A 57671-nucleotide genomic window follows, 5' to 3' on the forward strand; every position below is an offset into this window, starting at 1 on the left:
AGCAAAACCGATGGCGATATACGCTCGGTGCCGGGTGGAACGATTACCTACACGCTGAGCTTTAGCAACACTGGCACGCAGGATGCCACAGGCGTTATCCTCAACGAAACCGTGCCGGCGAATAGCAGCTTTGACGCTGGCGCGAGCACTGCCGGGTGGGTGTGCGCGCCGAACGGCGCAGCCGGCAGCGCATGCCAGCTGACGGTTGGCTCGCTGGCGGGCGGCGCGGCTGGCAATGTCGCATTCGCCGTCACGGTCGTGTACCCGCTGCCGGCCGGTGTTTCTCAGCTGGTGAATACTGCCACTATTGCCGACGACGGCAGCAACGGCACGGATCTCACGCCAGCCGATAACAGCGGGGGCGATACTACGCCGCTCGATGCCACACCCGACCTTGTCCTGGTGAAGTCGGATGGCGGCGTAACAACCACACCGGGCGCAACGCTGCCCTATACGCTGGTGTACACGAACACTGGCGATCAGGCCGCGTCGGGCGTTGTTATCACTGAGCATGTGCCTCAGCACACAACCTTTGCCGCGCAAGCGAGCACAGCCGGCTGGGTATGTAAGCCGAACGGCTCGGCTGGCAGCACCTGCCAGTTTACGCTTGGCACGGTCGCGGGCGGCGGCACGACGGGCAGTGTGGTTTTTGCCGTCATGGTCGCCAACCCGCTCCCGGCCGGCGTGACACAGCTTGCCAACGCTGCCGCCATCGCCGACGACAGCACGAATGGCGCCGACCCCACCCCGGCAAATAATGGCAGCAGCGTGCAAACGCCCGTTAGCGCCGCGCCCGATTTGCGGCTGAGCAAGCGCGCCAATCTCCTGGCAGTCTCGCCGGGTTCACCAATCATCTACACGCTCACCTACACGAATGTTGGCGTTATTGCCGCCACTGGCGTTGTTATCACCGAAACGGTGCCGCTCCACACCAGCTTCGACGCGGCGGCCAGCAAGCCAACCGTGTGGAGCTGCCCGAACGGCGCGGCAGGCGGGGCGACTTGCACAACAACGATTGCTGGCGCGGTGGCTGGCGGCGGCGGCACGGGCGCGGTGCGGTTTGTGGCAAAGGTGGATGCGACGCCGTTGCAGGGGCAGCAGCCAATTCTCAATACCGCGGCAATTGGCGACGATGGCGCGAACGGCCCAGATCCAACGGCAAATAATAATGTTGGAACTGCGACCGTCACGCTCAGCCCAACTGCTATTACGCTCCTGAGCTTCACGGCAACGCGCCAGGGTTCGATGATTGTGGTGCAGTGGGTCACAGGCTCGGAACAGAACACCTGGGGTTTTCACCTGTTCCGCAGCGCCGATGGCCTTCGCGAGCACGCGGTTCGCGTCACGCCGCAGCTGATCCTGAGCGCGGGGCGCAGCCAGGGGGCAGCCTATCGCTGGGAGGATACGGCTGTGCTGCCGGGCGAGCAGTATACCTACTGGTTGCAGGAAATCGAGTTTGACGGCACGACCACGGAGTACGCGATGAGCGTCGCCCGCCCGACCACTGGTGCATTCCAGGTGTTTGTGCCGGTAAGCGCGCGCTGATCGCATCGCCGTCGAACCTGAGTCATCCTGAAGTCGAGGAATGACAGCACAACGAACCCTCCTGAATAGAATTTGGTTACCAGACCAATTCTATTCAGGAGGGTTCGTTGTGTCAGCACATTCGGCCCCATCTGCGCAGCACGAGCGCGTACCGCGCGCGCTTCGATGCCACGCTGGAGGCGGCTCAGCAGACGGTGTGACATAGTTTGGAATAAGAACGCGATCTATCCACAGATGACGCAGATTTCACAGATTATAGACCTCATATCTGTGTCATCTGCGTAATCTGTGGATAAATTTTAGAACTCTGACAAGACCTGGGTGTCCTGGTGTCGTTTCTCAGCTCGATGTTCTGGCACGAGCTGTGGTACTATTTCGCTTGCGCAGATATGCATTGGGAGGGCAGAAGTGAGCGACGAGACAATTCGCAACAACACCGAGCGCGGGCGCTACGAGCTTGAAGTCGACGGCAAGCTGGCGGTGATTGAGTACCGCGACGCGGGCGGGCAGCGCTATTTCACGCATACCGAGGTGCCGCGTGCACTGGAAGGGCGCGGCATCGCCAGCCGGATGGCGAAGTTTGTGCTCGACGAAGCGCAGGCGCAGCAGCTCTCGATTGTGCCGCTGTGTCCGTTTGTGCGCGGCTATATCGAAAAGCACCCCGAGTATCAGGCGCTGGTGAAATTCTAGGCGCGCTAGACCACGGCCCGCGCCGCCGCCCGCCCGGCCGCCCGCCCGGAAAAGATGCAGCCGCCCAGGAACGTGCCTTCCAGCGCGCGGTAGCCGTGCATGCCGCCGCCGCCAAAGCCGGCTGCCTCGCCAGCCGCATACAGCCCCGGCACCGGTTCGCCATCGCCGCCGAGCACCTGCCCTTCGAGGTTGGTCAGCAGCCCGCCCAGCGTTTTGCGCGTCAGGACGTGCAGGCGCACCGCGATCAGCGGGCCGGCGCTCGGGTCGAGCAAACAGTGCGGCGGCGCGGTGCGGATCAGCCGGTCGCCGCGATAGTTGCGCGCCCCGCGAATATGCACGATCTGCGAGTCTTTGCTGAAGGGGTTGAGGATCTCGCGGTCGCGCGCGGCGACTTCGCGCTCGATTGCGCTCAGGTCGAGCGGCGCGCTGGGCGTCAGGCGATTCATGCCTGCCACCAGCTCGCGCAGCGTGCGCGCCACCACGAAATCTTCCCCGCGCTTCTTGAACGCCTCGACCGGCCCGGTGGCTTTTTTGCCAACTGCGCGCCCGGCGACCATGCGCCAGCTCCTGCCCGTCAGGTCGGGGTTTTGCTCCGAGCCAGACAGCGCGAATTCTTTCTTGATGATTTTCTGCGTCAGAATAAACCAGCTATGGTCGAAGCCAGTGGCGCGCAGGTACGCCAGCGTGCCGAGCGTGTCGAAGCCGGGGAACAGCGGAACCGGCAGGCGCTGGCCGCGACCGTCGAGCCAGAGCGACGATGGGCCGGGCAGGATGCGGATGCCGTGCTGCGGCCAGATCGGGTTCCAGTTCGCAATGCCCTCGGTGTAGTGCCACATACGGTCGGGGTTGATGATCGCGCCGCCGGCCGCTGCGCTGATCGCCAGCATGCGCCCATCGACATGCGCCGGCACGCCCGAGATCATGTGCGCGGGCGGGCTGCCCAGCCGGGCCGGCCAGTTTTGCCGCACCAGCTCGTGGTTCGCGCCAATGCCGCCCGCCGCAACGATCACGGCCTGCGCGGTGAAGCTGAAGCTGCCAGCGGCGACGCGTGAGCTGGGCGCGCCACGCGCCGCGCCGCTCGCTTCCAGAATCGTGCCGCGCACGCCCGTCACTACGCCGCCCGCCACCGTGATTTCATCAACCTGATGGCGGAATTTCAGCGTTATCAGGCCGCGCGCCTCGGCCTCGCGCACGCGCTGCACAAACGGTTCCACCACGCCCGGCCCGGTTCCCCAGGTGACATGAAAGCGCGGCACCGAGTTGCCCGGCCCCAGCGCGCCATAGCCGCCGCGCTCGGCCCAGCCAACCACCGGGAACCAGCGCAGGCCGCGCTCGTAGAGCCAGGCGCGCTTTTCGCCAGCAGCAAAGGCGACATAGGCCTCGGCCCAGCGGCGCGGCCATGCATCGTCGGGCCGGTCAAATCCTGCCGTGCCCAGCCAATCCTGCAGCGCCAGCTCGTGCGAGTCGCGGATGCCCATGCGCCGCTGCTCAGGCGAATCGACCAGGAACAGGCCGCCGAACGACCAGAAGGCCTGCCCGCCCAGGTTCTGCTCGTTTTCCTGCTCGACAATCAGCACGCGCCGGCCGGCGTCGGCCAGCTCGGCGGCGGCAACCAGGCCGGCCAGCCCGGCCCCGACGACGATTACATCTGCCTGGTTTTGCATGCTTGCTCCGTGTGTGTCTGAAAACCAGAGCTGCCTTTGCCACGAAGGCACGAAGACACGAAGGTTTAAGGTGTAAACATATTAGCCACAGAGAACACAGAGGACACTGAGGCAAATTATTTAGAACTCGGTGATCTCCGTGCGCTCTGTGGCTACGCTTTCTCCAGATCGATTTCCAGCGCTGGCGCGTTGCGCTCGAGCACGGCGACGCTGGTGCTGCCGCCCACGTGTGCGCCAATCAGCGCGGCTAGTTCGTGCAGCGCGGCGTCGAGTTGGGCGGGGTCGTGCGCGGGCAGCGTTTCGATTACCAGCAGCGCGTCGCGGGTGGTTTCGGTGAGCTTGGTGCGGTCGGCCTCGCGCCAGTTGAAACAGCGGCACACCGCGCCCGCGTCGTCGGCGTAGATCACCTCGCCGGGGGCGGGCGGCTCGTCGCGCTCGGCGCCAATCGTGCGAAACCCCTCGCCGCCGGCCGCGCGGGTGAGGCGTAAATCGCCCACAATTGCGGCCAGGTCTTCGCCGCCGCAGGGCAGCTGGTAGCGCAGCGACACGGTGTTATACAGGTCGACCAGCGGGCTGATCGAGCGCAGGCGGCCCGATTGCGCCGAGCGCAGCAGGCTTTCGATCGACGAGCGAAATTTCGAGGGCTTGGCACCGAACTGCGCGTAGGCCGCGCGCCAGGGTGCGACCGCCGGGTGGCTGGCCATGTCGGCCCCTTCCAGCGCGGCAGCGCTCGCGGCTATCGCCTCGGCCAGCAGCGCGGCGGGTTGCCCTTCCGCGCCGCTGTTGTCGACGCCGCGCGCAACCACCAGCCCGATCCGCGCGGCGGGAAACAGCTCCCAGAATGCATCGGTGACGAGAACGCGCATGGCTACCCTTTCGTATTCAGCCGCCAGAAATCTAACCACCAAGACACGAAGACACCAAGAATTTTTTTCCACAGATTACGCAGATTACACAGATAAGTGCATAAACAAAAATAATCTGCGCAATCTGCGTAATCTGTGGATATATTCTCGCTACCCAGCGCTATGTGCTCATCAGCTCCTGAAACTCCGGCGTGTCGCGGATCGAGTCGAGGTCGCTATCCTGCTTCGACCATTCGATCAGATCGGGGCGCAGCGCAAACGACTCGGGCAGGAGCGCAAGCGCCTGCGCGGGCAGGCCAGTGGTGGCATACAAACACGCCAAGTTAAACAGCGCCGTGGCGCGGTCGTGCGGAAAGACCGCCAGCGCCGGCTGTTTCACAATCGCATCGTTCATGAGCGCGATTGCATGCGCGTTGTCGCCGCGCTCGATGGCGAAGCGTGCCGCGTGCTCAAGCGGGTGCCAGTAGCTGTTGCTCAGAATGTTTGACACCAGCGGCTCGTTGTGGTTCCACGCAAAACGGTCGCGCTCGGTCAGCGTGGCAGTGTCGAATGTGCGCACATGCTCGCCTGCCGCCGCGTAGGCAGCCGCCGCTTCGTCGCGCACCTGCTGCCAGGAATGGGCGTTGCGCTCGTCGAAAATGCGCTCGTTCACCGGCTGAAAATCGCCAAACAGCGTTGGCGTTTCGCCGCGCCTGACCATATTCAGGCGGTCGATCATCACCTGCTGCCAGAATGTGATATGCGCCAGCATATCCTTGGCCGACCAGCGCTCGGGCGTGCCCACTAGCTCGCGCTCGGCGTCGCTCAGGCCAGCGACCCATTCATTCTGCGCGGCATAGGCGCGATCGATCAGCGCCAGCAGCGCGTTTTGCTCGTTGCTCAAGGTCATGGGGTTCCTCCTTCTCTGCATCGCTGCATTATACTCGCATCCGTATGACGACCGAGCCGCCGCTTTTGTATCATTGCCGCGCGGCGGGCGCTGTGGTATCGTGTTGGGCGCAACCGTGGCGCAAAGGAGGCGGCAATGTTTCTGGTGGAGGTGCTCACAAACGCGCTCGGCCAGCTGATCGGCGAGGTGCTGGGCGAAACGATTGAGCAGAAGCTCGACCGGCGGGCGCTTGAGCGCGATCTGCGCGCCGCCGCCGCGCGGGCCGAGGCGCGTTTCGCCCGCGAGTACCGCCAGCACGACGCCGAGCTGGCGACGGCACTGGCCGATCAAACCCGCTTTGCCGACCTGCCAAGCGTTCAGGTGGCGCTGCGCGACATCCTGACGCGTCCGTTTCACTCGCCGCAGGCAGGCGCCGCGGTGCTCCACCAATCCTTTGTCGACGTGCTGCCCGCCCGCCTCGACCGGGCGCGTGTGGATGCGGCGGTGCGCGCCTTCCTGGCGATGCTTGGCGACGAGGTGTTGTACATCCCGCAGCTGCGCGAGCTGTATGTGCTGGCCTTTCAGAAAACCAGCGCCGAGCAAAGCCGCGCCGCCGCCAGCAATACCGCCGCCCTGCTGCACAGCTTCGAAATCCTGCGCGACGACATGCGCCTGCTTGCTGCTGCGCCCGCGCCCGCCGCGCTGCCGCCGCCGCGCCCCGCCCTGCCCTGGCACAACCTGCCGCAGCGCGCCTACCCGCGCTTTGTTGGGCGGCAGGCCGAGCTGGAAAAGCTCACCCAGCTGCTGCTGCCGCACCCGCGCAGCCGCCACTTTGTGATCACGCTCGACGGGATTGGCGGCGTGGGGAAGAGCGCGCTGGCGCTTGAGCTAGCCTACCGCTACCGCGACGGCTACGCGAGCCTGCCCGAGGCCGAGCGCTTCGACGCGATTGTGTGGGTGTCGGCCAAGCGCACGCTGCTGACGGCCAGCGGCATTCAGCAGCGCCAGCAGCGCTTCAACACCCTGCACGACCTGTATCGCGAAATTGGCATGGTGCTGGAACAACCGGCAATCGCGCAGTCCATCGCCGCACAGCAGACCAGCATGGTCGAACGTGCCCTGGCCGCGCAGCGCACCCTGCTGATTGTCGACAATCTGGAGACGGTCGACGATGAGGAGCTGCTGACCTTTCTGCGCGAGCTGCCCGACCCAACCAAGGCGATTGTGACCACGCGCCATCGCATTGATATCGCCTACAGCATGCGCCTGAGCGGCATGCCCGAGCCCGATGCCCAGGCACTGATGCTGGTCGAAGCCGCGCGCAAGAACGTTGACCTGCCGCCCACCGCCAGCGCCGACCTGTACCGCCGCACCGGCGGCATCCCGCTGGCGATTGTCTGGAGCATTGGGCTGATGAGCCTGGGGCATAGTGTGGAAAGCGTGCTGCGGCGGCTGGGCAGCGGGCAGAGCGACATTGCGCGTTTCTGCTTTGCCGAGAGCATGGCGCGCATTTGCGGGCGCGATGCCGAACGGCTGCTGTTTGCGCTGGCCTTGTTCGAGCGCAGCGTCAGCCGCGCCATGCTGGGCGAAGTTGCCGGCCTGACGGACGACATCATTGGCCGCGACGACGGCCTGGCCGAGCTGTTGCAGCTCGCGCTGGTCGACCAGAATGGCGAGCGTTTCAAGCTGCTGCCGCTGACCCACAGCTTTGCCCTGGATGCGCTGGCGCAACAGCCCGCGCTCGAAAGCGAACTGCGCGAACGCTGGCTCGATGTACTGACCGAGCTGGCCGCGCCGTTCAACCGCCCGCACTGGCAGCAGCCCGACCGCGGCTCGCTGCGGCGCGACGGCGAGCACCTGGCCACACTGGCGCGCTGGGCCGTCCAACACGAGCGCCCCGACCTGCTGCTGGCGGTTGGCGCTGCTTTGGGCGCGTACTATGACGCGGTTGGGCGCTGGCCTGAGATGCTGGAATTGGACCTGCGCATGATCGAATATGCGCGTCTGCTCGGCGACCGTGCCACGCTGCGCAATGAGCTGAAATGGTATGGCTGGGCGATCGGCCAGCAAGAACGTGTTGCTGAAGCCAACCAGGCCTTCGCCGAGTCGTTAGCACTGGCTGAAGAGTTGGGCGATGGCGCATGGCATGCCGAAATTCTGGTGAACATGGCCCAGCTTGCGCGCCGTGCAAACAACGCTGCCGCGGCCCAGGCCCACTGCGAGGCCGCGCTGGCACTGCTGGAACGCATCGCGCCAGAGGAGCAGGCCTTTGTGCGCGCCGACATCACAATCGAGCAGGGCAAAATCGCGCGCGACACTGGCGATTGGGACGCGGCGCTGGCCGCTTTTCGCGCCGCCCGCGATGTGTTCCAAACCGATCTGCATAATCCCGGTTTCAACATGGAACGTGCCTGGGGCGCGTACAGCCAGTTTGCCTTTGTGACGCATCGCATGGGCCATCTGCCAGAAGCCGCAAAAATGTATGCCAAGTCGCTTGCGGCCATTCGCGAGATCGGCAGCCGCAGCTATCTCGCAACCCTGCTTGTGCGCTACGCCGAGCTGGAGATGCAGCGTGGCGACCGCGCGGCGGCGCTGGCCTTTGCGCGTGAAGCACTGGAGTGGAGCCAGAAGCTGGGCGTGGTGGCTGAGCAGCGCCAGGCCACCGCGCTGCTGTCGCAACTGGGAGAAGAGGAAAGCCAATGACAAGCGCGCTGCTCGAACGAATTGTGCGCGAGGGCGACGGCGCCGACGTGCTGGAATTGCTGGCCGAGCGCCTGACGCCCACCGACCTGCAATCGCTGATGCTGGAAGTGTACCGCCGGCGCGCGGCGCGGCAGGCACCCGCCGCCCTGCTGGCAAGCTACGAGCGCAACCCGTTTGTGCGCCCCGCGACAATCAGCCCGGCCGCGCTGCTCGAAGTCGACCGGCTGGCGTTTGGGCTGGCCGCGCCGCAGTTCACGCCGCTGGAGCTTGCGCCGGTTTGCCCGCTGGGCACCAACACATCCGTTGGCGCGGCCGACCAGAACAAAACGATTGCGACTGCGCGCAACACTGAAGTCGTGTCGGACTCGACGAACGTGCTGGCGCTGGAATGCGCGACGCGGCGGCGCGACCTTATGCGCGACCCGGCGCGGCGGCACGAGCGCGTGGCGCTGTGTGCCAGCCACCGTCTGCTGCGCCCACAGCCTTTCAAAGGCGCGGCGTCGTTTGCGCACTTCCGCCTGTTTGCGCTGTGCACGGCCGGGCGTGACGAAGGCAGTTTCCGCTTCGAGCTGGCCGCGCTGCGCGAACACCTGCGCTTCTATCTGCGCTTGCTGACGGTATTGCAGGCGCAGGGCAGTGCAATCCACGCGCTGGATGTGCGTGTCACCGACCTTGATGGAACGCGCGCCGATGCGATTTCAGCGGCGGTGTTCGCCCCGCTGGCGGAAGAATTTCCGCAGGCGCAGGCGCGTTTCGACCCCGAGCGCGCGTCGGGCCGCACCTACTACGCGGGCCTGTGCTTTGCGATCTACGCCAGCGACGCGGCCGGGCAGGCGTATATGCTGGCCGATGGCGGCTTTACAAGCTGGACGCAGCAGCTGCTGAATAACGCGAAAGAACGCCTGCTGATCAGCGGCATTGGCACCGAGCGCCTGTGCAGCGTGTTTGGTGTGGGCGCGACGTAACCACGAAGGCACGAACGATTAACCACGAAGACACGAAGGTACGAAGGGGTAAACGTTTATCGAAACTGCTCACTGCCTACTGCCTACTGCCAGCGGTGATAACGCATCATCTGCGAAATCTGCGGATCCCCTTTCATGATGCAGCGGCTGCGCCGGGGCGTGGTACAATCCCCGCGTAGCAGGGCCACGGCGCCCACGATCAACTGCCGAGGTGTTTTGTTGGAACGAACCTACCCGCTGCCGCGCGCTGAGCGGCGCGTTGCCGGCCTGGGCGCAGTGCTCGCGCCGCTGGCCGTTGTGATTGTGGCGCTCATTCCGCGCCTGCTCGACCTGGGGCTGTTTGCCACCATGGACGAGGTGAACTTCTGGTTCATGCGCTCCGAGCTGTTTCTGAGTGCGATGCGCGCCGGTAATTTCGCGGCCACCGCGATCACGGACCACCCGGGCGTGCCGACGATGTGGCTGGGCGCAGCCAGCCTGGTGCTGCGCGAAAACCTGGGCCTGTTTGGCGTGCAGTCGCTCAGCCCGCAGATGTTTGTGGCGCTGTATGAGCTGCCAATTACCACGGTGAATGCGCTGGCCGTGGGCGTGGGCTACCTGCTCATGCGCGACATGCTGCCCGGCCCGGTGGCGCTGCTGGGCGCGCTCTTGTGGGCGCTCGATCCCTTTGTGATCGCGTTTGGGCGCGTGCTGCATGTCGATGCGCTGTCGGGCACATTTATGATGCTGAGCGTGCTGGCCGCCTGCCGCTACTGGTTCCTCACGCAGCATCGACGCACGCTGGCCTTGTCGGCGGTGTTTGCGGCGCTGGCGATCACCACCAAATCGCCGGGCCTGATCCTGCTGCCGCTCATTGGCTCAATGGGCTTGTTTGCGACGTGGTATGGCCCGCAGCCGCGCCGCTTCACGCGCCTGTTCATGGATGCGCTGCTGTGGGCCGCCGTCGCGGTAGCGGCTGCGCTGTTGATCTGGCCGGCGCTGTGGGCGGCCCCGCGCGAAGCCTTCTACCAGATCTGGCTGGGCTACCGCGCCGAAGGTACGCAGCCGCACCAGCTTGGCAACTTCTACCTGGGCCGCCCCGAGCCCGCGCCCGGCTTCACGTTTTACCCGCTGGCGCTGGCGCTGCGCCTCACGCCGATCAGCTTTATTGGCCTGCTGGCGCTGCCGTGGGCCTGGCGGCGCATGCCCCTTTCCGCCGATGCGCGCCACGCGCTGGCCGGGCTGGCCTGGTTCGCCATCACGTTCACGCTGGCGATGGGTTTGTTCGCCAAGAAATTCAACCGTTACCTGGTGCCGGTTTTCCCGGCGGTGGATGTGCTTGCCGCCGTTGGGCTGGTGTGGCTGTGCGCCGCGCTGCTCGGCTGGTTCGTGCGCCCGCGCGAGCGTGGCGAGCGCTGGCAGCCGGTGGCGCTCGGCGCGGTGGCGCTCGGCGCGGCGCTGAATGTCGCAAGCTGGCAGCCCTACCAGATGGTTGCTTACAACCAGCTGCTGGGCGGCGCGCAGATGGGCGCATGGGCCTTCAAAACCGGCTGGGGCGAGGGCATGAACCTTGTGGCCGACTGGCTGAACAAGCAGCCAAACATCACTGGCGTGCTCACTGTCACAACGCTCAAAATCGGCCTGCAAACCTACCTGGTTCCCGGCGCGCAGTCGCTGACGCCGCCCGAGCCCACGCTGCCACCGCACAGCGGCTATGTGGTCGTGTATGTGAACGATGCGCAGGGCGATTTGTTCCCGCCGTTCACCGAGTTCTATGGCAAGGCCGAGCCGCTGGAAGTGATTCGGCTGCACGGTGTGCCATATGCATGGATCTACGAGGCCCCGCCAACGGTTGGGCGGCAGGAAGATGTGGCTTTTGGCGATGCCGCGCGCCTGTATGGCCTGACAGCGCCGCAGCAGCCGGTCGTTGGGCAGCCGCTGGTGTGGCGGCTGGCCTGGCAGCCCAGCGCGCAGATTCCGCCCGGCACCATGCTGTTCGCGCACCTGATCGGGCCGGATGGCCAGCGCTACGGGCAGATCGACCTGCCCTACCCGCCCGATGGCAGCAACCCGGCGCGCTTCCAGCAGATGGAGCTGCCGCTGGCGACGCCGGCCACTGCGCCGGCCGGCGCGTACCGCCTGCTCGTTGGCCTGTACACGCCCGACGGCCAGCGCCTGCCACTGGGCGCAAATGCCGCCGACCCGGCGCTCGACGGGCCGAATGTGCTCGTTGCCGACCAGATCGAGCTGGCAAATCCATAACGCAAGCATCGCCAATTTCTCGCCGCCAGACGTTTTATGAGTATACGCCTTTTTGTCGAACCCGCCCGCCCGTGAGCCAAACCCATCATTCGGAGGAATTGCATCATGGCCAAGCTGTACCCGGCAATTGTTCCCGAGCTGCGCGCCTTTATCGAAAAGCAGCATATGTTCTTTGTGGCGAGCGCCCCGCTCACTGCCGAGGGGCATGTCAACATGTCGCCCAAGGGCCTCGACTGCCTGCGCATCCTGTCGCCCGAGCGCGTGGCCTACCTCGACCTGACCGGCAGCGGGAATGAAACCTCGGCGCACCTGCGCGAGAATGGCCGCATCACCCTCATGTTCTGCGCGTTTGCTGGCCCGCCGCGTATTCTGCGGCTGTATGGCCACGGGCGCACGGTGCTGCCCAGCGACGCCGAGTGGGCTGCGCTGCGCCCAATGTTCGTGGACTACCCGGGCGTGCGGCAGATTGTTGTTGCCGACATTACGCGCGTGCAGACGTCGTGTGGCTTTGCGGTGCCCCGCTACGATTACGTTGATCAGCGCTCGACACTGCTGGATTGGGCGACGGCCAAAGGCCCCGAGGAGATGGAAGAATACCGCGCCGAAAAGAATGCGTGCAGCATCGACGGCCTGCCCACGCCGCTGGGCGAGCAGATAACGAACGAGCCGGCCAGCTAGCGCTGCGCTTCATTTCGCCCATAGCAACGTGCAGAAATATTGGGCCACAGAGAACATGGAGAACACCGAGTTTTGAGATCCATACTCGGTGGCTCTCCGCGCTCTGTGGCTCAAATTTGCGCAAACAGAAGCATAATCTGCGTCATCTGCGAAATCTGTGGATACTTTCGAACCCTACTCGTCGGGCGGATCGCCCATGTCGCGGGCGCGGCGCAGCATCTTCGCGCCAAATCGCTCCTGAATGGCGGCAAGCGCGGCCTCGGTGCGGCGCTGGCGCTCGATCTCGGCGGGCGATGGCGTGGCGGCGGGCGCGTCCCACAGGCCCAGCTGGCGCGGCGGCGAACCGAGCCCGCTCACGCCCACGCCAATCAGGCGCACCGGCTGCCCGCTCGGCCAGATTTGCGCAAACAGGCGCAGCGCCGCCTCGGCAATTGCGGCTTCATCGTCGCTTGGCTGGGGCAGGGTGAGCTGGCGCGTTGGCGTGGTGAAGTCGGGCCAGCGAATTTTCAGCTTCACCGTCGTGCCGGTCAGCTCGTCGCGGCGCAGCTTGTGCGCGATGGCGGTGGCCTGTTTGCGCAGCGTGCCCTCCAGCACCGCGCGGTCGCTGATGTCGCGCTCAAAGGTCGTTTCCTGCGAGATCGACTTGGCGGCGCGCTCGGTGACGATTGGCCGCTCATCGATGCCGCGCGCCCGGCGCGACAGGTCCTCGCCGTGCTGCCCGAAGCGCCGCTCCAGGTCGGCTGCCGGCCATGCGGCAATCGCGCCGATGGTATGAATGCCCATTGCTGCCAGCTTCTCGGCGGTTTTTGGCCCAACGCCCCACAGCGCGCCCGCCGGCAGCGGCGCAAGAAAAGCAGCTTCTTCGCCCGGCGGCACCACGCAGATCGCGTTGGGCATCGCGCCGCTGCGCACCAGGCTTTTGCCCACATCGGTTGCGATCTTCGCCACCAGCTTGTTGGCCGCCACCCCCAGCGAGCACGAAAGCGCCAGATCGTCGCGGATGTTCGTTTGCAAGCGCGCCGCCAGCGCCTCGCCCGGCTCGCCCAGCGCCGACACATCCAGAAACGCCTCGTCGATTGAAATCTGCTCGACCAGCGCCGTCAGGCGGTGCAGGCGCTCCATCACCTGCTGCGAGGCGGCGCGGTAGGCCGCGAAGTTGGATGGCACCACCACCAATTCGGGGCACAGGCGCACCGCCTGCGCCATCGGCATAGCCGAATGCACGCCAAAGCGCCGCGCCGCATACGACGCCGACGACACCACGCCGCGGCCTTCGGGCCGCCCACCCACCGCAAAGGGCCGCCCGCGCAGCGCGGGGTTGTGCTGCTCCTCAACCGCGCAGAAAAACGCGTCGAGATCGAGATGGAGAATTGTGCGTGGCTCGTTCATGGTGCGTGTAGTCTAGCATGGATTTGTGCGCGGCACAGCCCTGCCAGCGAGCGTGGCGCGCAGAGCCTGCGCCTTTGCGCAAAGCGTTTGGCTCGGGTATACTGCGCCAGCGAAACCAGCACTATTTCCTGAAGAATACTGTTTATTCCATCGTTAGAGCGCCTAACGTCAGTGCCTGCATGATGAAAGAGCCGCATGCGAAAGAACATTGTTATTCTGATTTTCATCGTGCCGGTGCTGCTGTTTGCGCTGCTTGGTGCATTTGCGCGCATTATGCTGATGTTCGACCATAATGAGCATATGTACCTTGCGGCTGCACTGCTTTCCGGGCAGGGAAAAGTGCAATACCGCGATTTCGCATATTTGCAGATGCCGTACCTGCCATTGATCTACCGTGCTATCTACACAGCGTTTCAGGCTCATTCATTCTATCTTCTCATTGGCAAGTTCGCCAGCTTCGCGTTTGTCGTCATTTCCGCGCTGGCAATCTTTTTCGTGGCATGGCACATGCTGCGCGACCGTGTGTCAGGAATAGCGATTGCCACGCTTTTTCTGATGAATATCACGATTATTGGCCCGGCAGCCGAGGTTTCGAACTACATTGCGCCGGTTGCGTTTTCGCTGGTAAGCTGCGCGCTGTTCCTGCATGAACTTGAACGCCCACGAGCCGTTGGCCTTGCACTGGCGGGCATCATGCTTGCGCTGGCGATTGGCACCAAGCTGACCTATGCGACGGCGGCGTTGCCGTTTGTTGCCGTGGCGCTGCTGCCCGCGCGCGACCAGACATTTGGCGCGCGGCTGCGCCAGGTGTTTCTGCCGTTTGCGCTTGGGCTTGCGCTCGGGCTTCTGCCAGTTTTCTTGTATCTGGCCGATTTCGACCGTTTTCTGTTCAATAATCTGACGTACCACACCATTAATACGCAATGGCGCATCCAAACCGGCCATAACGAACCGCTGACACTCGCGGCCAAACTGCCCGACACACGCGACCTGTTTCTGCGCTTTGATACGCTGCTGGTGCTGGCGGCCTGCGCACTCGGCGCGCTGGGCGCAACTGCGCGGGCTGCCCGCATCGGGCGCGCGCCACGCTGGCAGCCCGGCGCAGTTCTGGCGCTGGCCCTGGTGCTGGTGAGCATCCCAACCGCAATGGTGCCAACGCCCTTGTTTCCGCAGTATTTTGCCATGCCGGTGAGCTTTTTGTATCTGCTGCTGATTTTTGCGTGGCGGGGTGCCGGGCGTTCCCGTGCGCGCAACATTTTTCTGGCTGTGCTGGTGCTGCTTGCGGCGCTTGTATACGCACCCGACGCATTGCCGCTGGTGCGGCAGGCGCGCGACCGCCAGCAGTGGAGCGGGGTAGGGACGCAGCGGGTGGCGGGCGATGTGCGCGCGATCCTGCGCGAGCACGGCCTCGACACAGGCCAGCCCATCGGCACGCTTGCGCCGCTGTATGTGATGGAAGCAAACCTGCCGATCTACTCCGAGCTGGCGACCGGCCCATTCCTCTACCGCGTTGGCGATTTGCTGACGCCCGAGCAGCGCGCGCGCTATGTTGGCACCTCGCCCGCAAGCATTGGCGAGCTTTTCGATCGCAACCCACCCGCCGCGATTCTGGTGAAACTGGAATCGGAAGGCAAGCTCGACACGCCGCTGATTGACTATGCGACCAGCCATGGCTACCAGCGCATCGGCATTCCCAACAGCCGCGGCGAGCTGTACCTGCGCCCACCTCAGTAGACAAGAGTGAAAGGGTGAAAGGGTAAGCCTCCCAATCTCAGAACCTCGCGCCCCAGACCCCGTGGGCAGTAGCCATCAACTTTCAAACCTATAAACCTGCAACCTTCAAACCTGCAACTTGCAACCCAAAAACCTCCGTGCCTCTGTGCCTCCGTGGTGAAACGATTCTTCGCAAAAATTGCGATCACATAGCTATTCTGCAACATATTCGCCTCTGTTCTGTCACCACCTCTTCATGATTTGCGCTAGCCGTCCGCGAAGCACAGGCGTACACTGAGGGCGCGCGAAAAGACGCTGCGTAATCACTTGCCCTTCGCGCCGCCAATGCTATGCGTTCACTCCTTAATCGCTACAACCCAACGCTTTTTCTTGCGCTGGCGCTGGCGCTGGCCTACCACGGCGCGCTGCTGCTGATGGGCACCTACAAAGGCACCTACGACGCCTACGTGCACATCTTTTTTGCCGACCACTACGCGCGCGCCTGGTTCGACCACTGGGAGCCGCGCTGGTACACCGGCTTCCCGATGATCAGCTACCCGCCCGGCTCGCAGCAGTCGATTGCGCTGCTTTCGTACTTTGTGGGGCTGGAAAACGGCTTTGCGATTGTGGCGACCTTTTCGGTGCTGAACGTCACGCTCGGCATCTACCGCTTTTCGAAAATCTGGGCGAGCGAAGAAGCGGCTGGCTATGCCGCGCTGCTCACGGTTTTCGCTTCGAACATTGCCGAAACCGTGCATGTGTTTGGCCAGCTGCCCACCATGTTTTCGCTGGGCTTTTTGCTGAATGCGCTGCCGTTTGTCTACCGCTGGATGCGCGAAGGCAAGATCCGCTGGCTGTTGACGGGCTGGCTGCTGAATGCGGCGACCACAGCCGGCCACCACGTCACCACCCTGTTTGGCGCGGTGTTCTTTGTTGCGCCAGTAATCGGGCTGGCGATTGTCGAAGCGCTGCGCGAGCCGCTGCCCGACGAGCCGCCGCAGCACCCGGCCCGCATCACGCGCAGGAATGTGTGGGCGCTGGTGGCGCGGCGTGTGCGGCGAATCGTGCCGGCGCTGACGCGGGCTGCCATTTACGGGCCGGGCCTGATCGTCGCGCTGGTGTTTGTGGTGCTGCCCTACTGGCTGTGGAGTAAATCCGACCCGATCACACAGGTGTCGATCCCGCACGCCTCGCGCGATTCGTTTATCAAGAACACTGCCGCCGGCCTGGTGTTCTGGCTGGTGCCCTATGGCCTGTCGCTGCTGCTGCTGCCGTATGTCTTCTACAAAGGCATCACGACGCGCGCCTGGCCGATGATCCTGTCGTGGTCGGCGCTGTTCTTTCTCGGCACTGGCGGCACCACGCCCTACCCGAAAATGCTGCTCGGTGGCGCATTCGACGTGCTGACGCTCGACCGCTTTACCTTCTGGGCGACGGTGACACAGTTGCCGCTGCTGGGCGAATTCGTGGTGAGCATGCGCCACGGCCGCTTTGCGCGCTACACCCGCGAGCAGTTTGGCGATATTACCTGGCGGCTCACGCAGATCGCGCTGATTGTGAGCTATCTGCTGGTGTCGATCTTTGTTGCGAACCTCACGAAGTTCCGCAAGTTCCAGCCCGACCCGATCAACTTTCAGCCGATTGTGACCTTTCTGGAGAAGGATCAGCACTCGCGCTGGCGCTTCCTGACGCTGGGTTTTGGCGACCAGATGGCCTGGCTTTCGGCGCAGACCACTGCTTCCTCGGTGGATGGGAACTACCACTCGGCGCGTCGCCTGCCCGAAATGACCAGTACGCCCGTCGAGCGGCTGGAAGGCGCGAAGTACAGCGGCGTGCCGGGGATTGGCTCCTTGCAGCAATTTATCGCCGTGCCCGATAAGTACAACCTCAAGTTTATTTTCTCGAACGACCAGTTCTACGACCCGCTGCTGTATTTTTCGGGCTGGCATCGGCTGCAACGCCTCGAAAACGGCATCATGGTCTGGGAGCGCGAAGATATCCCGCCCATGCCCGAGGTGCTGCCGCGCAAGGAGATTCCCTACTACCAGCGCGTGATGTGGGGCATTGTGCCGATGACGGCGATTGTGAGCGCGCTGATTGCGTTTGCCTCGCCGGTGTGGGCGCCCTATTTTCTCTGGCTGCTCAATCGCGACGAAGAAGGCGCGGGCCTGAGCACCGGCCACCAGGTGCGCGGGCGCGTGTGGCGGCTGCTGGGCTACTGGTTTGTGTTTGTGTGGCGGCGCATCAGTGGCTTTGGCCGGCGCGCATGGGTGGTGAGCCGCATCTCGCGCGTGTGGCGGGCGATCGACGGCCGCTTGCTGCGCTGGTCGCAGCTGCCCGTGAGCGACGACACCCCAGCGGTGCGCTGGCAGGTCTGGCTCGATTGGGCGCGCCAGCTGCCGCGCCCGCGCCCGGCCACGCCCACCGCGCAGCACATCCGCCTCGCGCTGCTGGCGCTGATCGTGCTGACGGCCGGGGCCAGCGCTGTGAACTGGTATAGCAACCAGCTGCGCACGCCCACCGCCGTGGTGCAAGCCTACTACGACGATCTCGACTTTCGACGCTTCAGCACGGCCTACGCCCGGCTCGACCCAGCCACACGCCCGGCCTACGACCAGTACCTGATCGACCTTTCGGTGACGGGCGGCATGGTCGCTTCGTATGGCAAGCTGAATAGTGTGAAGGTCGACACGCTGGCCGCCGAGGCCGAGCGCGTGGAGGTGGCCGCGCATACCGACTGGGTTACGTCACTTTCGACCTACAAAACCACACAGAACCTCACGCTGATGCTGCGCGACGGACAGTGGGTGATCGAGCCCGACTCGGTCGACATAACGGTTCCGCCCGAGCAGTTCTTTCGCCGCGCCGAGATCGGCTATGTTTCGACCGGGCGGCGGCGGGTGACCACCAAGCCCACCGAGTTTGGCGATATTCTCGACCGCCCCGAGCTGCAAGTGCTGTCGTCGCACCTCGTCAAGCACGACGGGCGCTACAGCGTGGTGGGCGAGCTGCTGAACACCTCTTCCGACCCCGCCGATGTGACGGTAACCGCCTTTCTGCGCGATGCCGACGGCAAGGAGCTGATTCACTACAACGCGCAGGAAGCAATGGTACACAAAATCCTGCCGAAAGAAGTGACGCCGTTTCGGGTGGATTTCGAAGGCGTGGCCGGCGCGGTGCTTTCCGACACGCTCGACCTCAAGAATTTCAAGCCGGGCGCGTACACACCGCCGGTGCTGACGCGGCCAATCGCCAGCTTTGACGCCTACGCAAAAGGCGTGGTAACGCAGCACGACCTGGCTCGCAACCTGAGCCTGCAGAACATGCAGATCGTGCGCAATGCCGACGGCAGCACCCACCTGACTGGCCAGCTGCTCAACACCGGCACCGCCGAAGCAACGATCCCACACGTCTTTCTGACCTATTACGACGCCGAAAATCAGGTCGTCTGGGTCGATCATGTCTACATTCGCGATGCTGTGCGCCCGCAGCGCGTGCAGCCAATTGATATTCCGCTCACTCCTGCCGGCGATGTCGAGCAGATCGGGCATCCGGGCGCGCTGTTCGCTAACAAGCTCCAGCCCGATGTCGATGCGCAAACTGCCTGGCGCGAGCGCCTGCCGCTGCCGCCCGGTATGGGTTTTACATCGCTGCGGGTGAGCGTGAATGCGTTTGAAGGCACAAGCCTGTGATGCGGCACATGTGGCGGCGCTGGCTGCTCCCGGCCGTGTTTGGTGTATTCGCGCTGCTTGCCCTGGGCGGCTGCGCGACCACTGAAACGCCCGCCGCGCCAACCCTGAGCGGCGCGCTCAGCCTCGAAACGCCCGCCGCGGTGCGTGCCAGCGCGCCCGTGCCGGTGGCGGTTGTGCGCGCCGACGCGCCCGATGGCCTGGCCGTGACGCTGGCGGCGCAGGGCAGCTATGGCATGCGCATCTACCGGGGCGTGTTTGCGAAGGGGCGCGCAACCATTACCCTGCCCGGCGAGCATACCCGCCAGACTGGTGTGATCACGCTGATTGCGCGCGCTGGCGCAGCCCGTGGCGAAGGGCAGGTCGAGGTTCGCCCAAACCCGCCGGCCGACCCGGTGGTGCCAATCGTTGGGCCGCGCTCGGTTGCTGCCGATGGCGAGCACGAGACGATGGCGCTGGCGGTGCCGTTCGACGATTACGGCAACCCGGTGGCGGAAGGAATGCCGCTCACGCTGCGCATCCTGCACCCCGGCGACCAGCTTGAGCAGCAGACTTTGACCGTGACAAACCTGCTGGCCTGGGGCTGGGTGCGCAGCCGCACGCAGGCTGGCCGCGCGGTGGTGAGCGCGGCAGTGGGTGATGCGCACGGCCCCGACGCAACCTTCGAGGAAGTGCCGACATGGCCCGCTCTATTCGGCCTGAGCGCCAGCCCGCTCAATCTGCCCGCCGATGGCCGGCAGATGCTCACGCTGCGCACCGACCTGATCCGCGACCGTTTCGGCAACCCGATGATCGATGGCACGCTGGTGACGTTTGTGGTCGAGGTCGCGGGCAGCGAGCCGCGCTTCATTCCCGCCTACACCGTCGATGGCGCGGCCGAGGCGCAGCTGCAAGCCCCCACCGAGCCGGGCACCGTCACGGTGCGCGCCACGCTCTATGGCGTCGAAAGCCGCCCGCTGACCTTGAGCTTTGCGGCCGGGCCGGCGGTTGGCACGATTGCGGTGAAGGCGCAGGTGAACGCGCGCGACGGCTTTGTGACGCTCACGGCTGGCCCGCTGCTGGCCGCGCTCGATCAGTTTGTGCCCGATGGCACGCCCGTGCAGTTCACGCTCGTCGGGCCGGATGGCGCGCAGCAGCTCGCCGCGCTTGCGGAAACAGGCTACGCCAGCCTTGAGCTGCGCCTGAGCGAACTGCCCCCTGGCAGCTACAGTGTGGCGGCAAGCGCTGGCGCGGGCCAGGGCCAGACGCAGTTTACCGCGCCGTAATCGGCTGCCCAGAAGGAGTGGGCGCGGTGAATCCCACGCCGCGCACGACATGTCACGACGACGCGCAAAACTGATCATCTGGCTGATGCTGGTGCTGGTGGCGGGCTCGGCGGCGTGGGGCGCTGTGCGCGGCGCGGCCGAGCTGCTGGCCTATTTCGAGCGTGGCGCCGACCCGGCCAGCGCGCTGAATATCATCCCGAACGTCCCGCCCGACCTGCATGTCAAGCTTGAATGGCGCGCCGACACGCCAAACATCGGTCGCGCGATCGAGCCCGTCACACGCACGCAGATCGAGGCCTCGTATATTCGCGCGTGGCTGCAGTGGAGCCTTTCGTACACCAAGGGCCAGCCCTACGGCCTGAAAACCTACTTCGAAGGGCCGGCGCTCGATGCCGCCAGCAACGCCGTGACCGACGCAGCGGCGCAGGGCCTGACGATCGAGCAGACCGACACCGCGCACAACCTGCAGCTGCACTTCTACAGCGCCAATGGCGCAATCGTGTCGTTTACCGACCACGACGCGCTGGTGGCGCAGGTGATTCGCGATGCTGGCGGCACAATCGTGTATGCTGGCGAAACACGCGCCGACTACGATGTGGTGATGTTTCTGCAGGATGGCGACTGGCATGTGCGCCACTGGGTGCGCCGCGCCGCCGCCAACGCGCCGCCCGCGCCGGTATTCGCTGCCCGCCCCGGCTTTGTAACGCGCTCGGGCACGCGCCTGATGCTCGACGGCCAGCCCTTCCAGGTGTATGGCATCGACTACTAACCGCGTGTGACGCCCTGGGATCGCTTCTGGATCAACTATGACCCCGCCGAAATCGACCGCGACCTGACCAGCATTCGCTCGCTGGGCCTGAACACCGTGCGCACCTTTATTCCCTTCGAGCAGTTTGGCGGCCCCAAGCCCGACCCCGCGATGCTCGACCGCCTGCAGGATTTCCTCGACCGGGTCGATGCGAATGGCATGAAGGCGCTGCCGACGCTGTTCGACTTCCGTACCGATTATCGCCCGCTGCTCTGGCCCGAATCAGACCGCCACCTCGAAGGTGTATTAACGCGCTTTCGCGATCACCGCGCCATTCTGGCCTGGGATATGAAGAACGAGCCAAACAACGACTACGGCTCGAACGGCGCGGAAGTGGTGGATGCCTGGCTCGCGCACACGGCCCGCCTTGCCCGCCAGTACGACCCCAACCACCTCATCACCATTGGTTGGCTAAACCCGCGCGCGGCGAGCAACCTGGCCGACGAGGTCGATTTTGTCTCGTACCACTTCTTCTCGCCCGCCGACGAGCTGGCCGCTGGCTATGCCGCCCTGCGCGCCGCCGTGCCCGACAAGCCCATCGTGATGTCGGAGTTTGGCCTGCCAACCTGGAATAGCTGGATCTTCCCGCACGGCCATACCGAGGCCGAGCAGGCCAGCTACTACGCCGACATTTTGCGCACCATGCGCACAACCGACAGCGCTGGCACGGCGGTGTGGACGCTGCACGATTTTAGCTACGTGCCCAAGCAGGTGACGGGTGGGCAGCCGTGGCGCATCGGGCCGGAGCTACAGCTGGGCGTGCTGCGCGCCGATGGTACGCCCAAGCCGGCAGCGGCGCTGCTTGCGCCGGGCGCATCGCTCGATGTGCCGCCCGTGCCGGTCTGGGCGCGCTGGCTGAAACCCTTCTGGCTGACGATCTACCTGCTGGCGCTGGTGCTGCCCACCCTGGCGTGGCGCTGGTGGCGCGGGCGTCGCAATCGCCGGAAACACACCGCCGGGCCGCTTGCTTCCCCCACACCCAAAGCGCCAAGCGCCGCACCCGCGCCAGAGGCTCAGCCCACAACACCGCCTGCCCTCCCCGCGCCCGAAGCGCCGAGCGCGCCACCACTACTACCTGAGCCGGCAGTCACCCCGGCGATTGCTGTTGCGCAGCCACCAATAGCTGGCGCAGCGCGCGGGCGCAAGCGCAACCGCCGCAACAAGCGCAATCGCCGTCGCTAAGGCATTTGGGGTTTACGATTGCGCCGAGGCGCATACTAATGATGAATGAGCGCCACCGAACTCCGCACAGGTCATTTGAAAATGCACTATAGCAAAGAGCAGATCAGGCGAGCCACAGAGCGCACAAAGGACACTGAGTACTCTGTCAACTAAGTTTCCTTGTATTTCTGATTTAGGGAATTGATACGAGTATAGTGCCGATTGAATTTGGCACGTGCCGCTTGGATGCCGAACTGCCAGTGGATCTTGATACCCTTGGTACTGCGTTCGTCAAGTAAGGCGAGCACTTCGCTGCGCAGGACTTCAATTGTCGCGATCCGTCGAGCCAGGCATTGGCGCGAGATTGCTGAAAACTCGCACTCGATCATGTTTAACCAACTGGCCCCTTTGGGTGTATAGGTGAACTCGAAGCGCTCAGTGAGCGCAAACGCTTCCTCGGCACTCAAGTGTTCATAGAACGACGAGGCATTGTGGGTGTTGAGATTGTCGAGAACCAATCGGATGCGCTTGGCTTGCGGATAGGCAGCCGCGATCTGCTGACAAAACTGCATGAACTCGCGCTTGGTGCGCCGCTCAGAGACCTGCCCAAGCCGTCGTCCCGTCAGCGGCTCGATCGCCGCAAGCAGCGCACACGAGCCAAGCTTTTCGTATTCATAGTGTTGTTTCTCAATCTCGCCTTTGCGCATCGGTCGCGGCAGCAAGATCTCGCCAATCAAAAAGCACGGTCGTTCATCAAAGCACACCACGGGATAGGCGGGATCATAGGGCAGCGCATACAGCGCCAGGATCTGTTCGAGATGCGCCAAAAAGGCAGCGTCAATACGACCAATGCACCAGGTGTCTTTAAGATGCGGTTTTAGTTCGTTTTTTTTAGGACATCAGCAACAAAGGTATGCGAAATCTGCTCGCACAGCCCGGCTTCAACCACCTTTTCGGCGAGCAGACGCAACGACCAGCGAGCATGACCCGCTGGCGCATCGCTACAGGCGAGCGCGGTGATTTTGGCACGCTGCGCGCCATCGATCAAGGTCGGACGACCAGAGCGAGGCGCGTCGTCAAGGCAGCGTAAGCCAGAGGTTTTGTAGCCGTCACGCCAGGCAGCCACTGCGTTGTAGGTCACACCGAGCGTGGACGCGGCATCTTGAAGCGTTTTACCACGATCAAGTTCAAGCAAGGCAGTGGCACGTTTGAACGTGCGAGCGCTCAAGCTGCCTTTCGACAATAGCGTTTCGAGTGTTGAGCGGTCGTCATCAGTGAGTGTCAGGTGCTGTTTTTTCATACGGTCAGTCTACCAAGACTGCCGGAAGAATGCAAGGAAATTTAGTTTACGAAGTACTGAGTACTTTGGAAAATAAGTTATTTCATACCGCGGGCAAGCTTCCAGGAAGCTCATCTGGCTACCATGTTGAAGCAAGACTGGCTTCAGCTTCCTGGAAGCTGAGTGTAAGGGAATTTATTTTCCAGAGCACTGAGTTTGGGTTTTATTGCTTGATGATCGTTGTTTTGTTGTGGCTCAACCCTCAGTCTTCGGCTCCGTTCTGTAACATATCGCTCATCCGCTTCGCTTGCCTTCCCCGACATTTCCATTGCTACGACTGAGCATATTGCACGCATAATCTGGTTTATACAGCGTCAGAGGGGTGTAAGGCCGCCTGCTTCTTGCTTTTCTGGTCGGCTCTGCGCGGAGAGTCGTATGGCTGCGTGCGAATTGCGTCAACACAAAAAGTTCGGGGCTGGCTGTGCCAACCCCGAACCTCGGATCGTCTGCTGTCTGCGATTTTATGCAGCCGGCTGCGGCGCCGTAAGCGGCTTGCCCCATTTGCGGGCCGGCAGCAGCGATACCGCAATCGCCAGCTCGATACCCAGCGCCAGCGCCAGCGCCAGCAGCGAGGCGGCCCCGCCCAGGCGCGCGCTCAGCGGGCGATAGACGAACGTAACCTCGTGGGGCTGGCCATCGAGGGCGGGTGGCAGCACCACGGCGCGCTGCATGCCATTGGCGCGCAGCACCGGCGTGGGCAGGCCATCCACATACGCCTCCCAGCCAGGGAAGGCCGCCTCGCTCACCGTCAGCAGGCCGCGCACACTATTCTGCACCAGCAGCGTGACCCGCTCGGGCTGGTACGATACGAGCTGGCTGGAAAACGTGGCGTCGGCGCGGGCGGGCAGCGCACCCACACCCACGTCGGCTGTCACTGCTGCGGCCGGGTCGAAGCGCTCGACGGCGGTGCCGGGGGCTGCCCCTTTCACGCCAATCAGCGCGTAGGCTGCGCCAGTTTTCCCTTTCAGGTCGGTTGCGGCGCCCAGGCTGGCGATCGCCGCGCGCGCGCCGTCGGTCAGGCTGTTCACACCTTCTTCGTAGGTGGCCAGCGCGACGATTGTGCCATCGGGCGCGGCTGCAATCGCCGCCGCCAGCCGGTCGCTTTCATCGGCTGAAAGGTAGGTGTCGTAGCCGCCGCTGGCGCGCACTTTGCCGGTGGTCGGGTCGATCAGCGCCAGCACAATGCCGCGCTGCTTGGGAGTGACCGTCACGCCATCCACCATGACGGCGCTGTAGTGCACCGAACCGCCGGCCAGCACGCCAATATCAACCGGGCTGCGCACGCCGCTTGTGCCGATTTCGTAGAGCGCCGGGTCGACCGCTTCGGGCCAAACCTGCTTGAGCGTGCTGTCGAGCGTGCCGCTGTCGACGGAAATGGGCGGCTGAGCGCCGAGCGGCTGGCCGTCGCGCAGCAGGCCGTTCAGCGTGATTGTTGTGGTGGCCGGGCGAATGGCGGTGCTGAAACGCGCATAGCTGGGCTGTTGCGCGCGTTCCCACAGCTTGCCCTGGCTGTTGTCGAGCACCAGCCTGGCGTCCGGCGCGGGCGGGTCCTTTGCGTCGGGCTGGGTCAGCACATAGCCGACGTTCAGCAGGTCCCAGCGCGTATTTGCTGGCAGGTTCGGCCACTGCGTCAGCATCTCGAAGCGCTGCTGGAGATCGAGAATATTGTAGCCAGTGGCGAACGGCGTGCGATACAGCGCGCTATAGTTGTCGGGCAGAATTTCGGCGGCATTGTCGGCGCGCATGCCGTCGGGCAGGCTGGCCAGGCGGTCGAGCAATTGCTGCTGGTCGGCAACCTTCCAGGGCACATCGAGCAGCTGCGTCTGGTAGCCCTTGATCGTAAAGCGCATGGTGTCGGGGTCGGCCTTGATCGTGTCGTGGTAGGGCGCGAAGGTCGCCACGTCGATAAACATCAGCAGCGCCGCGACGGCGGCCAGCCCGCGCCCGGCCAGCCTGCCGCTCACGCGCACCCACAGCAGCGCGGTTGCGCCGGCCAGCAGCAGCATAAACAGCAGGCAGGCGTTGGCGGTCTGCGTCAGCAGCGTAAACGTATCGCCCGAGGGGTTGCGGCTGAACAGGTTTTCGGAAAAGAAGAAATCTTCGCCAACCGGCTTGTAGTTGTTCAGCAGCGCAACATACAGCAGCACGCCCAGCAGCACCGCCACGCCCAGCAGGCCAGCCACGCCGCGCGCAAGCTGGTGCAGCCGCTGCCGTTCGGCCTTGTCCAGCGATGTGAGCAAATTTTCTGCGCCAAAGGCCGCCAGCACCGCCAGCGCAAAGTTGGCAATATAAAAAGCGCGGGTGCTCACGCGGATGGAGGTAAATCCGGGTACAAAGCGGTAGATCAGGCCGTCGAGCAGCGTAAAACCGCCCAGCGCCACCATCAGCGCCACCAGCACGGCCACGCCAAAGAAGCGGCGCTCGGCGCGCGGGCGGGCCGGCACGACCCACGCGACTGTCGCCAGCACCAGCGTCAGCACGCCTGCGTAGATGCGGAACTCGGTCGCACTCCAGCCCAGAAACTCGGGCACCAGCAGGCCGATCAGGTTGCGCGGCAGCAGCGAATACTGCACCGTGAAATCGTAGGAAAGCTCGTTGCGCAGCGAGCGGCCGAGCAGCTCGGCGGCGGGCAGCAGCGCCACTGCTGCGATGCCGCCCGCCAGCAGGCCAGCCAGCGCAAACAGCGCCGGGGTACGCAGCCGCGCCCGCCAGCTGCCCTTCCGCAGCGTCGCGCTCCAGCGGTAGGCCATATAAGCCAGAATCGTCACCGAGCAGTACAGCGTCACCTGCGGGTGGCCGGCCATTACCAGCTGGCTCAGCGCCAGGCCAGCCGCCACCGCCCAGGCCAGCGCGTGGCGCGGGCGCGCCGCCGCCCAGGCGCGGTCGAGCAGCCACAGCACGCCCGGCAGCCACACCACCACCGCAAACATGTTGTAGTGGCCCCGGTGCCCAACAAAGAAGCCATTGAACTCAAACGCAATTGCGCCAACCAGCGCGGCGGCGGGGCGCACGCCCAGGTTGCGCACATAGGCAAAGAACAGCAGCGCCCCCAGCGAATAATGCGCAACCACCAGCAGCTCAAACGCCATGTAGGGCAGGTCGCGCCCGCGATACAGCAGGTCGAGCAGCAGGTTGGGCAGGTAGTAGGGCGCGGTTTGCACATCGCCCAGCAGCGGCATACCCGCCAGCTGGTAGGGGTTCCACAGCGGCAGCTGGCCCAGGTTGAACAGCCGGTGGATGTAGACGCGCGTCGGGTAGGCGCCCATCAGAATGTCGCCGCCGAAGATCACGCGGTCGTGCGGGTTGGCGGCCCAGACCTGCCAGAACACCAGCAGCGGCAGCATGATCAGCAGCAGCGCAGCCAGCAGATCGGGCATGTATGGTTGTAAACGGTATCGTTTCATCATTTGCTCAGTTATTGTTGTACGTTGAAATTAATATCGTCGAACGCCACTTTGCTGTTGCTGGCCAGCAAGCCGAGGTAGCCCGATGTATAGGCAAGTTCGGCATCTTTCTTGATGACGGTGCCGTCAAGCGTGAAGGTCGCCTTGCCATCTTTCACCGCAATGCCCAGCGTGTGCCATTCGCCATCGCTGCCATCGGGCACTTTGGCGCTGCCTTCAAACACGAAGTTGCCGCCATCGTCGAAATGGCCCCACTGCAGCGCCTTGCCACCTTCGGTGTAGTTGATCATCTGGCTCACGCTCTTTTTGTCGCGCTGGGCCATGTTGAAGTACATGCCACCGCCCATGTCGCCGTCGAGCCGCTTCAGCCGCACCGTCGCGCTGTAGCTGTCGCTCTGGAAGGGCGAGACGCTGCCAAGATCCGAGCCGGTGGCGCTGGTTTGCTGGTAGGATTGGTCGATGTTCTGCCAGGTGCCGCTGAGCACCTGCCAGCCCTTGGTGTCGCCGTCGGCAAAATCGTCTTTGAAGCTGGTGGCTGCGGGCGCGGCCGTGGGCAGGGTGGTTGGCGCGGCCGCCTGTGCGGTTGGCACCGTCGCATCGCCCGGCAGAATAGTCACTTTCACTTCGTCATAATCGACTTTGGTTTTCGAGGTTACCAGGCCGAGCGAGCCGCTGGTGGATGTGTTCTTGATCTGGCCCAGCTCGCGGCCATCCAGCGCAACCGTGCTGGCCGCGCCGTGGGTAGTCAGGCGCAGGTCGTGCCACTGCCCGTCGCTGATCGGCGGGTCGATCTTTGCGCCGCCTTCGTAGATATAGGCGTTCTTGTCGTCGTAGCGCCCCCAGCGCAGAAAGCCGCCTTTGTTGTCGAAATCGACGATCTGCGCGCCGGCGCGTGTGGTTGCGTTGGGCGCGTTGTAGATGAAGCCGCCGCCCATGTCGCCTTCGCCCAGCCGCAGCTTGGATTCGAGGGCGTAATTCGTTTGCGGCGCGATGTTCATCATGCTGATAAAGTCGTAGCCAGTGTTGTCGCGCTGGCTGTAGATGCCGTCGTGCGCCTGCCAGTCGCCCGAGAGCGGCTGCCAGGGGCTTTGGGCCGGGTTGGTTTCGTCGAAGGTGCTGGCCAGCAGCGGCTGTGTGCTGACCGCGACGGTTGGCGCTGCACCGGGCTGTGCGGCGGGCTGGGCCGTGGCTTGCGTGGCCGGTTGAGCGGCGGGCTGGCCCGTGGCCTGCGTGGCCGGTTGAGCGGCGGGCTGGGCTGTTGGTTGGGCGGCCGGTTGAGCGGCGGGCTGGGCTGTTGGTTGGGCGGCCGGCTGCGCGGCTGGCGCATCATTCGCCGCCGTGATCAGGCCCGGCGCGGCGCTCACATAGGTATATTGCGACGGATCGGCGGCTTTGCTCAGCGGTGCCGAAAGCGCTTCCTGCTCGCCGGGCGGCGGGCCAAAGTCGATCACCCAGGTCAGCTTTTCGCTGCTGGGCATTTTTGCCAGCCGGTCGGCAAAGGGCTCGAGCTGCATCAGCGCCCAGGTGCGAATACGCGCCCGGTCGGTCTGGGCGGTGCGCGTGTAGAGCACCAGCCGGTCGCCGGGCAGGTACGAGCCCGAGGCCATCTGCACGCCTTCCGAGCCAGCAGCGGCGCGCGCAATATCCCAGGCCAGCGTTTGGCCGGGCAGCACCTGCACAGGCGCGGCCGGCCGCAGGGTGCGCATGGCCAGCAGCCCGCCCACCGCAAGCGAGGCGAGCAGCACGCCACTGATGATTATGCGGCCGGGCTGTAAATAGCGCCGCCAGTTCCATGTTCGTAATGCCAGGATGCGAGATGTCATAGTGCTCCTCAGGCGCGTTAGGCTGCGGCATTAGCCGGCAAAATACCAATGTGAAAATAACACTGCGAAATAGCTCATCAGCGGCAGGAAAACCCCCAGCACCAGCCGATCGACCCAGCCGCGCCGGCCCCAGTGGGCCAGCAGCACAAAGCAGGGAATCAGCATCAGGATGTAGCGCGTCATGCTGCCGACGGTGCCGGTGCTGAGCGGCACAAAAAAAGTCAGGCCCGTATACACCCCATAGGCCGGGCGCATTTTCAGCATCACCACCAGCACCAGCGGCGCGAATGCCAGCGTTGCGATCAGGCACAGCAGCGTGAGCGTGTTGATCTGACCCGACCAGGGGTTTGGCCCAATGTTCAGGTTGGTGATCGTCGAGGTGACGATTCTGGTGATGCCGGCGGCGCTCGTCCCACGGCCCCAGGTGGCCTGCGCGTGAATGAATCCCAGCGGGTCGCCAAAGGTGACCTTCAGAAAACCCATATAGGCAACCAGGCCAATTGGCACGTAGGCGGCCGCCAGCAGGCTGCGCCAGCTCCGCACGGCGCAGCTCAGTTGCTGGCGCAGGTGCGCCCACCACAAGCCCGCCGTTTCCCCGGCTGTCGCCCCAAGCAGGCGCGCAGGCCGGAAGCGAAAGCCCTGCTGGTGCAGACCTTCCAGCGCAATCACGGCGGCCAGCAGCACGCCCGTGTTGCGCGTAGCCGAGGCCAGCGCGCCCGCAATGGCGGCAAACTCCCACTGGCGGCGCTGCGAAAAATAGAACGTTGCGCATACCAGCGCCACAAACAGGCTTTCGGTATACATGGCCGAGAAGAACACGGCGGTGGGCGCGCCGGCCAGGTAGAAGGCGGCGCGTGCAGCCGTTTCTTCGCCATACTCGTGGCGCGCAAGGCCATAGAGAAAGCCAAGTGCCGCCAGCAGCGCGCCATTCGACACGAGCAGGCCGGCCAGGTAGACGTTATGCAGCGGCCCGGCGACAAGCTTCACCAGCAGCGGGTAGAGTGGGAAGAAGGTCACGGTGCCTTGCGCGCCGGTTTTGATGTCGCCCATGGTGTAGCCATGCTCGACGATATTGACATACCACCAGCTATCGTGGCGCACCAGCCCGTCGATGACGAGGTTGTTCGGTTCGGCGTAGCCAAACATGCCGGTGTTCATCGGGATGGCCGCCGACGACAGAAAGATCACCAGCAGCAGCAGCGCGCGCGTGGTCAGGAAGATGCCCAGCACCACCAGCAGCGGGCGCAGCTCGACGCGCAAGCCCAGGATGTTGACGCGGCGCGCGGCGCGCGGGCGCGTGATTGTTAGCTCGGGTGCGCTCATGGCTGCGTGCTCGCTAGCTTCACATTGTCGAACAGCACGTGCGAGGTCGAGGCGAACAGGCCGACATGCCCGCCTGCGCTGGCAAGCGGCACATCGGCCACCAGGGTCGTGCCGTCCAGCTCAACGCGGTAGCTCGCGCCCGCGACGGTGACGGCCAGCGTGTGTGGCTGGCCGTCCGCGCCATTCGCCACCGGGCTGCCGCCCTTGAACTGAAAGGTGCCTTGTTCATCAAAGGCACCCCATTGCAGGTAGTTGCCCTTTTCGGAATAGCTGATCATCTGCGCGCCGTTTTTGCTGTTGACATCTGGCGCGTTAAAGACAATGCCGCCGCCCATATCGCCTTCGAGATATTTCAGATCAACCTGGAAGCTATAGTCGCCTTCGATTTTGCGATTGAGCAGGCTCATCAGGTCGTAGCGGTCGAGCTGCGTCTGCGCATAGCCGCCATCGGTGAAAGCCCACTCGCCCGCCTGCGGCACCCAGTCGGCGGCGCTGGCCTGCGCGTCGGCGAAATCGAGCGTTGTGCCGCCCTGCGCGGCTGGCATGCTGGCGGGTGCCTGCGCGATAGCTGCGGCGCTGGCCTGGTCGTAGGGCTGGCCGTCGAACCAGGCGACATACTTGCCGCTGTCGGTGATGTCGGCGGCGCGGCTGCTGACCACAATCTGGTGGTAGCTGCGCTCGTCGTAGTCGTAGTAATCGGTTGAGAAGGCGATGGTTTCGCCCGGCGGCACCGCCGTGAGCCTGGGACCAAACGCGCCGAGCAGGTAGACCATCCAGTCGTGCACGCCCGGCTTGGCTGGCTTGTCGGGGAAGGCGTTCGGGCCGCGCACCATGTCGAGCGAGATCATTGCGCCGATGCCGGGGAAATACGCGCCGCTGGCATGCTCGGCCTCGCTGTCGCGCAGCGACGGCAGGATCTGCTGCACCTGCTGGTGGGCCGCATAGCCGCCCGTGGGTGCCTGCGCCCCGGCGACCTGCCACATCAGCAGCAGCAGCGACAGCGTGAAGATGCCGAGCAGCAGCCCGCGCAGGCGGCGGCGCAGCCCGCCACCGGCCGGCATGGTCGGCGCGGCGGCGGGAACTGTCCCCAGGCGCGCGCGCCGCGCCAGCCGCCAGTCCCACGCCAGCAGCAGCACAAACAGCCCGACCATCAGCACAATTTGCACAACCACCACTTCGCGCAGGCTGGAATGGAACAGCCACAGCCCGCCCACCTGCGCCGCGCCCGCCAGCATCGCCAGCGCGCTGCCGCCGCCGTCGCCAGCCGAAAGGCGATAGTTGATCACAACATTCGCCAGCGCATACAGCATCGTGGCGACCGCATACAGCCACAGCAGCGGCGCAATTGCCAGGTAGGCCTCGCCAAACAGCACGCGCACCATCAGGCCGGGCACCACCAGCGCGGCGGCGATCACCGCCAGCGAGGCCACGGCCACCAGCCCAAGCGCCATCCACAGCAGGTGGCGGTGCGGCTCGCCGCGCTGCTGCTTCTGCGCCACCAGCGGGAACATCGCCGCCACCACCGAAAGCGTGGCGAAGAACACGATTCGCCCGATCAGCGCCAGCGCGGCATAGTGGCCGGCTTCCTCGGCCGGGAAGAAATGCTTGACGATCAGGATGTCGCTGTTGTTGATCATCACCTGGCCGACCAGCGCGGCAACCACCGGCCCGGCGAAGCTCAGGATCGCCCGCCGGTCGGCCTGCGGCAGCGGCTGCGTGCGCCGCTCGCTGGCCTGCCGGGGGCGCAGAAACCAGTAGCCCACCAGCCATGTCGCGATCAGCGAAATCGTCACACCCGCGACTGCGCCATTCACCGCAAAGCCCAGCGCCACCAGCGCAACCGCGCTCAGCAAGCGCGCCCACATCTCGGCCTGATAGCTCAGCGCCAGCGGGCCAAAGCGCGTCTGCCCCTGCAGCACGCCCCGGTCGACACCCTGCACGAAGTAGAGCGGCATGCCCAGCCCGAGAATAACGAAGGGCCAGGCCGAGGTCGTTTGAAAGAAGCTCTGCCAGAGCGTGCTGCCGCCAGCAAACAGCAGCAGCATCGCTGCACCGAGCGCCCACGCGCCGCGCCCGAGCCAGCCGCGCACGGCGCGGATCTGCGACTCGTCGCCGCTGGCTGCGTGCATGGCCGCGAACTTCGCGCTGATGGTTTGCAGCGTCGAGGTCACCATCGTGATGACCAGCAGGATGGTGATCACCAGACTGAGGTCGGCAAAGGCGGCCGGGCCAAGCCAGCGCCCGAGCACCAGGTTGAACAGGTAGTTGCCGGCATTGACAATCGTCATGCTGGCGAAGAGCAGCGCGCCGCCGGTGAGCGCGCTGGCCCGCCGTGGTTGGGCGATCAGCTCGCGAAACTGCGCGAAATTTTCGTGGCCGCGCGCGCGCAATGCCGCGATCTGCGTCTGGGCCTCCGCGCCGCGCTCGCGGCGATCGGCCCACACCGTGTCGAGCACGCCCGGCAGCGCGCCGCCCGCCAGCTCGGCCAGCGACACGCTGGCGTCTTCCTGGCCAATTTCGCGCATAAAGCTGCGCACCTTGGTTTCGTAATCGAGCGCGACGGCGGCCACGCCCCGGATGGTGGCGAAGATCAGGCCGTGCAGGCGGCTGCTGAGCAGCAGGCTGGCCTGGCCGATCAATTCCAGCGCCGCGCCGGGTGTTTCGGGAATGCGCAGCTCGGCCGCCTCGGCGTGGCGCATATGCCCCAGCACCGCGCGCGCCGCAGCAGCATCGTCGAAACACGCACGGTAGCCAGTTTGGAAGACCACGAAACGCACCAGCGCGCCATGCGTTTCGACCATATGGTCGCAGGCGGCGGCCAGCGCCACAACTTGCTCTTCGCGCAGCGAGTAGCGCGGCACGACCACCACCGTTGGGCGATCTTCTTCTGAAGAAATTGCGGAATTGCTGGCCGGGCGCTCGCCGCCCAGCGTAAACACCGGGTCGGCAGTAACGCGTATCGGGCGGCGTACGCCAATCGCGTGGAGCAAATCGCGCGAGTCGGTATCGCGCACGCAGATCAGGTCGGTGAGGTTGGCGGCATGGCGCGACAGCCAGCGATACAGCGGGCGCTCCAGCGGGCCGATGCCGACGCCCAGCATGGCGGTTGGGCGGCCAAACAGCTTGCCAAACAGCAGCAGCAGGAAGATGCGAACGAAATACAGCAGGCGCGCAACAAGCCCGCCTTCGATCTCCTTCAGCAGGCTGCCGCCGCCAAAAACGATCGCGTCCGAGCGCCACAGCGCGCGCGGGCGGCGCAGGCGCGGCCAGCTCGAATAGGTGGCAACAGCTTCGACGCCATAGCGCCGTTGGGTTCTGCGCGGCTGTGCCGAGTTGACGATCAGGTGCGCGTCGTTCAGCTGCTCAAGGAAGACTTCGAGCAGCGCATCATCGCCCAGGTTGTTCTGGCCGTAGGCCCCCAGCAAGAAAATTGTGTGCATCGACCGGGCTCCGGTTTCGTTGTTGTGTTAGAGATGCAGCGCCTGTTGGCAAGCAAAATTATCGCGCACGACGCCTGATAGTTATAGAGAGGGGGATGACAGGGAGGTTACCAGAGGTCGTCGGAAGCAGATCGAAACATTGTCGGGAGAATTGCGGCGCGACGCCGCGCAGGCACCATAGCAGTTTGCAGTCGGCAGGATGCAGTTGCTTTTCCGCACTCCAACCAGTTTTTGGTGGTGCATGGATTGCCAAACGTTTTGCAAACCGCTATAGCAGCCGTGGAAGCCGGTGAAGGACGCATTGCTATGCGCCCAGAACGAGAGACGCATGAGGGTTTTGGGCTTTGAGATGGGCCTGCAACCTGTGAAGCTTTGCGTCCTTTGCGGTGAATTATCTGGTCGCGCTGGCAGGGCTTGCACCTGCTGTTTCACCACAGCGCGTCTGGTCCCTGCGGGACGATTTGAACGCCCAGCCACCCGCATGTCGCGCGGGCGCTCTGCCGTTGAGCTACGCCGGGAAATGGTGACCCTGGCGGGAATCGAACCCGCTTTGCCTGCGTGAGAGGCAGGTGTCCTGGCCAGTAGACGACAGGGCCATTGGTGGATCGACCGGGATTCGCACCCGGATCTCCCGCTTGCAGGGCGGGCGTCCTGCTGTTGGACGATGCGACCCATTGGGGTGGGCTGGTTTCCTGCTGAGCACTAGCAACCATGCCAGAACCAGGAACCCGCCCGTGTAGCAGCCCCTCCTCTGAAATCATTTGCGCCGTCAGGCACGCCCAACCACTGGAGCCGCTCGCCGGCCTCGAACCGGCAACCCTCTGTTTACAAGACAGATGCACGTCCGCTTGTGCTTGAGCGGCATTCTTTATTTGCGCCTGGCCATCGCAGGGCCTGGGGTTTAGGGTTTTGGGATTGAGCTTTTACCCTGCCCACTGCCGATTCGTTCATACCCATGCCGACGTTGCAAGCGCAAAAAAGCTGGTCGGGGCGGCACGATTCGAACGTGCGACCACCGCGCTCCAAACGCGGGATGCTGCCAGGCTGCACCACGCCCCGATAAAAAAGCCGCTGCGCCAGGGAGCCTGTGCGGCCCGACCTGGCGCAGCGGCGGGTTCACCGCGCGTGCTTCGCTCAGATCAGTGGGTCTTCTTGCTGCGCACGATACCACGCCAGCTCTGCGGGCCGGGCGGCGCTCAGCGCTTCCAGGCGTGGGCTGCGGCTTGTGCAAGGGGTGGATTGCTGCAACATCATCGGCCTCTGAATTCTTGCGGTTTCGTGGCGGCCAGCTAGCCGCCGCTCGTTCGTTCATTGAAGAAACTATATCACGGCTCTATATGGTTGTCAATAGGTCAGAATGGCGCATCTGATTATTTTGCTGTGTAGTATCCCGCCTGTGCCGCGCCGGGCAAAGCCCTCACACTCTGCCTACAGCTTCTTAACAATTCATAAAAACGTTTGGCGTATGCTTTCCCCATCGAAGTCTATTTGCCAGATGCTTGAGGAGGAACCATGCAACCCCAGGAAAACGCTCGTTCAGGCCAGATCATGTCGCGGCGCACATTTTTGAAGCAGCTTGCCGCCTTTGCCGGCACCTCGGCGGGGGCTGCGCTGCTGGCCGCCTGTGGCGCAACCGGCACCAGCAGCGCAACGGCGGTTCCGGCTGCGGCCACGGCGCTGCCAAGCGCGGCGCCTGCCGCCACCAGCGCCGCAACCAGCGCCGCGACTGCCGCAACTGGCGGCACGGCGGCCACGGCTGTGGCGACGCAAAGCGCCACACCCGCAATTGTTGCCGCCGCCAACGCCTTTCTCGCCACGCTCAGCGCCAGCGAAAAAAGCAGCGCGCTGTTTGAGTGGAGCAACACCGCCCAACGGCAGCGCTGGTCGAACCTGCCCGAAGGCTTGTTTTCTCGCGCCGGGCTGATGTGGGGCAACCTCGCCGATGGGCCGAAGAACGCCTGGCTGGCGCTCATGCAGGCCACGCTCAGCACCGAAGGCTACCAGCGCGTGCTGGCCGAGTGGGCCGCCGACGACCAGCTGGCGACCGGATCGAGTGGTGGCGGGCCGGGCGGCGGGCAGCTGCAGTACGGCCAGCAATACTACTGGGTCGCGATCATTGGCACGCCCTCGGAAACCGACCCGTGGCAGTGGCAGTGGGGCGGGCACCACGTCACCGTCAACGCCACGATTGCGGGCGCGAACCTTGCGCTGACGCCCAGCTTCATTGGCGTGCAGCCCGCCAGCTACACCGACGCGAATGGCGCAACCGTGCGCCCGCTCGGCGATATCGAGGACGAAGCGTTTGCGCTGGTCAACTCGCTCGACGCCACGCAGCAGAAGGCCGCCATTCTTGGCACCACCTACGTCGACCTGGTGCTTGGCCCCGGCCAGGATGGCAAGACCATTCAGGCCGAAGGCTTGCCCGCCGCGCAGATGACCGCCGACCAGCAGGCCGCGCTGGTCAAGCTGATTGCGCACTACACCGGCCTCGCCAACGACGCAGTCGCCGCCGCGCACCTGGCCGAGGTGACGTCCACGCTCGATCAAACCTACCTGGCCTGGTATGGCTCGACGACGCAGGGCGAGGCGGCCTACTTCCGCGTGAGCGGCCCGGCGATTGTAATTGAGTACTCGCCGCAGGAGATGGGCGGAAACGCCGCCAACCACATTCACGGCATCTACCGACACCCAACGAACGACTACGGCGCGGCCTATACCGGTGTGGAGATCGCATGATGAAAAACGCGCGCAGAAGCCGGCGCTTTGCGCTGTGGCCCAGGCTGCTGCTGAGCCTGTTCGCGCTGCTGCTGGTGGTGCTGGCGTCGCCTGGGGCGGCGCTGGCCCACCCGGCCGACGTGTATTTGCAGGCGACCTACATCACCGTCGCGCCCACGCAACTTGAGGTCGAGCTGGATCTTTCGCCGGGCGTGCTGGTCGCGCCGCAGGTGCTGCCCCTGCTCGACAGCAATGGCGACGAGCAGATTTCCGACGCTGAGAGCCAGGCCTATGTGAACAGCGTGCTGAGCCAGATCGAGCTGAAGGCCGATGGCGCGCCAGTGGCGCTGACTATTACGAAAATCGACATCGTGCCATACCTGAACTTTCAGGCTGGCTATGGCACCATCCGCGTCTTCACCACTGCCGCGCTGCCCGAAAACCTGAGCAGCACGCACGTCATCGACTATCGCAATAATTTCGCGCCGGCCGGCTCGGCCTACCAAGTCAATACCTTTGTCGAGAAGGACGCAGCGATCACGCTTGGCACGCAAAATCGCGACGACATTCAGCAAAGCATTTCGGTCGATTACACGATTGGCGCGGCACCCACAAGCGCTGCCGCAAGCACAGCTGCGACGACCGAAACATGGGCCAGTTCTTCTTCTCAGTCGCAGCAGTTGCTGGCCTTCTTGCAGGCCCCGGCGCTTTCGCCGTGGGTGCTGGTGCTGGCCCTCGCGCTGGCCGTGCTGCTTGGCGGCCTGCACGCGCTGACTCCCGGCCACGGCAAGACGCTGGTCGCCGCCTACCTGGTGGGCAGCCGCGGCACCGTGCGCCACGCGATCACACTCGGCGCGATTGTGACCTTCACCCACACCGCGTCGGTGATTGTGATCGGCCTGCTGGCGCTGTTCGCCAGCCAGTTCGTGGTGCCAGGCGTGCTGGTGCCGGCGCTGGAAGTGTTTTCGGGCCTGCTGGTGGTGGTGCTGGGCGCGCGCCTGATTGCGCAGCGCTGGCTGGCCTTCCGCAGTGGGAAGAACGCCGCGCACAGCCACGACCATGACCACGCGCACGACCATTCACACGATCACGACCACGCGCACGATCACGACCACGCGCACGACCACGCGCACGCGCTTACGCACGACCACGGCGACGGCCATGTCCACACGCATCTGCCGCCCGCCGAGGGCGTGAGCTTCCGCAGTCTGCTGGCGATGGGCGTCTCAGGCGGGCTGGTGCCCTGCCCCGAAGCGCTCGGCATCATGGTGATCGCGATTGGCCTGAACCGCATCGCGCTCGGCCTGGGCCTGATTGTCTCGTTCAGCGTTGGGCTGGCGGCAGTGCTGATCGCGATTGGCGTCATGCTGGTGCGTTCGCGCGCTCTGCTCGACCGCTTTGGTGGCGCGGGCAGCGCCTGGGGCCGGGCTTTGCCACTCGCCAGCGCGGTGATCGTCACGGTGCTTGGCCTCGGCATCGCGCTCGGCGGCCTTTCGACCTATCTTGGCTAGTGCGCGTGCGCGCGCAGGGGTTGGGGGTTTAGAGCATGGGGATTGGGATGCGCAACGAGGCTTTCCCTGCCCTAAAACCTCACTTATAGCAGTTTGCAGTGGGCAGGATGCAGAAAGCAGTTGCATTTTCTGCGTTCCAACACGTTTCTTGCCGGTGCGTGAGTGGTCAATTGTTCCGCAAACGGCTATAGAACTGCACTGGATAATTTCTTTATAGACATAAGATGGAGGATGTTATGAATAACGCTCACGACCTGCCGCGGCGGGCATTTCTGAAACAGCTCGCCGCCTTCACGGGCGCGTCAACTGGGGCCGCGCTGCTGGCCGCGTGTGGCGCATCTAGCGCGGCCACGCCAACCGCAGCACCGGCAGCAACTGCGCAACCAAGCGCGGCCCCGGCAGCCACGGCAATTTCCGGCAACGCAACTGCCGCGCCGGCCACCAGCGACACAAGCCCAGCGGCAGCGGCCAGCGGGGGCGCAACTGCCGCGATCATCGCCGCCGCAACCGCCTTTCTGGCCACGCTCAACGACAGCGAGAAAAGCACCACCCTGTTCGATTGGAGCGATACTGCGCAGAAACAGCGCTGGTCGAACTTCCCGCCGGCCGGCTTTACGCGCAAGGGCCTGATGTGGGGCAATATGAGCGCGGCGCAGCAGGATGCTTGGCTGGCAGTGATGCAGGCGACTCTCAGCGCCGAAGGCTATAAGCGCGTGGTGGCTGAATGGGACGCCGACGATGCGCTGTTTCAGCAGGAAGGCACGGGCGGCGGTTTTGGTAAAGCCAACTACTTCATTGCGCTGATCGGCACGCCCTCGGTGAGCGACCCGTGGCAGTGGCAGTGGGGCGGCCACCACGTCACCGTCAACGCCACGATTGCGGGCGCGAACCTCGCGCTGACGCCAAGCTTTATTGGCGTGCAGCCGGGCGAATATACCGACGCCAGCGGCACCACTGTGCGCCCGCTCGGCGATATTCTGGATGAAGGTTTTGCGCTGGTTAACTCGCTCGACGCAACGCAGCAGAAAGCGGCGATTCTGGGTTCGAACTCAATCGACCTTGTGCTTGGGCCGGGGCAGGACGGCAAGACCATTCAATCCGAGGGTTTGCTTGCGTCGCAGATGAATGCCGACCAGCAGGCCGCGCTGTGGAAGCTGGTGGCGCATTACACCGGCCTCGCCAATGATGCAGCGGCGGCAGCACGCCTGGCCGAAGTTCAGTCGGCGCTTGATCAGACCTACTTCGCCTGGTATGGCCCAACCACGGCTGGCAGCGCGGCCTACTTCCGCGTCACAGGGCCGGCGATTGTGATCGAGTTTTCGCCGCAGGGCGGTGGCCGGCCGGGCGATACCAGCGGCGCAACCAATCTGCACATCCACGGCATCTACCGCGACCCGACCAACGACTACGGCGCGAAATACACCGGCATCCAGATCGGCGCATAGGCGGGCGACACGCCGCCACGCGCAGCCGGTTTTGGTACTATACTTGCGGCCATATTCTGCGGTGCTGAAAGGAGCCTGGCCCATGTACGAGACCAACATGTACGAGGGAATGATCGCGGAGACGGTGGCTATTCCCGGCGCGGGCGGCGAGCTGATTGGCGCATATATGGCACGCCCGCTTGGCGCGGGGCCATTCCCCGGCATGGTGCTGGCCCACCATATGCCGGGCTGGGATGAGTGGTACCGCGAGGCCACCCGCAAGTTCGCGCACCACGGCTACGTCACTATTTCGCCCAACCTCTACCACCGGATTGGGCACGGCACGCCCGAAGATGTGGCCGCCAAAGCGCGCGCGGCTGGCGGCGCCGACGACAACGAGGTGGTGGGCGACCTTGCCGGCGCAATGCACTACCTGCGCGCACTGCCCTACAGCAGCGGGAAAGTTGGCGTGTTCGGCACATGCTCGGGCGGGCGGCACGCCTACCTCGCTGCCTGCCGCGCGCCCGGCTTCGATGCCGTGATCGATTGCTGGGGCGGGCGCGTGGTGATGGCGCCCAGCGAACTCACGCCCAGGCAGCCGGTCGCCCCAATCGACTACACCAAAGACCTGCCCTGCCCGATTTTGGGCCTGTTTGGCGAAGAAGATCAGAGCCCGACGCCCGCGCATGTTGCGCAGCTCGAAGAAGCGCTCAAGCAGCACGGCAAAACCTACGAGTTCCATATGTACCCCAAGGCCGGCCACGGCTTCTTCTACTACCACCGGCCAGCCTACCGCGCTGAACAGGCCGTCGACGGCTGGGAGAAGATTTTTGCCTTTCTGGAAACCTATCTCTAATGCGCTTTCAGCGCAGGGGTTGGGGTTTGGTTCTGCGGTTCGCAGGTTGCAGGTTTGAAGGTTGCAGGTTTGAAGGTTGCAATCCTAATACCGTTACAATAACTACCAAGTCACCAGGATTCAAGAGCATTCTAAAGCGCTCCGTGCCTCTGTGTCTCTGTGGTGAACGTTTCTATCGTTCTTATTCGAATGGTATTGGGCTAATCCCAAAACCCCAGACCCTAAACCCTGATTGGTTCCGTGGTTCTGCGGTTCCGTAGTTCTGCGGTTCTTACTCGTCAACACAGGAGCATTGCTATGTGCACCATGATCGCCACACAAGTGCCAGTTGAAGGCAGCGGCAAGAAGGCCAGCGGCTGGTTTCCGCTGCGCGAAGCCAACGTTTCCTACGATCACCCGTTCGACGCGCCATTCGAGCACGCGCTGAATATCGATTTTGTGAACGAGGCGCTTGGGCCCGGCGCGCGCGTCGCCGTCGAGCTGAGCGTGGAAGGCGCGCGCGCGCTCGTCGCCGCAATCAACAGCGTGCTGGAGCAGGCCGACCAGGGCGGCTACCTGGAGCAGCCCACATAGTTCGCCAATCGCTTCTTAATAATCTCTGAAAACGCTTCCGCTATTCTGTATCCATCGAAAGAAACACGCCGCCGCCGAACACAACGGCGCGGCCAGGCACATAGCAGGAGCACTCAGATGAAACTCATTGGTCGAACACTCGCCATTCTGGCGGCTGCACTGGTTGTTGTCGGGTTTTGTTTGCTGGTCGCCACGCTGGCGGGCAGCAGCGCGACGGAAGTGGCCCAGGTGGGTGGGCATGCGGGCGGCGAGGGCATGTCGAGCGGCTTTAACCTCGGCGGTATCGTTCAGATCCTGCCGCCGCTGGCCGCCGTGGCGATTGTGACGGCAATTGTCGCCCCGATCCAACGCTGGCTGCTGAACAAGCGCCGGCCCGGCGCGGCGGCGCGCAGCCCGAAGCTGGCCACGCCCGCAGCATAAGCGCGATTGCGCAAAGCCAACAAACGTTCCCCGAAAACCACCGCTGGAGCAGCTTCCAGCGGTGGTACACTATGCGACCGTTCTCGATTACCTGCATGTGCTCGCGCCAGTCGCGGGCGCGCCTGGGAGGCTCAATGCAACTGGTTCAAGGCCTGACGCAGCAGGAAGTGCGTGCCCGCCAGCAGCGCGGCGAAACCAACGCCGCCAGCTTTCGTTCCAGCCGCTCGTACTGGGATATCATTCGCGCCAATCTGTTCAATTTCTTCAACAACATCCTGTTTGCCATTGGCATTGCGCTGATTGCGCTTGGCCAGTACAACGACGCCTTTACCAGCGTTGGGCAGGGTCTGGTGAACGCGCTGATCGGCACTGTGCAGGAGATCAACGCCAAGCGCAAGCTCGACAAAATTGCGCTGCTGACGCGCACCAAAGTGCGGGTGCTGCGCGACGGGCAGGAGCAGGCGATCGACCCGGCTGCGCTGGTGAAGGGCGATGTTGTTCATGTGCTGGCCGGCGACCAGATTGTGGTGGATGGGCGTGTGGTAGGCGACGGCCGCCTGGAGATGGACGAGTCGCTGCTGACCGGCGAGCCCGACATGGTCGTGAAAACCGAGGGCGACACGCTGCTGTCGGGCAGCTTCTGCGTCACCGGCGATGCCTTCTACCAGGCCGAAAAAGTCGGCGCGGAAAGTTTCGCCAACCAGCTCACCGAAACCGTGCGCGCCTTTCAGGCCGTACAGACGCCGCTCCAGCAGCAGATCACCTTTGCGGTGCGCCTGGTGACATTCATTGTCGCGCTCATGAGCGGCGTGATTTTGCTGCAAACCGTGCTCGAAAGTTTCCCGCTGATTCGAATTGTGCAGATTTCCGCCGTGCTGAGCGGGCAGGTGCCCTACGGCCTGTTCTTCCTGATTGCGCTGGCCTATGCGGTTGGCGCGGCTGGCATCGCCCGGCGCGGCGCGCTGGTGCAGCAAACCAACGCGGTCGAGTCGCTGAGCAATGTGAATGTGCTGTGCATGGACAAAACCGGCACGCTCACGGCCAACCGGCTGATTTTTCAGGAAATTCTGCCGCTGGGCGATCTCGATGCGGCGGCGCTGCGTGAGCGGCTGGGCGTGTTTGCGCGCAGCGCCAGCACCAGCAACGCCACCAGCGAGGCGCTGGCCGCCGCTCTGCCGGCCGAGCCGCAGCCGCCCGCCGACGAAATCCCGTTCGCTTCGGCGCGCAAGTGGAGCGCGCTGGCTTTCGATGCGGGCGCGCAGCGCGGCGTGTATGCGCTTGGCGCGGTCGAGATGCTCGGGGCGTACCTGCCCGCCAGCGCCACCGCCGCCGATGGCCCGCTCGCCCGCCAGGTTGCCGAATGGTCAGATCGCGGGCTGCGCGTGCTCTTGTTCGCCGCCAGTGAGGAAAGCACCGCCCTGCACGACGCCGATGGTGCGCTGCACCTGCCCGCGCTGGTGCCGCTGGGGCTGGTGGCGCTGAGCGACGAGCTGCGCCCGCAAGCACGCGAGACAATTGCCGAGTTTGCCAAGCTGGGCATCCAGCTCAAAATCATTTCGGGCGACAACCCGCAGACCGTGGCGGCGCTCGCCAAACAGGCCGGCCTGCCCGACAATCTGCGCACCGCCACTGGCCCCGAGCTGGCGCATCTTCCGCCCGAGGTGTTCGACAAAGTGGCGGCGGAAACTACCGTGTTTGGCCGCATTGCCCCCGAGCAGAAAGAGCAGATCGTCGCGTCGCTCATCAGCCAGGGCCACTATGTTGCGATGATGGGTGACGGCGTGAACGATGCGCTTTCGCTCAAAAAGGCCAAGCTCGGCATTGCCATGGAGAGCGGCAGCAACGTCACGCGCAATGTGGCCGACATGATTTTGCTGAACGACTCCTTTGCCGCGCTCTTGCCCGCCTTCACCGAAGGCAAGCGCATCATCGGCGGCCTGTCGATCTCGCTCTACCTCTTCCTGACGCGCGTGGTCACGTCCATGCTGATCATCATCGCCATCAGCATGATCGGCCTGGGCTTCCCGTACGAGCCGTCGCAGGTCGCGCTGACGCTGTTCACGGTTGGCTTGCCAACGCTGTTTCTGACATGGTGGGCGCGCCCCGAGACGCCAAGCCCCGATCTGCTGTGGCGGCTGCTGCGCTTTGTACTGCCCGCAGCGGTGGTGACGATGATCTTTGGCGTAGGGATCTACACATTCTTCTACGAAATTGTGCTGACGGGCATTACCAACACGCACATCCCGCCCGATGCGGTGGCGCGCTGGCAAGCCTACACCAGCCTGACCTACCAGGTCGATGCAGGCTTTGGCGAGGCGGCGGCGACGATTGTGGCGCAGACGGCGCTTTCGACCTTTGTGGCGTTCGCATCGTTCGGGCTCATTCTGTTTCTCGAGCCGCCCTACCGCTTCTTTGCGGGCTGGGCGCCGGTGAGCCCCGACAAACGCCCCGCGCTGCTGGCGCTGGCGCTGGCAATTATCTATGTGGTGGTGCTGGTCACGCCGGTGACGGCCAACTACTTTGGCCTGGTGACGCCGGGTATTCAGGGGCCGGAGCTCAAAATATTCGTGATTACGGTGCCGCTGTGGTTTTTGATCCTGCGGACGATCTGGCGCGCAAAGCTGTTCGAGCGCCTGATAACTGTGGGGGAAAAGGAGTAGTTCGCTACGCGTGGTTTTGCAGCAGTTGCGCCAGCGCCCGCAAGAGCACATCGGCCTCGACGGGCTTGGGCACGTAGTCGTTGAAGCCGGCTTCGAGCACATGCACGCGTTCTTCGATGCGCACGTAGGCGGTGAGCGCTACTGCGGGCGTGCCGCCGCCCTGTTCGGCTGGCAGCGCGCGCACGGCCCTGATCAGCCAGTAGCCATCATCGCCGGGCATTGCGATGTCGGAAACGAGCGCGGCTGGCTGCCAGCTGCGCACCACGTCCAGCGCGTCGCGGGCATTTGCGCACAGGCGCAGCTCGGCCCCACAGCTGCCCAGCACTTCCCCAAGCATGTCGAGAATGTCGGGCTGGTCGTCGACGAGCAGGATGCGCGCGCCATGCAGCTCGGGCGGGCAGCGCATGGCCGGCCCGCTCGTGTGTGCCGACTGACCCCACTCGGGCAGGTGCTCGCTTTCGCCCAGCGGCAGGCGCACCAGAAATGTCGCACCCTGCTCTGCACCCGCGCTATCAACTGAGACGGTGCCGCCATGCATTTCCACAATATTGCGCACAATCGCCAGCCCCAGGCCAAGCCCGCCGTGCGCGCGGTTGCTGGTGCCGTCGGCCTGGCGGAAACGGTCGAACACAAAGGGCAGGAACTCCGCGCTGATGCCCATCCCGCTGTCGGCAATCGCGAGCTGCGCCGCGCCTTCGTTGGCCGCAAGCTGCACACTGATCGTGCCGCCCGGTGGCGTGAACTTAGCCGCGTTCGAAAGCAGATTCCACGCCACCTGCTGCAGCCGGTCGGCATCGCCAAGAATGAGCCCCACGCCAGTGGGAAGCTCGCTGTGCAGCCGAATGCCCTTGGCCTCAACTGCCGGCATCACCGTGTCGATCGCGGCCTGCGCCACGCGCGCCAGATCGACCTGCTCAAGCTGGAAGCGCAGCTTGCCGCTCACGATCCGCGACACGTCCAGCAGGTCTTCGATCAGCTGGGCCTGTGCCTTGGCGCTGCGCATCATCTTGTCGACCGTGCGATTGACGTATTCGGCGTCGTGGGTGCGGCGCAGGAGCAGCTGGGCATAGCCCATGAACGAGGTCAGCGGCGTGCGCAGCTCGTGCGAGACGGTGGCGAGAAATTCGTCTTTCAGGCGGCTGGCCTCTTCGGCGCGACCGCGGGCTTCCTGCTCCTGCGCGTACAGCATTTGCAGGCGTTCCTCGCTGGCGCGGAGCGCGGCAACCGCCTGTGCGCGCTCCACTGCATCCCAGGTTTGCTCGCCAATATTGCGCGCCAGCATGGCTTCGTCGTGCGTCCACTGGCGCGTGTTCGAATGGTTGACATAAAAGCCTGCGCACCAGCGCCCATTGCGGATCAGCGGCACGTCGATCATGGCGCACACGCCAACCGCAGCGAATGAGGAGTTGGCGGTGAGCGGATCCTGGGCGGTGTCGTCGATCACAAGCGTGTGGCCGGCGTGCAGCTCGGCCAGATAGTTTGGCGCCATGCCCCTGGTTGAGAAGCTGCCTTCCAGCGCCGGCAGGGTGCCGTCAGTCCACGACGCCGTAAACAGAATTGTGTCGTCGTCGGGCGTATCGAAGAAGCCAACGCGATTCACGCCCAGGTAGCGCCCAAGATCCTCGGCGGCGATGCGCATGATCGTATTCGGGTCGTCGGTTTCGCGCTGCTGCTGCACGAGCCTGAGCAGCATGGCCTGGCGCGTTTCGGTGGCTTGCAGCTCGCGGGCGGCGCGGGCGCGCTGAATGGCTTCCCAGATGCGCGCGGCAACATCGCGCAGCAGCGAAACGTCGGCCTGCGTGTACAGGCGCGGCTTGCGATCGTGCACGGCAAAGTAGGCCACCAGCTCGCCATTTTTGATCAGCGGCACGCTCAGAAACGCTCGCGTAAGCATGGCATCGTAGACCGTGTCCTGAAAGGCGGCAGTTGCTGGGTGCGTGGCGGTATCTTCAATAATGACCGGCTCGCCGCGCTGGTGCATGGCAATAATATCGTGGCCGACCGGCTCCAGCCCCCAGATGCCTTCGGTATTGGGTACACCCTCGGCGGTGTCGCTGATGTCGGCAATGGTATGCACCTGCCCGCGCCGGGTGTCGATAAAGCCATACGAGCAGCTGCTCGAGCCGAGCGCGTTTTTCAGCAGGCGGCAGGCTTCGCGCGCAATATCGCCTTCATCGGCCAGCGCGCGGGCGGCATCGGAAACTTGCAGCAGCAGGTCGAGCAGGCGCTCGCGCTCCATCAGGGTGTTTTCTACCTGCCTGCGCGCGGTAATGTCGTTGAACAGAACCGCAACATGGTGCTCGGCCGGGTCGTCGACGCGAAAGGCGTACACGTCGTAGTAGCGGTGAAGCTGGTCGGCCGGGTTCTCAAAGCGCATTGGCTCGCCAGTCAGCGCGATGCGGCCGTATATGTCGAACCAGTGCTGCTCGTGCTTGGGCACAATATCGCGCACCCACCGGCCGGTGGCGTTTTCGATCCCGGTTTGCTCTTCAAACGCGGCGTTGACTTCGAGGAACTGGTAGTCAACCGGCGTGCCGTCGTCGTTGAATCGCATGCCAATGATGCAGAAGCCGGCATCCAGCGAATCGAGAACAGCGCGGTAGCGATCGCTCGCGTGCTGGCTATGGTGGCCGGTAGCCGCGGGGAGGTTCATGGAAGTCGGACCCTTTGCTGCGCCAGGACGGAGCAATAGTGCATATGAGCACCCAGCGAAAGCTCGTGTTCTGTATTGTACCTCATCGTGCGCGAGTTCGCTCTTTTGCCCGCTGACACTGGTGCAGCAAAGCGTTTCGCCCATCTGCCCTATACCGCCGCGCAGTCGAGCGCGGCGCGCGCGGGGAGGGAGCGGCGCAGGGCAGGTTGCGCTATCTCAAGCGCGCAGCGATTTTGAATGGCTGTGATGCCTTCCACCAGCGCATCAACATCGGCAAGGTCGTTGTAGATCGTGAAGCTGGCGCGCGCCGTTGAGGGCAGGCCCAGCCGCGCATGGAGCGGGTGCGCGCAGTGGCGGCCCGAGCGAATGGCAATGCCACGCTCGTCAAGCGCCAGCGCCAGCTCCTGCGGGGTAATTCCGTCCACGGTAAATGTCACCACGCCGCCACGCAGGCCGGGGTTGCGCGGGCCAAACACCTGCACGCCCGGCAGCTCATCGAAGCGCGCCAGGGCATAGGCCGTCAGGGCGCGCTCGTGCTCGCGCACCGCTGCCATGCCAAGCTGCGCCAGGTAGTCGGTAGCCGCGCCCAGGCCAATCGCCTCGACAAAGGCGGGCGTGCCCGCTTCGAATTTCAGCGGCGCATCTTCCCACAGCACCTCATCCAGCCCGACATCGCGGGCCACGTCGCCGCCGGTCAGGAAGGGCGGCATGGCGGCCAGCAGATCGGCGCGGCCATACAGCGCGCCAATGCCGGTTGGGCCAAGCATCTTGTGGCCGGAAAACACTACGAAGTCCGCGCCGAGCGCCTGCACATCCAGCGGCATATGCGGTGCCGACTGGCAGGCGTCGAGCACGACCACCGCGCCCTGCGCGTGCGCGTGCGCAATGATCGGCGCAGGGTCGGTGATGGTGCCAAGCACATTCGAAACGTGCGCGAAGCTCACCAGCCGCGTGCGGGGCGTCAGCAGGTCGTCGAGCGTACTCAGGTCGAGCGTGCCGTCGGCGGCGAGCGGGATGAGCCTGATGGTGAGATTGCGCTCGCGGGCAAGCTGGAGCCAGGGCAGGTAGTTGGCGTGATGCTCGAGCTCGGTCAGCACGATTTCGTCGCCGGCTTGCAGAAAGGTGCGCCCGTAGGAATAGGCCAGCAGGTTCAGCGCCTCAGTGGCGTTGCGCGTGAAGACGATCTGCGCCGGCGATTCCGCGCCAATAAACGCGGCGATCTTGGCGCGCGCCTGCTCGTACAGGTCGGTGCTGCGCTGGCTGAAACAGTACGCGCCGCGGTGCACATTCGCATAGGTCGAGCGATACAAGCCGTCCATCAGGTTGAGCACCTGGCGCGGCTTTTGCGACGACGCGGCGCTGTCGAGAAACACCAGCGGCCAGCCGTTGACGGTTTGCTGGAGCGCCGGGAAATCCTGCCGAATACGCGCAATGTCGAGACAGCCTGCGGTGCCTGGTGTGCCGGGGGTGCTGGTCATGGCCTGTTTCCTTTGTGTACAACATCAAAAAACGCCCATCGTCGTGGACGATGAGCGTATGTGCGCTGTGCGCTGCCGTGGCGCGCATACGCGCAGCCCCGGCATCAGCCGTCACCTCTCATCTTCCAGTCTGTGCTGCCGGATTTGGCACCCTAATGATCGAGTTTCGAGCCGTGCGCCTTTTTGTTTCGCACGATGCTCAAAGCCCTTTCCAGGGTTGTCGAGGCTTCATCGGGCCGGTCCCTCTGCCTCTCTGGATAAGAGTCTGTGCTTCTTCAGTTGTGCCGCGCATCTTACATTGCTTGATTTATTTTGTCAACTTTGAATTCGCGATGGCGCGGTTGGGAATTCGAGCGGTCTACTGCCCTTGCTGTTTTCTGTTTGGGCAGTCTCGACTACGTCGGTGGTCGAGACTGCCCAGAAAAAAGATTATTTTGGAGGGCTGACGCCCTCCAAACCCCCCGCTGAGCAAGTACGCAGTGCAGATCGTGGCGCAATTTGCCCGCGCCGCGATTGAACGGTATCATCCACTGCACAGAAGGAAGCAGCAGTACGCGGTGTCTGCGTGCCATTCCGCGATATGAGGAGCAAGCCTTATGCAAAACGCATGGTGGAAAGAAAGTGTCGTCTACCAGATCTACCCGCGCAGCTTTGCCGACAGCAATGGCGATGGTGTGGGCGATTTGCGCGGCATCATCGGCAAGCTCGATTACCTCAAAACCCTCGGTGTCGATGTTGTCTGGCTGTCGCCGGTCTACCAATCGCCCAACGACGACAATGGCTACGATATCAGCGATTATCAGGCGATCATGACTGAGTTCGGCACAATGGCCGACTTCGATGAGCTGCTGGCTGGCCTGCATGCGCGCGGCATCAGGCTGCTGATGGATCTGGTGGTGAATCACACTTCCGACGAGCACGCATGGTTTGTCGAGTCGCGCGCCGCGAACGACAACCCTTACCGCGATTTCTACATCTGGCGGCCGGGCAAGGATGGCGCGGAGCCGAACAACTGGGGATCGTTCTTTGGCGGCTCGGCCTGGCAGCGCGACGACGCCACTGGCGAGTACTTTCTGCACCTGTTTTCTACCAAGCAGCCCGACCTGAACTGGGACAACCCGGCGGTGCGCGAGGCGATTTACAGCATGATGCGCTGGTGGCTCGACAAGGGCATCGACGGCTTCCGCATGGACGTGATCAACCTGATCTCCAAAGCGCCTGGCCTGCCCGACGCGCCAGTGCAGTCGGCGGCGCGCTACCAGTTTCCCGGCGGCCTGGTGTTTCACGGCCCGCGTCTGCTGGAATACCTGGGCGAGATGAAGCGCGAAGTGTTGTCGAAGTACGATATCTTCAGCGTTGGCGAGGCGCCCACCGCCACCACCGCACACGGCATCGAGCTAACCCACAGCGAACACGGCCCGCTCGACATGCTCTTCCAGTTCGAGCATATGGACCTTGACATCAACAGCGGCTCGCAGATCGGCAAGTGGGATTTCAAGCGCCTCGACCTGCTCGACCTCAAGAGCGTGATGACAAGCTGGCAGCGCGACCTTGCCGAGGGCGGCTGGAACAGCCTGTACCTTTCCAATCACGACCAGCCGCGCCCAGTTTCGCGCTTTGGCGACGACACCACCTACCGCGCCGAGTCGGCCAAGCTGCTGGCGACGTTTCTGCACACGCTGCAAGGCACGCCCTATATCTACCAGGGCGAAGAGCTTGGCATGACCAATGTGCCGTTTGCCAGCATCGACGACTACCGCGATATCGAGAGCCTGAATGCCTACCGGGAATTGGTGAATGAGCGTGGCTACGACCCCGCCGCAGTGTTGCCAATGCTCCACGCCAAAAGCCGCGATAATGCCCGCACGCCGATGCAGTGGGATGCGAGCGCAAACGCCGGTTTTAGCACCGGCACGCCCTGGATCGCCGTCAACCCGAACTACACGGCGATCAACGCGGCCCAGGAGCTTGGCGACCCCGACTCGGTCTTTGCCTACTATCAGGCGCTAATTCGCCTGCGTAAGGCCAACCCGGTGATCGTCTACGGCACATACGACCTGCTGCTGCCCAACGACCCGGCGGTCTATGCGTATACGCGCACGCTTGGCGACACGCAGCTGCTGGTCATCCTGAACTTCACCGCCGAAACGCCCGAGTTCGCGCTGCCCAACGGCCTCGGCGCGAGCCAGCCCACCCTGCTAATCGGCAACTACCCGGTCGATGCGAACGCGCCCATTGCACGACTGGCGCTGCGACCTTACGAGGCGCGCGTGTATCAGCTGCGCTGAGCGCGTTCCAAACAATAGGAAACAGCCTGCGCGCAGTTGCAAACCCGCGCGCAGGCTGTTTGGCTTCGTCTCGGCGGCCGCGCTGTGCTAGCCGGCAAGCTCATCAAGCTGGCTTGCGCCCAGCGCGTCGCTGCCGATCCACACGGCGTCGGGCTGGCCGTCTTCTTCTTCAAAAATCAGAAGCTCGTTGCTGTCGCGCAGCCAGGCGGCTGGCAGCTTGTAGGCTTCCTGCGGGCCAATGTTCCAGTAGCGCCCCAGGTTTTGCCCGTTGAGCCAGATCTGCCCTTTGCAGAGGCCCGGAACATACAGCTTGAACGGCCCGCTGCCGTGCGCGCTGGGCTGGTAGGCAAAGCGCGCGCGGAAAAACGCCGGCCCCGTCACGTCGTCGTTGCGCGCTGTGTCTGCGGGCGTGACCCCGGCACGAAAGCTCCACGCTGCGTCAAGCGCGCCATTGGCGGGATATTCCAGCAGCGTAGCCTGCCAGGCTGCCCCGGCATAGTTCTGGATATGAAGGGCCAGGCCGTTCGCGCCCGGCTGGAGCATGTCGGTGATGTCGGCCTTGATGTAGCCGCCGCCGTGGTGCCGGCTGAAGCGCGCAATTGCCTGCCCGTTGACATACAGCGCGCCAGGGTTGCGGTCGCCGGTGAGCTGGATGAGGTAGCGCTGCCCGGCGCGGGCCTCGATGTCGCGCAGCAGCCACAGGCTGGCCCCCTGAAATGGCAGATTGCCCAGGTCGGCGCTGGCGATGTCGGGCCGGACGTAGGCGGCGCGCGCGCCGGCCAGCGCCTCGCCCGCGAACACCGCTTCCTGCCACAGCCCAACCCAGCCCGCGCTGATGTCGTGCTGGCGCGCATACCAGAACAGCGTGTCGAGCAGGCCTTTGCGCTCGCCGGTGTTCGAGCCGTAGTTGAAGCGCCCCAGGTTGTCGAGCAGCAGGCGCAGCTCGTGGCGGCCAGCCGGCAGCGCGAGCGGCAGGGTGAAGCGCGGGCCGTGCGGATGCACGCCCATCCAGCCCTGATCGACACCATCGACCAGCACGCGCGCGCGGTCGTTCAGCCAGGGTGCGCCGATCACGGTGAGCTGGTCGCTTTCCACGTCGATCTGGGCGCGATACCAGCCATAGCCCAGCGCGCAACCGAGCGTTTCCAGCGCCTGCGGGCCGTCGATCGCCTGCCAGCCGTCGTTTTCTGTTGCTTCGCGCACAGCATGGCGCTGCCAGTCGAGCGCGAATGGCGTGGAATCTGCGGCGCTGGGCGCGGGCGTTTCGATTGCGCGGGCGCGACCATTGGCGGCAATGTGCACGAACGGACGAATGCCGCGCCGGTCGAGCCGGATGCGCGGCGCTGCGCCAGTTTCCTGCGTTGGCTCGGCAATTACACGGTGCGGGCCGCACACGAAATCGCCACCGGGCAGCGGCCACCAGCGCTCGGCGCATTCCTGCGTGAGCAGCACCACCGTGAGCCGCCGCCTGTCGTTCAGGCTGGCGCGCACAAGGGTGGGCTGTTCGCTCATCCAGAAGCGCAGGTCGAGCGTGCTTTCGCGCACTTCAAGCGTGACGTTCGAAGGCACGGTTTCGTCGGTCGCGAACGTTGCGCCGGGCGCATCGAGACGCAACTGCCCAACCTCGCCCGCGCTGCCATACAGCACCAGCGTGTCGCCTTCGGGATGCTGCCAGAAGCCCAGAATGCGCGCGGTGTGATAGGCCAGGATCAGCGATGCCGACTCATTATCAAAACGCAGCGGCAGGTTGCTGAAAATCGGCTTGATCGCGGCGGCCTCGACGTCGACGGCGAGATGCACCGCTGGCCGGGCGAGATAGAGCTGGTGGGTTTGCCCTTCCAGACCGCCGTTCTGAAAAAACGTCGCGGTGAAGTTTTCCCAGCCGTCCGGGGCACTGACCGCCGCCCTGACATTGCGGTAGGGCGCGTTGCCGGCTTCGCCGCGCCCGGCCACGGCGGCTGGCGCAATCACGCGCGGCCCGCCCGGCTGTGCGTCGGCCAGCACGGCACTCATTTGTGCGCCCAGCGTCGCCATAAAGAGGTGGTGGCGGCGCGCCACAAAGAACTTTTCGCGCAGCCCGCCATACTCACTCACCGGCGCGTCGTAGTCGTACGAGGTCGTCATATGCACGGTGTCGCCGCCAACCGTGCGCCCGCCCCAGAAGCCGAAGTTGGTGCCGCCCGCCCACATCCAGTGGCTCCAGCCGCTCGCGCCAACCGCCGCAAGCTGGTGCAGGGTCATGTCGAGCTTGGCGGCGCTGCGGTGGCTGTGGCGGCTCGCGCCCCAGTTGTCGAACCAGCCGCTCCACAGCTCCGAAACGATCAGCGGGTTCTCGGGCCAGGCGCTGCGCGTTTGCACCAGCTTTTCGGCAATGCCGCTCCAGCCATTGCGAAACTCGGCCCATTCCTGCATTGCGCCCATGCACGTGTACTGCGGAACGTCGATGCCGCGCGCAATCGCTTCCTGCGCCAGCGTGCGCTGGTGGTCGTCGTGGCCGTAGCGCCCCGAAGCCCAGTGTTCGTTTTCGATCTGGCAGAGGATGACTGGCCCACCACGCGTGATCTGGCGCTCGGCCAGGGTGGGCAGCAGCCGGTCGAACCAGCGACGCAGCGCGTGGAGATAGGCGGGGTTGTCAACGCGCAGCTCGACGTCGGGCTGGGCGGTCAGCCAAGCCGGGAAGCCGCCATTCTCCCACTCCGCGCAGATATACGGCCCGGGCCGCACGATCACATACAGCCCCAGCTCGGCGCACAGGTCGATGTAGCGCGCCAGATCAGCAATGCCAGCAAAATCGAACTGGCCGGGTTGCGGCTCGTGCAGGTTCCAGGGAATGACGGTGTCGATGGTGTTGATGCCGCCCGCCCGCGCAGTGAGCAGCAGGTCGCGCCACTCGGCGTCGGGGTAGCGGAAGTAGTGGAGCTGGCCGCCCAGCAGCGGGAACGGCTCGCCGTCGAGCAGAATTCCCTGGCGCGTGACCTCGACAGTTGACATTGCATTCCTATTCGATAGCGCGTTTGCCAAGCAGACGGTTGCATTTCTCGTGCATTATGGAGAAAGAGATAGGGAAATCAGCAAGAGTTTCTGCATTGTGATCACCAAACCCCATCCCCTAACCCCTGCGCTGGAAGCGCACTAAACCTGAAACTGCCCATCTTGGTAGAACAGCTCGCCGTCGATCCAGATCGCGCTGTCGGTGCGCATGTCGCAGATGAAATCCCAGTGGACGCTGGAGTGGTTGGTGCTGCCGGTTTCGGGGTAGCCCGCGCCGACGGCCATGTGCAGCGTGCCGCCGATCTTCTCATCGTAGAGGATGCTGCGGGTGAAGCGCTGAATGCCGTAATTCGTGCCAACCGCGAACTCGCCCAGGTAGCGCGCGCCCGCGTCGCTGTCGAGCTGGCTGAGCAAATATTCCTCGTTCTTGTTCGCACGCGCCCCCACGACTTTGCCATCCTTGAACTCGAACTCGACGCCCTCGACCGAGTAGCCGCCGCGAATGGCCGGGTAGCTGAACTTCACCCAGCCGTTGACCGAGTCCTCGACCGGGCCGGTGTAGATCTCGCCGCTGGGCATGTTGCGCCGCCCATCGGAGTTGATAAAGGTGCGCCCGGCGATCGAAAGGGTCATGTCGATGTTTGGCCCCTGCACGCGCACATCGCGCTTGCCCACAAGCCAATCGACCAGGCGCTGCTGGGTGTCGTGCACGGCGCGCCAGCTTGCCACCGGGTCGGGCTGGTCGGCAAAGGTGGCAGCATAGACAAAATTCTCATAGTCGCGCAGGCTCATGTCGGCTTCCTGGGCCAGCGCCGCGCAGGGGAATTGCGTCAGCACCCAGCGTAGTTCGCCTGCGGCGGCGCGCTGCATGCGGTTGCGCTGCAAATCGCGGCGGGCCTGCTGGAAGGCGCGCGGCCGTGCCGGGTCGATGCCGGAAAGCGCGCGCGTGTTGCCCGGCGCACTGACGCGGATAGAAACATCGAGCTGCGTGTTGATGATACTTTCAAGCGGCGAAAGCCAGCTTAGTTGCTCGGGGCTGGCCTCGCTCAGAAAGGCTTCGTCGATCTCTTCCGAGTTGAGCATCACCGTTGGGTGGCCGCCCGCTCGCGTCACCAGGCGCTGCACCTCGGCCAGCAGCGGCAGCGCGCCAACATCGCCCTGAATAAGCACCCAGTCGCCGGGCTGTACTGCCGCCGAGTAGTTGACGAGCACATCGGCAAGTTTGAGCATGCGCTGATCAGGCATCGTGTGCTTCTCCTTCAAACAATATTTATGTGACCCGCGTTGCGCATCGCAATCCCCCAAACCCCATTCCCCAACCCCCACGCTGAAAGCGCGCTACGCCCAGTGCAGCGAGCGTTCGAGCGCGCGCCGCCAGTTCGCAAGAATGCGTGCGCGGGCGTCGGCGCTGGCATGCGGCTCGAACACGGTTTCGCCGCCGGGCAGGGGTGGCAGCGCAACGACATTCGGCCACACGCCCGCGCCAAGGCCAGCCAGCAGCGCCGCGGCGCGCGCGGTCGTTTCGGCTTGCTCGGCGCGCACCACCGGGATGCCCAAAACATCGGCCTGGAGCTGGCACGCCATATCGCTGGCCGACATGCCGCCGCCGACGTGAAGCTGGTCAATGCTGATCTGGTGATCTTCGGCAATTGCCGCCCGGATGTCGTCGAGCTGGCAGCCAATCGACTCCAGAAAGGCGCGGGCAATGTGCGCGGGCGCAGTGTCGAGTGTCATTCCCAGCAGCGTGCCGCGCGCCGTGCGATCTTCGATTGGGATGCCCAGCCCGGTGAAGGCGGGAACGAACACCACCCCGCCCGCGTCGGGCACCGTCTGCGCCAGCGCGCCCAGGTCGGCCGGGCGATGCAGCCAGCCCATCTGCTCCTGCATCCAGCGAATCACCGCGCCCGACACGGTGGTATCGGCTTCAAAACTGTAGGTCGGCTGGCCTTCCAGCTCCCAGGCCAGGTAGGTCTTGGTGCGGCCGGGCGCGGGCAGCGTGTGCCCGGCGACGACGTTCACAAACGAGGCGGTGCCGTGGGTGCAGGCGGCCTGGCCGGGTGAGCGGCAGTCGTAGCCAAACAGCGCGCCCTGCTGGTCGCTGATCATCGCCAGCACCGGCACGTCGGCCTGCCCGCCGCGCGCATCCGTGACACGAATGCTGCCAAAGTGGTGCAGGGTCGGCACCGGGCGCGGCAGGGCGGCGCGCGGCAGCCCGAGGTAGTCGATCCACTCGCCCCAAAGCTGCTTGGCGCGGAAGTCGAAGATTGTCATGCCCTGCGCGAGCGAGTAGTCGAGCGCATGATCGTCGAGGTGGCCCAGCGCCTGCACCAGCCAGCCCGCGGCGAGCGAGCAGCGCAGACGGCCAGTTTCGGCTGCGTGGCGGAATGCGCCGTCGTGGCGCATGCGCCAGGCCATGTGCATGGCCGAGCTGTACGCGCCGGGGAACTGGCCGAGCCGGGTGCGCCGCTCGGCGGCGTGCGCCCAGCCGTTGGTTTCGGCCACCAGATCAACAGTGCGCAGATCCTGCCAGGTAATGGCGTTGCCAATCGGCTGGCCGGTTTCGGTGTCCCAGGCGAACACTGTATCGCGCTGCGAGGTGATGCCGCAGCCGACGATTGCCGAAGCCGGACAGCCAGCCTGCGCCAGCGCGGCCTCGATGGCGGCGCGCACACTTGCGGCCACCGCCTCAGGCGATTGTTCGACCCAACCAGTGCGCGGGAGAAGCCGGCTGACCGGCTGGTAGCCATAGCCAGCGACGGTACCATGCGCGTCGAGCAGCAGCGCGCGGCTGCCACTGCCGCCTTGATCAATCCCCAGGAGATACGCGTGTGTCATACACAACCTTGCATGCTGGATGTGCCCGTGGAAAGCGGGCGTATTGTATCACGGAAACCGCTTTCCTATTGCAATGATTGTGCGCGAACTCAGAATCTTGTCAAAGTTGGAAGACGATGGCGATTTGTCCGCAGATTACGCAGATTATAGACCTCATATCTGTGTAATCTGCGTAATCTGTGGATAAATTTTGGGACATTGACATGGCCGTGTGCACGGAGACGAAGTGATTATGCTATAGCGCCGGGTTTGCCGTGCCGCAATCGACCCGCCGCTCGCCGCCGGGTGAGCTGCCGCGAAGAAATTCAAGCACCACCTGATTGAATGCGCGCGGGCAATCCCACATGGGGTTGTGGCCGGCCCGCTGCATAATCACCAGCTCGTCGAAACGCAGGTGCTGGCTGATCTGGCGGCCCAGCACCAGTGGCAGCAGCGCGTCGTTCTCGCCCCACACCACCAGCGTGGGCGCGCGGATACGCCCAAGCTTCGGCCGCAGGTCGGTGCTGAGCAGCTCGTTGGCCGCCTTCCACAGCGTGATCATGCCGGCGCGCAGAGCATCGCCCACCAGCACCGGCACGAAGTCAAAGCGCATCTGGCGGGCTTCGCGCAGCATATTCAGGATGTTGCGGGCGTAGCTGGGCGGAATGGGCAGCACCGCAGGATCGACCAGCACCAGCCGTTCCACCAGCTCGGGGTAGTCGGCGGCCAGCTCGGCGGCGATATGCCCGCCCATGGAGTGCCCGACAACTACAGCCGGCTCCATGGCGCTGGCCTGCATCCACCGTGCAAGATACATCGCCGCGTCGGGCAGCACGAAGGCCTGCCTGCCACGGCTGGCGCCAAAGCCCACCAGGTCGATCACATACACGCGGAAGTGCTGCGCCAGCGCCCCGACATTGCGCGCCCACCAGCGCCCCGAGCCCGAAAGGCCGTGGATGAGCAGCAGCGGCGGCCCCTGCCCAAGCACTTCGTAGGCAAGTTCGACATCGCCAATACGGACGCGCCGCTGCAGTGCGCGCCCCTGAAACGACCAGAGCATGGCGTATTCTCCCCTGTCAGGCAAGCAGAATACTGCGGGCAGGCTGCCTGGTGTGCCTTTCTGCAAGGCGCGCGCCGCCAGAAGCCACACGCTTATTGCTAATCGTACAATGATCATCGGTCTTAGGACTGAGCCGCTGTGTGATATTTCTTACTATAATCAAAGAATATTTTAGGTCAGACTAAAAATATTTTTAGATGAACAATGTGATAGTCGATGGGTCGTGCGGAAACGTGTAAACAAGGCTTATCAGATGTGCTTGGTGCACCATCTCAGTCTTTAGATGGAGTGATCTCCACCCAAAGAATGATTATCGCAATGCAGAACTGCATAGATGTATTTCCTGCAACTGTCGGTTGGGTAAATTCGTATCTTAAACGATACTTCTCCCAGTGAACGAAATAAACCCTGTTTCAAGGAGCGTGCTGCGATGGCAACGATTGCGACACCACGAAAACGAATGCGCATTGGGCGCAAATGGATTATTCTTGCTGGCGTGCTGATTGTAGCGGTGGCCGCCGGGGCGTGGGCAATGAGCCGCGCGTCGAGCGCCGCCACCACCGCCGCGCTGGATGGCTGGACGACGGTGCCCGCCACTGCGGGCGCGATCAGCGCCGCCGTGAACGCGACGGGCAGCGTCGAGCCGCAGGCCCG

The 57671-nt window shown here is 64.3% G+C and carries 36 protein-coding genes, 5 tRNA genes and 1 riboswitch (2 of these 42 running past the window's edge); of the genes, 20 read left to right on the top strand and 21 right to left on the bottom strand.

Translation table 11 applies throughout. The annotated features are described in order from the left end of the window. A protein-coding gene (locus M1P90_RS03680) for an isopeptide-forming domain-containing fimbrial protein (RefSeq protein ID WP_483701304.1) crosses the window boundary here: on the top strand, positions 1 to 1545 show its 3' end. 7602 nt of this gene lie to the left of the window's left edge; only the last 1545 of its 9147 coding nucleotides appear in the window; its start codon lies off the left edge, out of view; it ends in the stop codon at positions 1543 to 1545. Positions 1546 to 1953: 408 nt separating this feature from the next. Beyond that, on the top strand, positions 1954 to 2235 hold the full coding sequence (locus M1P90_RS03685; RefSeq protein WP_483701305.1) for a GNAT family N-acetyltransferase: 282 nt from the start codon (positions 1954 to 1956) through the stop codon (positions 2233 to 2235). Positions 2236 to 2240: 5 nt separating this feature from the next. On the opposite strand, the gene M1P90_RS03690 is transcribed toward M1P90_RS03685, so the two are convergent. The 3 genes from M1P90_RS03690 to M1P90_RS03700 all read right to left on the bottom strand — a co-directional run bounded on the left by M1P90_RS03690 (position 2241) and on the right by M1P90_RS03700 (position 5654). Beyond that, positions 2241 to 3899 (bottom strand): FAD-binding dehydrogenase, encoded by a 1659-nt coding sequence (locus tag M1P90_RS03690; protein WP_483701306.1) that lies wholly within the window; start codon positions 3897 to 3899, stop codon positions 2241 to 2243. Between the two features lie 152 nt (positions 3900 to 4051). Further along, a complete protein-coding gene (locus M1P90_RS03695) occupies positions 4052 to 4765 on the bottom strand; it encodes a B3/B4 domain-containing protein (RefSeq protein ID WP_483701307.1) in 714 nt (237 codons plus the stop codon). Between the two features lie 160 nt (positions 4766 to 4925). Beyond that, positions 4926 to 5654 carry a TPR end-of-group domain-containing protein gene (locus M1P90_RS03700; protein WP_483701308.1) on the bottom strand — a complete coding sequence of 243 codons (729 nt, stop codon included), beginning with the start codon at positions 5652 to 5654 and terminating at the stop codon, positions 4926 to 4928. Between the two features lie 135 nt (positions 5655 to 5789). On the opposite strand from M1P90_RS03700, the gene M1P90_RS03705 reads away from it, so the two are divergent. From M1P90_RS03705 to M1P90_RS03720, 4 genes are all read left to right on the top strand, one after another. Next, positions 5790 to 8336 carry an AAA family ATPase gene (locus M1P90_RS03705; RefSeq protein ID WP_483701309.1) on the top strand — a complete coding sequence of 849 codons (2547 nt, stop codon included), beginning with the start codon at positions 5790 to 5792 and terminating at the stop codon, positions 8334 to 8336. After that, a complete protein-coding gene (locus tag M1P90_RS03710) occupies positions 8333 to 9301 on the top strand; it encodes a hypothetical protein (protein ID WP_483701310.1) in 969 nt (322 codons plus the stop codon). The genes M1P90_RS03705 and M1P90_RS03710 overlap by 4 nt, the downstream gene beginning before the upstream one ends. A gap of 219 nt (positions 9302 to 9520) precedes the next feature. Beyond that, positions 9521 to 11542, top strand: coding sequence for a hypothetical protein (locus M1P90_RS03715; RefSeq protein ID WP_483701311.1), 2022 nt, complete (start codon positions 9521 to 9523; stop codon positions 11540 to 11542). A 105-nt stretch (positions 11543 to 11647) separates the two neighbouring features. Continuing rightward, positions 11648 to 12220: a pyridoxamine 5'-phosphate oxidase family protein gene (locus tag M1P90_RS03720; protein ID WP_483701312.1), complete on the top strand. Its 573-nt coding sequence runs from the start codon at positions 11648 to 11650 to the stop codon at positions 12218 to 12220. A gap of 174 nt (positions 12221 to 12394) precedes the next feature. Here M1P90_RS03720 and dinB read toward each other — a convergent pair whose 3' ends face one another. After that, positions 12395 to 13609 carry a DNA polymerase IV gene (dinB, locus tag M1P90_RS03725; RefSeq protein ID WP_483701313.1) on the bottom strand — a complete coding sequence of 405 codons (1215 nt, stop codon included), beginning with the start codon at positions 13607 to 13609 and terminating at the stop codon, positions 12395 to 12397. A 195-nt stretch (positions 13610 to 13804) separates the two neighbouring features. Here dinB and M1P90_RS03730 point away from each other — a divergent pair, with 195 nt between their 5' ends. The 5 genes from M1P90_RS03730 to M1P90_RS03750 all read left to right on the top strand — a co-directional run bounded on the left by M1P90_RS03730 (position 13805) and on the right by M1P90_RS03750 (position 22266). Continuing rightward, a complete protein-coding gene (locus M1P90_RS03730) occupies positions 13805 to 15343 on the top strand; it encodes a hypothetical protein (protein WP_483701314.1) in 1539 nt (512 codons plus the stop codon). A gap of 329 nt (positions 15344 to 15672) precedes the next feature. Then, positions 15673 to 19014 carry a hypothetical protein gene (locus M1P90_RS03735; protein WP_483701315.1) on the top strand — a complete coding sequence of 1114 codons (3342 nt, stop codon included), beginning with the start codon at positions 15673 to 15675 and terminating at the stop codon, positions 19012 to 19014. Then, positions 19011 to 20276 carry a hypothetical protein gene (locus M1P90_RS03740; protein ID WP_483701316.1) on the top strand — a complete coding sequence of 422 codons (1266 nt, stop codon included), beginning with the start codon at positions 19011 to 19013 and terminating at the stop codon, positions 20274 to 20276. The genes M1P90_RS03735 and M1P90_RS03740 overlap by 4 nt, the downstream gene beginning before the upstream one ends. A 49-nt stretch (positions 20277 to 20325) precedes the next feature. Continuing rightward, positions 20326 to 21045 carry a hypothetical protein gene (locus tag M1P90_RS03745; protein ID WP_483701317.1) on the top strand — a complete coding sequence of 240 codons (720 nt, stop codon included), beginning with the start codon at positions 20326 to 20328 and terminating at the stop codon, positions 21043 to 21045. A gap of 6 nt (positions 21046 to 21051) precedes the next feature. Further along, positions 21052 to 22266, top strand: coding sequence for a cellulase family glycosylhydrolase (locus M1P90_RS03750; protein ID WP_483701318.1), 1215 nt, complete (start codon positions 21052 to 21054; stop codon positions 22264 to 22266). 149 nt (positions 22267 to 22415) lie between these two features. Here M1P90_RS03750 and M1P90_RS03755 read toward each other — a convergent pair whose 3' ends face one another. The 11 genes from M1P90_RS03755 to M1P90_RS03805 all read right to left on the bottom strand — a co-directional run bounded on the left by M1P90_RS03755 (position 22416) and on the right by M1P90_RS03805 (position 34633). Continuing rightward, complete coding sequence (locus M1P90_RS03755; RefSeq protein ID WP_483704598.1) at positions 22416 to 23096, bottom strand: IS630 family transposase; 681 nt, start codon at positions 23094 to 23096, stop codon at positions 22416 to 22418. Between the two features lie 26 nt (positions 23097 to 23122). Further along, positions 23123 to 23545: a helix-turn-helix domain-containing protein gene (locus tag M1P90_RS03760; protein WP_483698560.1), complete on the bottom strand. Its 423-nt coding sequence runs from the start codon at positions 23543 to 23545 to the stop codon at positions 23123 to 23125. Positions 23546 to 24045: 500 nt separating this feature from the next. Beyond that, a complete protein-coding gene (locus M1P90_RS03765) occupies positions 24046 to 26988 on the bottom strand; it encodes an interleukin-like EMT inducer domain-containing protein (protein ID WP_483701319.1) in 2943 nt (980 codons plus the stop codon). Positions 26989 to 26999: 11 nt separating this feature from the next. Continuing rightward, on the bottom strand, positions 27000 to 28811 hold the full coding sequence (locus M1P90_RS03770) for a LamG domain-containing protein (protein WP_483701320.1): 1812 nt from the start codon (positions 28809 to 28811) through the stop codon (positions 27000 to 27002). Positions 28812 to 28841: 30 nt separating this feature from the next. Next, entirely contained in the window at positions 28842 to 30134 is a 1293-nt protein-coding gene (locus M1P90_RS03775; protein WP_483701321.1) for a hypothetical protein, read from the bottom strand. After that, the gene (locus M1P90_RS03780) at positions 30131 to 33574 is read right to left on the bottom strand and encodes a polysaccharide pyruvyl transferase family protein (RefSeq protein WP_483701322.1); all 3444 of its coding nucleotides are present in this window, start codon (positions 33572 to 33574) and stop codon (positions 30131 to 30133) included. Before M1P90_RS03780 ends, M1P90_RS03775 begins: the two co-directional genes overlap by 4 nt. Positions 33575 to 34017: 443 nt before the next feature. Further along, positions 34018 to 34092: transfer RNA gene (locus M1P90_RS03785), tRNA-Val, on the bottom strand. A 3-nt stretch (positions 34093 to 34095) separates the two neighbouring features. Next, positions 34096 to 34170, bottom strand: a tRNA-Glu gene (locus tag M1P90_RS03790). A gap of 2 nt (positions 34171 to 34172) precedes the next feature. Continuing rightward, a tRNA-Ala gene (locus M1P90_RS03795) sits at positions 34173 to 34247 on the bottom strand. Between the two features lie 114 nt (positions 34248 to 34361). Further along, a tRNA-Thr gene (locus M1P90_RS03800) sits at positions 34362 to 34437 on the bottom strand. Between the two features lie 119 nt (positions 34438 to 34556). Further along, positions 34557 to 34633: transfer RNA gene (locus tag M1P90_RS03805), tRNA-Pro, on the bottom strand. A 453-nt stretch (positions 34634 to 35086) separates the two neighbouring features. On the opposite strand from M1P90_RS03805, the gene M1P90_RS03810 reads away from it, so the two are divergent. From M1P90_RS03810 to M1P90_RS03840, 7 genes are all read left to right on the top strand, one after another. Beyond that, complete coding sequence (locus M1P90_RS03810; RefSeq protein ID WP_483701323.1) at positions 35087 to 36310, top strand: DUF3500 domain-containing protein; 1224 nt, start codon at positions 35087 to 35089, stop codon at positions 36308 to 36310. Beyond that, positions 36307 to 37800 carry a nickel/cobalt transporter gene (locus M1P90_RS03815; RefSeq protein ID WP_483701324.1) on the top strand — a complete coding sequence of 498 codons (1494 nt, stop codon included), beginning with the start codon at positions 36307 to 36309 and terminating at the stop codon, positions 37798 to 37800. The genes M1P90_RS03810 and M1P90_RS03815 overlap by 4 nt, the downstream gene beginning before the upstream one ends. A gap of 236 nt (positions 37801 to 38036) precedes the next feature. Then, positions 38037 to 39245, top strand: a complete 1209-nt coding sequence (locus M1P90_RS03820; protein ID WP_483701325.1) for a DUF3500 domain-containing protein — start codon at positions 38037 to 38039, stop codon at positions 39243 to 39245. A gap of 82 nt (positions 39246 to 39327) precedes the next feature. Continuing rightward, positions 39328 to 40080 carry a dienelactone hydrolase family protein gene (locus M1P90_RS03825; RefSeq protein WP_483701326.1) on the top strand — a complete coding sequence of 251 codons (753 nt, stop codon included), beginning with the start codon at positions 39328 to 39330 and terminating at the stop codon, positions 40078 to 40080. A gap of 297 nt (positions 40081 to 40377) precedes the next feature. Next, a complete protein-coding gene (locus M1P90_RS03830) occupies positions 40378 to 40653 on the top strand; it encodes a DUF6295 family protein (RefSeq protein ID WP_483701327.1) in 276 nt (91 codons plus the stop codon). A gap of 117 nt (positions 40654 to 40770) precedes the next feature. After that, positions 40771 to 41073, top strand: coding sequence for a hypothetical protein (locus tag M1P90_RS03835; RefSeq protein ID WP_483701328.1), 303 nt, complete (start codon positions 40771 to 40773; stop codon positions 41071 to 41073). Between the two features lie 134 nt (positions 41074 to 41207). Next, complete coding sequence (locus M1P90_RS03840; protein ID WP_483701329.1) at positions 41208 to 43733, top strand: HAD-IC family P-type ATPase; 2526 nt, start codon at positions 41208 to 41210, stop codon at positions 43731 to 43733. 4 nt (positions 43734 to 43737) lie between these two features. On the opposite strand, the gene M1P90_RS03845 is transcribed toward M1P90_RS03840, so the two are convergent. Then, a complete protein-coding gene (locus M1P90_RS03845) occupies positions 43738 to 46386 on the bottom strand; it encodes an ATP-binding protein (protein WP_483701330.1) in 2649 nt (882 codons plus the stop codon). A gap of 149 nt (positions 46387 to 46535) precedes the next feature. Beyond that, on the bottom strand, positions 46536 to 47864 hold the full coding sequence (locus M1P90_RS03850; RefSeq protein WP_483701331.1) for an aminotransferase class V-fold PLP-dependent enzyme: 1329 nt from the start codon (positions 47862 to 47864) through the stop codon (positions 46536 to 46538). A 115-nt stretch (positions 47865 to 47979) separates the two neighbouring features. Then, positions 47980 to 48128: riboswitch (SAM riboswitch) on the bottom strand. Positions 48129 to 48460: 332 nt separating this feature from the next. Between M1P90_RS03850 and M1P90_RS03855 the strand changes: the two genes are divergently transcribed. Next, the gene (locus M1P90_RS03855; protein ID WP_483701332.1) at positions 48461 to 50152 is read left to right on the top strand and encodes a glycoside hydrolase family 13 protein; all 1692 of its coding nucleotides are present in this window, start codon (positions 48461 to 48463) and stop codon (positions 50150 to 50152) included. A gap of 87 nt (positions 50153 to 50239) precedes the next feature. Here the strand turns inward: M1P90_RS03855 and M1P90_RS03860 are convergent, their stop codons facing one another. The 4 genes from M1P90_RS03860 to M1P90_RS03875 all read right to left on the bottom strand — a co-directional run bounded on the left by M1P90_RS03860 (position 50240) and on the right by M1P90_RS03875 (position 57017). After that, positions 50240 to 53143: a beta-galactosidase gene (locus tag M1P90_RS03860; protein WP_483701333.1), complete on the bottom strand. Its 2904-nt coding sequence runs from the start codon at positions 53141 to 53143 to the stop codon at positions 50240 to 50242. 141 nt (positions 53144 to 53284) lie between these two features. Next, positions 53285 to 54388 carry an aminopeptidase gene (locus M1P90_RS03865; RefSeq protein WP_483701334.1) on the bottom strand — a complete coding sequence of 368 codons (1104 nt, stop codon included), beginning with the start codon at positions 54386 to 54388 and terminating at the stop codon, positions 53285 to 53287. Positions 54389 to 54481: 93 nt separating this feature from the next. Further along, positions 54482 to 55978: an FGGY family carbohydrate kinase gene (locus M1P90_RS03870; RefSeq protein WP_483701335.1), complete on the bottom strand. Its 1497-nt coding sequence runs from the start codon at positions 55976 to 55978 to the stop codon at positions 54482 to 54484. A 235-nt stretch (positions 55979 to 56213) separates the two neighbouring features. After that, the gene (locus M1P90_RS03875) at positions 56214 to 57017 is read right to left on the bottom strand and encodes an alpha/beta fold hydrolase (protein ID WP_483701336.1); all 804 of its coding nucleotides are present in this window, start codon (positions 57015 to 57017) and stop codon (positions 56214 to 56216) included. 430 nt (positions 57018 to 57447) lie between these two features. On the opposite strand from M1P90_RS03875, the gene M1P90_RS03880 reads away from it, so the two are divergent. Further along, positions 57448 to 57671, top strand: partial view of an efflux RND transporter periplasmic adaptor subunit gene (locus M1P90_RS03880; protein WP_483701337.1) — the beginning only. Its footprint extends 1534 nt past the window's final position; 224 of the gene's 1758 nt are visible here — the first part of the coding sequence; its start codon is at positions 57448 to 57450; its stop codon lies beyond the right edge, outside the window.

The organism is Kouleothrix sp. 19917, assembly GCF_057073505.1.

What these genes read in the sequence shown, in the direction of transcription:
- M1P90_RS03745 (WP_483701317.1), top strand. Translation starts at nt 20,326, where the DNA reads ATGTCACGACGACGCGCAAAACTGATCATCTGGCTGATGCTGGTGCTG.
- M1P90_RS03775 (WP_483701321.1), bottom strand. Translation starts at nt 30,134, where the DNA reads ATGAGCGCACCCGAGCTAACAATCACGCGCCCGCGCGCCGCGCGCCGC.
- M1P90_RS03730 (WP_483701314.1), top strand. Translation starts at nt 13,805, where the DNA reads ATGCGAAAGAACATTGTTATTCTGATTTTCATCGTGCCGGTGCTGCTG.
- M1P90_RS03695 (WP_483701307.1), bottom strand. Translation starts at nt 4,765, where the DNA reads ATGCGCGTTCTCGTCACCGATGCATTCTGGGAGCTGTTTCCCGCCGCG.
- M1P90_RS03855 (WP_483701332.1), top strand. Translation starts at nt 48,461, where the DNA reads ATGCAAAACGCATGGTGGAAAGAAAGTGTCGTCTACCAGATCTACCCG.
- M1P90_RS03830 (WP_483701327.1), top strand. Translation starts at nt 40,378, where the DNA reads ATGTGCACCATGATCGCCACACAAGTGCCAGTTGAAGGCAGCGGCAAG.
- M1P90_RS03770 (WP_483701320.1), bottom strand. Translation starts at nt 28,811, where the DNA reads ATGACATCTCGCATCCTGGCATTACGAACATGGAACTGGCGGCGCTAT.
- M1P90_RS03735 (WP_483701315.1), top strand. Translation starts at nt 15,673, where the DNA reads ATGCGTTCACTCCTTAATCGCTACAACCCAACGCTTTTTCTTGCGCTG.
- M1P90_RS03825 (WP_483701326.1), top strand. Translation starts at nt 39,328, where the DNA reads ATGTACGAGACCAACATGTACGAGGGAATGATCGCGGAGACGGTGGCT.
- M1P90_RS03710 (WP_483701310.1), top strand. Translation starts at nt 8,333, where the DNA reads ATGACAAGCGCGCTGCTCGAACGAATTGTGCGCGAGGGCGACGGCGCC.
- M1P90_RS03765 (WP_483701319.1), bottom strand. Translation starts at nt 26,988, where the DNA reads ATGAAACGATACCGTTTACAACCATACATGCCCGATCTGCTGGCTGCG.
- M1P90_RS03700 (WP_483701308.1), bottom strand. Translation starts at nt 5,654, where the DNA reads ATGACCTTGAGCAACGAGCAAAACGCGCTGCTGGCGCTGATCGATCGC.
- M1P90_RS03840 (WP_483701329.1), top strand. Translation starts at nt 41,208, where the DNA reads ATGCAACTGGTTCAAGGCCTGACGCAGCAGGAAGTGCGTGCCCGCCAG.
- M1P90_RS03850 (WP_483701331.1), bottom strand. Translation starts at nt 47,864, where the DNA reads ATGACCAGCACCCCCGGCACACCAGGCACCGCAGGCTGTCTCGACATT.
- M1P90_RS03705 (WP_483701309.1), top strand. Translation starts at nt 5,790, where the DNA reads ATGTTTCTGGTGGAGGTGCTCACAAACGCGCTCGGCCAGCTGATCGGC.
- M1P90_RS03760 (WP_483698560.1), bottom strand. Translation starts at nt 23,545, where the DNA reads ATGAAAAAACAGCACCTGACACTCACTGATGACGACCGCTCAACACTC.
- M1P90_RS03845 (WP_483701330.1), bottom strand. Translation starts at nt 46,386, where the DNA reads ATGAACCTCCCCGCGGCTACCGGCCACCATAGCCAGCACGCGAGCGAT.
- M1P90_RS03780 (WP_483701322.1), bottom strand. Translation starts at nt 33,574, where the DNA reads ATGCACACAATTTTCTTGCTGGGGGCCTACGGCCAGAACAACCTGGGC.
- M1P90_RS03860 (WP_483701333.1), bottom strand. Translation starts at nt 53,143, where the DNA reads ATGTCAACTGTCGAGGTCACGCGCCAGGGAATTCTGCTCGACGGCGAG.
- M1P90_RS03690 (WP_483701306.1), bottom strand. Translation starts at nt 3,899, where the DNA reads ATGCAAAACCAGGCAGATGTAATCGTCGTCGGGGCCGGGCTGGCCGGC.
- M1P90_RS03820 (WP_483701325.1), top strand. Translation starts at nt 38,037, where the DNA reads ATGAATAACGCTCACGACCTGCCGCGGCGGGCATTTCTGAAACAGCTC.
- M1P90_RS03815 (WP_483701324.1), top strand. Translation starts at nt 36,307, where the DNA reads ATGATGAAAAACGCGCGCAGAAGCCGGCGCTTTGCGCTGTGGCCCAGG.
- dinB (WP_483701313.1), bottom strand. Translation starts at nt 13,609, where the DNA reads ATGAACGAGCCACGCACAATTCTCCATCTCGATCTCGACGCGTTTTTC.
- M1P90_RS03810 (WP_483701323.1), top strand. Translation starts at nt 35,087, where the DNA reads ATGCAACCCCAGGAAAACGCTCGTTCAGGCCAGATCATGTCGCGGCGC.
- M1P90_RS03835 (WP_483701328.1), top strand. Translation starts at nt 40,771, where the DNA reads ATGAAACTCATTGGTCGAACACTCGCCATTCTGGCGGCTGCACTGGTT.
- M1P90_RS03865 (WP_483701334.1), bottom strand. Translation starts at nt 54,388, where the DNA reads ATGCCTGATCAGCGCATGCTCAAACTTGCCGATGTGCTCGTCAACTAC.
- M1P90_RS03720 (WP_483701312.1), top strand. Translation starts at nt 11,648, where the DNA reads ATGGCCAAGCTGTACCCGGCAATTGTTCCCGAGCTGCGCGCCTTTATC.
- M1P90_RS03875 (WP_483701336.1), bottom strand. Translation starts at nt 57,017, where the DNA reads ATGCTCTGGTCGTTTCAGGGGCGCGCACTGCAGCGGCGCGTCCGTATT.
- M1P90_RS03870 (WP_483701335.1), bottom strand. Translation starts at nt 55,978, where the DNA reads ATGACACACGCGTATCTCCTGGGGATTGATCAAGGCGGCAGTGGCAGC.